The sequence below is a fragment of the Pseudomonas sp. Sample_10 genome, from assembly GCF_004321495.1.
In the GTDB taxonomy this organism is placed as follows: domain Bacteria; phylum Pseudomonadota; class Gammaproteobacteria; order Pseudomonadales; family Pseudomonadaceae; genus Aquipseudomonas.
Map to the genome: position 1 here is coordinate 172,800 of NZ_RCOE01000063.1, position 57,671 is coordinate 230,470.

Genomic DNA, 57,671 nt, shown 5'->3' on the forward strand with positions numbered 1-57,671 from the left:
GTCGGCATGGCCAGGAAGAACGAGAACTCGGTAGCGGTCTTGCGCGACAGGCCGAACAGCAGTCCACCGATGATCGTCGAGCCGGAGCGCGAAGTGCCGGGAATCATCGCCAGGCACTGGGCGAAACCCACCTTGAGCGCATCTTTCCAGGTGATGTCATCGACGGTTTCGGCATGCACTTCATGCTGACGCTTTTCGGCCCACAGCATGATCACGCCACCCACGACCAGGGCTGCGGCCACGGTGATCGGGTTGAACAGGTAATGGTGAATCAGGTCGGCAAAGATTACCCCCAGAACCACGGCCGGCAGGAAGGCAATCAGCAGGTTCGCGGTGAAACGTCGCGCACTCGGCTGGGTTGGCAATCCAATGACCACGTCGAAAATCTTGCGGCGAAACTCCCAGACCACCGCCAGGATCGCCCCGAGCTGGATGATGATGTTGAACGCCATGGCGCGTTCACCACCGAACTCGAGCAAGTCCGCAACAATGATCTGGTGCCCGGTACTGGAAATGGGCAAAAACTCTGTCAGTCCTTCTACAACGCCAAGAATCAAAGCCTGAAAGGCAGTCCAAAGGTCCATCAATCCCCCAAAAGGCTATGCATCTGCGCATGCCCCGTCATTAATACCAAGCGTTCACTGCGATCAGCGTCGTTGAAGTCCGCGTGCGCAAAGTCCCCCCTGGCCCCTGAAAATCGCGTGGAAAATCAATTTGGATTCAGGTTTTTGCGCGCCGGGCCGAAATCCTAACAGACAAGTCTGAAAAGCGCTGCCGCGTTATCGGACCTGGCAGGATGCTGGCGATCACTTTACAAAAACAAGAAACCGGAGCACCGCGTTATGAACAGCTTGCGCAATATGTCGATCAGCCGTCGGTTGTGGCTCATCTTGATCGTGGCCGTCATGATGCTGCTGGCCTTGGGCGTTTTGATGCTCAAGCAGATTCACGATGACCTGTATGACGCCAAGGCTCAAAAAACCCAGCATGTGGTGCAGACGGCCAGCGGTATCTTGAGTTATTACCATGGCCTGGAGACCACCGGCACGCTGAGCCGTGAAGACGCCCAGAAACAGGCGCTGACCGCCGTACGCGGCCTGCGCTATGACCAGAATGACTACTTCTGGATCAACGATCTGACGCCGGTGATGATCATGCACCCGGCCAACCCGAAGCTCGACGGCCAGAACCTTTCGGCGATCCGCGATCCCGACGGTTTTGCCGTGTTCAACGAAATGGTCGCCGTGGCCAAGAGCAAAGGCGCCGGGATCATCAATTACCGCTGGCCGAAACCGGGGGCCAGCGCGCCGGTCGAGAAAACCTCCTACGTCAAACTGTTCGAGCCCTGGGGCTGGGTGCTCGGCTCGGGGGTGTACATTGATGACATGCAGGCCGAGTTTTACGGGCAAGTATGGAAAGCAACGATCATTGGGGTGACCATTGCGCTGATCATGGTTGCGCTGGTGATCCTGATTGCCCGCAGCATCGTGCGTCCGCTCCAGGAAACCGTGAACGCAATGGCCAACATTGCCAGCGGTGAAAGTGATCTGACCCGCAGCCTCGACACCCATGGCCAGGATGAAGTCACGCAACTGGCGCGGCACTTCAATGCGTTCACCGCCAAACTGCGCCTGGTGATCGGCGAGTTGCAGGCATCTGCCAGTGCCTTGGGCCAGTCGTCCAGCGAACTGGGCAACGACGCCACTCAGGCCCAGCAACGCAGCCAGCAACAGTCGCAGCAAATGGAACTGGTGGCCACGGCGATCAACCAAGTCACCTATGGCGTGCAGGATGTGGCCAAGAACGCCGAACATGCCGCCAGTGAAATGCGCGACGCCGAAGCCCAGGCTCAACAAGGCCAGATCAACATCGACGGCAGCCTGCAACAGATCGATACGCTGTCTTCGACCATCGATCAGGCCGTGGAAGTCATTCGTACCCTGGCCGCCGAAAGCACGCAGATCGGCAGCGTGCTGGAGGTGATCCGCTCCATCGCCGAGCAGACCAATCTGCTGGCCTTGAACGCGGCCATCGAGGCTGCCCGTGCCGGCGAGCAAGGTCGCGGATTTGCCGTGGTGGCCGATGAGGTTCGACTGCTGGCCCAGCGTACACAGAAGTCCACGGCGGAGATCCAGTCGATGATCGAACGCCTGCAAAGTCATTCCGAAGCGGCGGTCAAGGTCATCGGCGACAGCAGCCGTGCGTCGCAACTGACGATTGAACAGGCTGGCCTCGCCGGCGCGAGCCTTAATGCCATCGGCCAGGCATTGCGCAATCTGAACGGATTGAATGCTTCGATTGCCAGCGCGACCTTGCAGCAGGCGCATGTGGTCGAGGACATCAATCAGAACGTGACGCAAGCAGCCGGGTTATCCCATTCCACTGCACTGGCGGCGGAGCAATCCAGTGCCGCCAGCGTGCGGCTCAGGGGCTTGAGTGAGCAGTTGAACGGGCTGCTGAAGCAGTTCAGGGTATAAGCCTTAAAAGAACGCAGGCTTGGGCAGCGGCTACAGGCTTGCCGAAGTCTGCGTTCTGTTGATCTGCAAACCAAAATCCGCTGCCTGCGGTTACAATCCGCCCCTCTTCGATTTTCTCCAAGGAACCGACATGTCCGGGCTTGAACTGTTTGCCGCCACCCTCGGTGTGATTGCCGTCTGGTTGACGGTCAAGCAGAACCCCTGGTGCTGGCCGATCGGCCTGGTCATGGTACTTATCTATAGCTGGATCTTCTTCGAGGTGAAGCTGTATTCGGACATGTTGCTGCAAGTGATCTATGCCGCGTTGCAATTGTATGGCTGGTGGCAGTGGACACGTGCGGGCGATGCCAGCCATGGCCGTGAAGTGAGCCGGCTGGACACGCAATCAGTGACCCTCGGATTGATCCTCGGTGCCATCGGCAGCCTGCTGCTGGGCGCCGCGATGGCGCACTGGACGGATGCCGCCCAACCCTGGCTCGATGCGGCCCTCACAGGTTTCAGCCTGGTGGCGCAAGTGTGGATGGCGCAAAAGCGCGTCCAGTGCTGGCCGCTCTGGATCGCAGTGGACGTGATTTTCGTCGGGCTATTCATTTACAAAGGCATGTACTTGACGGCCGCACTGTACGGTCTGTTTTTGCTGCTGGCCGTGCAAGGTTGGCGTGAATGGCGCGCGGCCCCGGCGTTACGCACATGAAAGTACTGGTACTCACAGGTCCCGAGTCGAGCGGCAAGAGCTGGCTGTCGGGCGAGCTGCAAGCGCATTTCGGCGGGGTGCTGGTTGGTGAATACGTGCGCCGATTCATTGAAGAGAACCCGCGAGATACCTGTCTGGCAGACATCCCGACCATCGCCCGCGGCCAGTTGCAATGGGAAGACGAGGCTCGCGCCTTGCTACCGCAACTGCTCATCCTCGACACCCATTTGCTCAGCAATATCCTCTGGAGTCGCACGCTCTTTGGTGACTGTCCAGGCTGGATCGAGCAGGCACTCCTGGCCCGGCGATATGACCTGCACTTGTTGTTGTCACCGGACAACGTTGAGTGGACCGACGATGGTCAGCGCTGCCAGCCTGAGTTGAAAGAACGCCAGGTTTTTTTCAACGACATCCGGGCGTGGCTTGAACAGCATAAGAAACCGGTGAAAGTCCTATGCGGCAACTGGGCTGAGCGACGCGCCCAGGCGTTTGATGCGGTTGCGAAATTGATTGGCCCTAGCCCCTGATTCTGGGGGTATTTACCCATCCTTTGCCCTTTTCTGGGGAAAAAGTGTCCGCTCCTGAAACACCCTTGTACCCGCAGAAGGCCTATCTCAACACTCTTCCCTCGTTGCCAACGCATTTGTTAAAGCGTTGATACACCTTCGCGCAAAGTACTGTTCTAGAGCATCGCAAGCACTTTGGCCCGGCGTAAGCACGACGAGCTGTCTCATGGTTGAAACAGCGTCGTTACCGTGCGCCCGGACAAAATCCACAAACTATTGAATCCAAACACAAATTCAAAACAGGCATAGCTTTCGCTCTCTCCTTCACAACGCTGACCAGGGCCAGCCCACAAAAAGAAGGAATTGCACCGTGGGGACTTACACGAAAGGCTTGACCTGCCTCCTGCTGATCGCAAGCGCCGCCAGCTCGGTGCTCAGTTTCAATGTCCAGGCTGAAGGCGATGGCGTTATCGTTCTTCAACGGACTGTCCAGCCGGTGCACATCGGCCGCAATCAGGGCAAGGATCCGAATCCGGTTACCGTCAATACCAACCCCTCGGCACGCATCACTGGTGAACTGAGCGATGGCGACTTCGCCAACGTCGCCAGCGGCACCTCTTTCCGTGGCGCCAACAACCAGGCCATGGGCGGCATGCAGGGTCTCAACACTGTCACCAACCCCAACGGCATGCCCGGCATGGGTGCCGGCCATCAGGGCGGCAGCGGCAATGCGATTTCGGGAACCATCAACCGCGCCATGAGTTCCGGCCTCGCCCCACTGGGCAGACTGGCTGGAGGTCAATGACATGAATCGCTCCCTGCTTTTCCTCGCTTTGTTCGGCTGCGCCAGCGTCATGGCTGATTCCGGCGTGAAGGCCATCAACAACGCGGACATTCAGGATTCCGGCACGCAATACAGGGGCAACTTCAACGTCAACCAGGCCGCTGGTGACCAACAGCAACAGACCAACGTTCGAGCGATCGCCATTGGCACAGAAGCCGGTGCGACCACCATTGTCAACCAAAGACTCAATACGCCCGCCAATCCGTCAATGAACGCGACGGCCACCATCGGCGGCACTTCTTTCAGCAATGGCAACGGTGTACTGGGCGTCAACCAGAGCGCCGGGGCCAACAACCAGATGGCCAACGTCATGCGCATCAGCATCAGTGCTGCTCCGCAGGCGATTGACGATAGCGCCCTTTCGCAACAGAACGTGGCGTTGCTACCAGGCTCAGGAGCAACTGGCACCCCAACCGGCAGTCGCCAGGTCGTGACAAGCGACCAGGCTTTCACCGGCAGCCGAGGGGTGATTCAGGTGAACCAGAGTGCCGGGGTGGGAAACCGAATGGCTAACACCCTGAGCATCCGGGTCGCTGACTGACCCAAACGCAGTGCGATTAGAAAGTACCAACACTTAACCAACTAATAAGCACGGAGAAACACCATGAAACCTACAATGGCCTTAAAACCACTGGTTTTCGCTCTCGCAGCAGTGATGGCAATCGCAGCACAAGCAGGCGGTCGTGATGATCACGGTCATGGCAATGGTCACGGCAACGGGCACGGCAACAACGGACCTAGAGGCCCGTCTCTGGAACAAATTCTGCAGATCACCGCCGGTGCCGGGGCCACCGTCATGGATCAGCAAAGCAGCAGCGGCAACGAAGTACTGAACCAGGGCACCACCAACCGTGCCACTGTCGAAAACTCGGCCAATGGCTCCAACGGCAACGTGGGCCTCAACAACGCTGGTGGCGACGGCAACCAACAAGACAACGCCGCTGCACTGGCTACTGCTGACGAAAGCTTCATCTTCGGCACCGCAGTCGCCGCTTCCAGCGCTACTCAAGTGAACGGCGGCAACACCGTATCCAACTACTCCAGCACTGCTCGCGCAACCCTCGACAACGTGGGTAATGGCGGTTCCGGCAACATGGGTGTGAACAACGCTGCCGGCAACTTCAACCAACAGAAAAACAACCTGGCAATTGCCGTATCGGGCGGCCGTGTCGCACAAGCTGCTGCAGCGGCCAACCAAAGCTCCACCGGCCTGAGCGTTACCAACAATGCTGATCAGGCCTACTCCACCGACACGCTCACCGGGACCTTCAACGCTGCCGGGAAATTCGTCGCAGTCGGCAAGGCAAAAACCGAAGGCAACGGCGGCGGCCACGGTGGCCCACGTCATGGCGGCGGCCACGGTGGTGGCCACGGCGGCAACGGCGACACCACTTCCGACTTCGTAGCCGTAGGTGTATTCGGTCTGGCTGGCGTAACCACTCAACAAGTGATGACTCCAGACGGCTGGAAAAACCCTGTCACCAACAATGCCAGTGTCAGCAACGTAGGCAACAACTTCTCCGGCAACGCAGGGTTCAACAACGCTGCCGGTGTTGGCAACCAACAAAGCAACTCGCTGTCCATCGCTGCCGGCTGCAGAGCCTGCCTGTAATCGCGATAGCACTGAAAGCCCCGGCAACGGGGCTTTTTTCCTCAGTCCCAAGGCGTATCGACCATGCGTAAGACTGCCCTTATCGCCCTTCTCTGCCTGTCTGGCCTGACCGAGGCCGCACAGATGTCAGTGGCCGCCCTGCCTGGCGGCACACTCATCTACAAACAGGTGCAGAGTTTGCGTGAGCGCAAATTCAGCAACATTGTCGAACAGAAGACCGATTTCAGCTGCGGCGCCGCCGCGCTGGCAACGATCTTGCGCCAGGCCTATTGGCTCGACGTCGATGAAGAGCACGTCATCAAAGGCATGCTGGTCAATGCAGACCAGGACCTGGTTCGTACCCAGGGTTTTTCCATGCTCGACATGAAGCGCTACATAGAAAGCATCGGCATGCGCGCCAGGGGCTACAAGATCCCGCCGGAAAAGCTCGACGCAGTAACAATCCCGGTGGTGGTACTGACGGAAGTTCGCGGTTACAAGCACTTCGTGGTGTTGCAGCGTGCTGACAAAAACTGGGTCTACATCGCCGACCCGGTACTCGGTCAAAAACGCTACTCCCATGATGACTTTGTCAAAGGTTGGAACGGTATTGTCTTCGCTATTGTGGGTGCCGGTTACGAAAAAACAAATGTACTGCGCAGCCCACCGGAACCCCTGACAGCCAAGAACAAGCTGGATAACTTCAACCCGGTCAAAGATGCTGAATTGATGGATTTTGGTTTCATACAGAGCGACTTCTTTTAATCGCCAACAAGAAGATTTGGAGCAGGACGCTCCGGGAGCAGCACATGAAAACCTCTTATTGGGTGGCGGCTGCGTGTCTGGTAGCCAGCACCTCAGGTTTTGCCAATGGATTCAAACCCATCGAGATAAAAGATCAGGAGCTGGCCGAGCTGCGTGGTCGATATGTGATGCCGGGCAGGATCATCAGCTTCGGTGTGGTCATGAGCAGTACCTGGCGCAATGCCAGTGGCGATCTGATCGGGGCAACCACCTCAATGCAGATACAGGCCGCAACGGTAAAACCCGAGTTCTACGTTTCAACCTATAGCCAAAGCGGTAACGGTGGACCTGCCGAACAAGGCACCGGCAGTGTGATTGGAGGTGCAGGACTCAACAGCACTCAGGGTATCAACCAGAGTGTGCGCGCCGCAGGTGACGGCAACAGCGCTTACAACAACATCGCCATTGATGTGAAAGAAGCCAGCCATGCGCCGGCTTTGGTACCGGCCCAAGGGCAGGCACTGATGGCCGGCCATACCATCACCGGCAGCAGCGCCGCTGGCAGCATTGCGGTTTCTGCCAGCAATGGCGGCGTGCAAATGGCTATTCAGGCCAACAACAATCAAGGTTCGGCCATCCAGCAAGTCGCCCAGGGCGGCCTGCTGCAAAACACTCGATTGCTGGGCAACAGCAACATGGTCAGCAACCTCACTCAGCTCAACGTCGTTCTCAATAACAATGGCCCGACTGCAGGTGCTTTGGACTGCAACCTGAACCAACTCACTGCCCTTCGCTCCCTGGGATATTGAACTACGCTGAGTCTCGACCATTAGGCATTAAAGGGACGGCTTGATTCATGTATCGATCAGTATCACTGCGTGCAGTTGTATGTTTGAGCACTCTGTTCCCGGCGGTGATGGTGCAAGCAGCACCGAATGCGGAAGTAGAGCTTCTGAAACAGGAACTTATGGAGCTGAAGCAACGATACGAAGCACAACAAAAAGCCCTGGCGGTACTCGAACAACGGGTCCGCCAGGTTGAGGAACAACCGGCAGCCCCTCCTCCGAAACGCCTGGCCAAATCGCCAGCAGACATGAAAGGCAACTCGCAAGTCGCGGTCGGCACCGGTGCTGCAGCGGCTTCGGGAGGCGCAGCCGGGGGCGGCAGTTCCTACGGGCAGTCGCTGGCAGACGATTCCCAACCGGCACAAAGCGTTTCCAACCTGTATGACGAGGCCAGCGGATTCTTCGGCGGCGGCAGGTTCAGCGTGGAAACCGGGCTGACCTATTCGCGGTACGACACTCGCCAGTTGATCCTTAACGGTTTCCTCGCACTGGATTCTATCTTTCTGGGCAACATCAACCTTGACCGGATCAAGGCCGATACCTGGACACTCGACCTGACCGGTCGCTACAACTTCGACAACCGCTGGCAATTCGACCTGAACGTGCCGGTGATCTATCGCGAATCCACTTACCAGTCGGGCGGTGGCAATGGTGGCTCCGCCGGTGTGACAACCGAAGAAACCGTAACCCGCGATCCGGAAATCGGTGACGTCAACTTCGGTATCGCCTACAAATTCCTCGACGAGTCGGTCAACACGCCCGATGCGGTGGTCACCTTGCGCGTCAAGGCTCCTACCGGCAAGGACCCGTTCGGCATCAAGCTGCGCCAGGTGGACGCCAACTCCAACCTGTTCGTACCTGACACACTGCCGACCGGTAACGGCGTCTGGTCGATCACGCCAGGCATTTCCCTGGTCAAGACCTACGACCCGGCCGTGCTGTTCGGCAGCCTGTCATATACCCATAACTTCCAGGAGTCATTCGACGACATCAGTTCAACGGTCGGACAGGACAACCCGGGCAAAGTGGACATCGGCGACAGCTTCCAGCTCGGTGCCGGTATTGCATTCGCCCTCAACGAGAAGATGAGTATGTCGTTCTCGGTATCCGATGTGGTGCAACGCAAAAGTAAAATCAAACAGGATGGCGGTGATTGGGAGTCGGTGGTATCCAGTGACGCCAACGCGGGCTACTTCAACATCGGCATGACCATTGCCGCCACCAACGCCCTGACCATCGTTCCCAACCTGTCCATCGGCATGACGGACGATGCCCCGGACTTCCAGTTCAGCCTGAAATTCCCGTACTACTTCTGATCCACAACATAAAGCCTGGCTGCGATCTCAATCACAGCCAGGCTTTTTTGTTGGCTGCCTAGCGAATTTGATGCTTGTGCAACAACCGATAGAACGTCGGCCGCGAAACGCCCAGCACCCGTGCAGCCACACTCAGGTTGTCGCTATGGCGATTCAACACATCGCACAGCGCCTGACGCTCGGCCCGAGTCTTGTAGTCCTCGAGCGTGCCCATTGGCGTGGCAATTGCCTGCTGGCTGATCAAGCCCAGATCCCGCGCTTCGATCTGCCGGCCTTCAGCCAGTACCAGCCCACGGCGGACCCGGTTGGCCAGCTCACGGACATTGCCCGGCCAATCATGTTTACCCATGGCAATCAACGCGTCTTCACTGAAGCTGCGAGGACGGCGCCCGGTTTCATGGCTGTAGAAATGGGAAAAGTGGTTGGCCAGCATCGACAGATCGCCATGACGCTCACGCAGTGGAGCTGTCACGACTTGCAGGACATTCAACCGATAGTACAAGTCTTCACGAAAGCGTTTCTTTTCAATCGCTGCTTCAAGATCAACGTGGGTCGCCGCCAAAACCCGCACATCCACGGGAATAGGCTGACTGCCACCGACCCGTTCGATGTGTTTTTCCTGGAGGAACCGCAGCAGGTTGGCCTGCAGTTCCAAAGGCAAATCACCGATTTCATCGAGAAACAACGTGCCGCCATTGGCCGCTTCGATTCGTCCGACCTTGCGTTGATGGGCGCCGGTAAAGGCCCCCTTTTCGTGGCCGAACAGTTCCGACTGGATCAGATGCTCAGGTATTGCCCCGCAATTGATCGCGACAAAAGGCTTGCTGTGACGTTGGGATTGTCGATGCAGCGTGCGCGCGACCAATTCCTTGCCGGTACCGCTCTCGCCCCGGATCAGCACCGGCGACTCGGTGGGTGCCAGTTTGCTCAGCAGTTTGCGCAGCTCCCGTATCGGCTTGCTGTCGCCAAGCAATTCATGTTCAGGCTGATCGATATGAACAGTGCCCTGACCGCGCAGGCGCGCCATGCCGAACGCGCGCCCGAGCGTGACCTGTACCCGGGATACATCGAACGGCAAGGTATGGAAATCGAAAAACCATTCACAGACAAAGTCGCCTACGTTCTGCAATCGCAGGACTTCCTGGTTGAGAACGGCAATCCACTCCGTACCGCTGCGGCTGATGAGTTCTTTGACGGCATCCGGTCGTTCGAGGTGAAAAGGCTGCAAGCGTAGCAGCCCAACGTCACACGTTCGGTCGATGGCGTTTTCCAGCGAACAGCTGTCTACATCCCAACCCACGGAGCGCAATCCCGGTAATAGACGATGACAGTCGTCACACGGGTCAACCACTAATAGACGTCGTAAGGCAGGCGCTTCACTCATGACTGTTCCTTGGCGCCAAATTTAAGAAATTTTATTAAAAACAGTCATTTGGCGGACCTGGCTGTAACATTAGCAAGAATTTGACGTGTGCTTGTACCGATTGACTATAGGGTTATTGCGGAATTAGTTATAAGCAGGTAGTTGGATAGTTACCTAACGAACTTCAATCTTTCATTAAGCTTTCAAATAGCCACTTTTGCGTGGGTCTTTCGAAAGAAAGTTGAAATTTCTTTTGTTTGGGTGTGACCTGAACCTTGGTTGCGGACATCAGTACAAGTAACCAGCCGATTGGTAAGCCCAACCTTCGGCACATCATCTGATTGGGCAATACTGAGAGAACATTCCATGAACGCCCCGATCCGTATCAACGAAGCTCTTTTAATTGCCGACCGCGCTTTCAAGCCTTTTCAGTGCGTGGCCTGGGCGCCACAGGATGGCAACGGTGAACTCAGCCTGACGGTTATTGACCGGACCAATACCAGTATAGGTCGCAAGCTGATCCCCAGCAGTGCCTACACCGATCCGGCACAGCTCGAACGTTTGCTTGAACAGGCCCGTGCCGAGTTGAGCGAAGAAGGTTACACGCTCCAGTCATGGTCGATGCCGCATTGATCCTTGTGCGGATTACTCCGTGAGTAATCCGCGCCCTCTTTGTCTTGATTAGTTGCCTGGTCAACCCCGGCATATCTGTATTTGCGACGTATTGCTATTTGAACTTCGCAACGCCTGGATTCTTTGCAGGCTTGCCTTTGGTTCGAAAAGACACTGTTGTGGCGCACTACGACCCTCCGTCTGTTAGTTCTGTCAGTTGTGCATCCAAGCATTCAAGGATTGAATGATCTCCTTATCAGGTCGCCTCCCCCAATCCGTATAAGGACGACTCGCAAGGAGATGCGTGCATGTCAACCCAGTCCGTTTTAGCCTTCCCTCTACCCGCCCATTCCTCGGGACAGCTCGACACACGTTTTGCCTCCCATGGCCAAGCGCAGGTGTATTTCGCCGACAGTCTTTCAAGCATGACCAACGGGGTCACGATCGATTCCAGCGGCCGGCTGTTGGTGGCGGCAAAAGTCGGCATGGCGGACGGCAGCCGTTTCGGTCTGGCGCGCTTGCTGGAAGATGGCTCGGCAGATTTGGGCTTCGGCAAACAAGGCAGCATCATCGGCCAGTTCGAACCGGGCTTCGATGCGATGGCCGGGAAGGTTCAGGTACTGCCGGATGGTCGCCTGCTGGTCATCGGCCTGCATTACGAGAATGCCCACCGCACGCTGCCGGCCCTGGCGATGTTCGACGCACAAGGCCGTCCCGTCCAGGAATTCGGTGACAACGGCCGTTGCGTCGTTCGATTGCCGGGCAATCTGTCCCATGGTGTGCGCGATGCCTGGCTGCCACCCGGCGTGCCCGGGGCCGAAGCTTGCGATATCAACGTCCAGGAGGATGGCCGGATTTTGCTGGTGGCCAATCACCATTTTGAGCTGGCAGACCACGCTGGCATTCTCATACGCCTCGACACCGATGGATCCCTGGACCCAACCTTCAATGGGCGAGGGTTCGTGATCGTCAGGCATTTGCTGATGAACACCTGGCTCAGTACGCTGAAACTGCAGAGTGATGGCCGCATCCTTGTCGGCGGCTCGATCAACTTCCCCGAGGAAGGTTTGCTGGCCCGTTATCACAGTGACGGCAGTCTTGATGAAAGTTTTGCCGTGGACGGTTTCATGAGCTTCAAGGCGCAGGGTCGCAGTGCCCAGATCAGCCACATCGTCCAGCATCAAAACGGTGACATTCACTGTTTTGGCAGCAGCCGCGATCCGATGCACTGTCTTGCCTTGAAAGTGCACAGTAATGGTCGCCCGGACATTCATTGCAACGGCGGCCTGCCGCAATTGCTGGAAATCGCTCGTGGAGGCAGTCAATGGACCGCCGCTCACCTGCAGCCTGATGGCCATGTGCTGACCGCCGGAGCCACCATCGGTGGTATCGAGGCCGATTTCCTGGTGGGCCGCTATCAACCTGACGGGCAGCTGGATTCGGACTTTGGCGACCGCACCGGATGGGTTCGCACGCGTCTGGGCCGCAGCCTCGACACGGCCACCTCTATCACCGTCCAGGACGATGGCAAGATCGTTGTCGGCGGCTATTCACTTGATGGCAACTATCGGGCAGTTGTCGCTCGCTATCTGGCATAGTCAAAAGGTACTTTTCCTACACTTGATCTTCTTCTCCGCTTACGGCAACTTGCGCGCTTCTTTATACAAGGAGTAGCCGATGTCCGGTTCCATGGCCCAGGCGTTCGCGCATAACTTTCTCGGCAACTCACCCCGCTGGTACAAGGTTTGTATTATCGGTTTCCTGATACTCAACGCGTTGGTCTTTTGGACCGTAGGGCCGGTTGCCGCAGGATGGCTGTTGGTGCTGGAGTTCATCTTCACCCTCGCCATGGCGCTCAAGTGCTATCCATTGATGCCGGGTGGCTTGTTGTTGGTCGAAGCGCTGCTGCTGAAAATGACCACCCCTCAGGCACTTTACGACGAACTTCTGCACAACTTTCCGGTGATCCTGCTACTGATGTTTATGGTGGCGGGTATCTACTTCATGAAAGATCTGCTGCTGTTCCTGTTTTCACGCTTACTGCTCGGGGTTCGCTCCAAGGCAATGCTGGCGTTGATGTTTTGTTTCCTGTCTGCGTTCTTGTCGGCATTTCTCGATGCATTGACGGTGACCGCCGTGATCATCAGCGCCGCCGTGGGGTTCTATTCGGTGTATCACCGCGTGGCATCCGGCTCCGATCCGCGTCAGGACAGCGAGTACGGCGATGACCAGAAACTACCTGCACTTCATCATGGCGACCTGGAACAATTCCGCGCGTTCCTGCGTAGCTTGCTGATGCATGGCGCAGTGGGCACCGCGCTCGGCGGCGTTTGCACACTGGTGGGTGAGCCGCAAAACCTGTTGATCGGCCATGAAATGGGCTGGCACTTTTCCGAGTTCTTTCTGAAGATCGCGCCGGTCTCGTTGCCGGTGTTGGTGGCAGGCCTGGTGACCTGCGTTGTGTTGGAGAAGCTGAGCTGGTTCGGATACGGCACGTTGCTGCCGGACAACGTACGCGCGGTGCTGGCCAATTACGCTGATGAAGACAATGCCGAGCGTACTTCGCGTCAGCGCGCTGCATTGATCGTGCAAGGCGTGGCGGCCTTGATTTTGATCGTCGCGTTGGCATTTCATGTGGCTGAAGTCGGCCTGATCGGGCTGATGGTCATTGTGTTGATTACCGCGTTTACCGGTATTACTGACGAGCATCGGCTTGGCAGTGCGTTCAAGGACGCCATGCCGTTCACTGCACTCTTGGTGGTGTTCTTCGCTGTAGTGGCGGTGATTCACGATCAGCAGTTGTTCACGCCGCTGATCCAATGGGTGCTGGCCCTGCCCGCCGATCAACAACCGGGCATGCTGTTCATCGCCAATGGCTTGTTGTCTGCCATCAGTGACAACGTGTTTGTCGCGACCATTTACATCACCGAAGTGAAGCAGGCGTTCATCTCCGGACACATGAGCCGCGAGCATTTCGAAACGCTGGCCATTGCGATCAACACCGGCACCAACCTGCCAAGCGTGGCAACACCCAATGGCCAGGCAGCGTTCCTGTTTCTCCTGACATCCGCTATTGCACCGCTGATTCGACTGTCCTATGGACGCATGGTCTGGATGGCCTTGCCCTATACCGTGGTAATGGGTGCGTTGGGTTGGTATGCCGTGAGCTACTGGCTGTAATCGTTCTATCCCTGCAGGGGCTGCCGAAGGCGGCGATTTCTTGATCTTGAACTTGAAGAACAAAATCAAAAAATCGCAGCCTCAGGCACCTCCAGAGGGCGGTATCTGAGGCTCGAACCCCACGGGCAGCAGCAACGTGCCGTCCAGGTCATCGGGCAGAACGCGGGTCGCTCAGTCCAAACAATGCCAGACCCGACCATCACGGCTCAGCAGTTCTTCAGCGGACGGCGGACCGTCCTCGCCCGCCGCGTAACCTTGCACCGTTGAATCCTGCTGCCAGGCATCGAGAAAGGGTTGCACTGCGCGCCAGCCATTCTCGATGTTGTCGGCACGCTGGAACAGCGTCTGATCGCCGGTCAGGCAATCGTAGATGAGCGTTTCGTAGCCGGTGGACGGCTGCATCTCGAAGAAATCCTTGTAGGCAAAACCCAGTTCGATGTTGTCCATCTTCAAGGCCTGCCCTGGCCGTTTAGCCAGCAAATCGAACCACATACCTTCATTGGGCTGGATCTGGATCCGCAGATAGGTCGGGGCCAGTTCATCGACTGCGGTATCGCGGAATTGCGCGTACGGCGCCGGTTTGAAGCAGATGACGATCTCGGTGTCACGCACACTCATGCGTTTGCCGGTGCGCAGGTAGAACGGCACGCCAACCCAGCGCCAGTTGTCGATCATGACTTTGAGGGCGACATAGGTTTCGGTATTGCTGTCGGGGGCCACCTTGTCCTCTTCGCGATACCCCGGCATGGGTTTGCCGTCGACCTCGCCAGCGGTGTACTGCCCGCGCACCGAGTTGGCCCGGGCCTCTTCGACCGACCAGGGGCGGATCGCACCAACGACCTTGGCTTTCTCACTGCGCACGGCGTCAGCGGCAAAAGCAGCCGGTGGCTCCATGGCAACCATCGCCAATAATTGGAACAAGTGATTGGGCACCATGTCGCGCAGGGCGCCGGTGTGTTCGTAGAAACTGCCACGGGTTTCCACGCCGACGGTTTCGGCGGCGGTGATTTGCACATGGTCGATGTAATGGTTGCTCCAGAACGCTTCGAACAGGCTGTTGGAAAAGCGGCTGACGAGAATGTTCTGTACGGTCTCTTTGCCCAGGTAGTGATCGATGCGGTAGATCTGCTTTTCCGACATGACCTTGAGCAAGCAAGCGTTCAACGCTTCGGCGGTGTGCAGGTCAGACCCGAAAGGCTTTTCGATCACCACCCTTCTGAACGCCTCGGGCGTTTCTTCCAGCAGACCGGAGGCGCCGAGGCGGCGAACGACCTCACTGAAGAAACGCGGCGCGGTAGCCAGGTAAAACACCGCATTGCCAGTGCCGCTGTCGGCAATTTTCGCCGCCAGCGCTTGATAGGTGCTGTCGTCCAGGAAGTCGCCCTGGACGTAGCTGATGTTTCTTGCGAGTTGAGCCCACAATTGCGGATCAAGAGACTGATCTCCCTTGCCGACCTTGGTGGCCACTTCGTTGCGAATGAAGTCTTCGAGTTTTTTCGCGAAGCCTTCATCGCTGATGGCGTTGTGGTCAACGCCAATGATCCGCAGTCCATCCCCGAGTAACCCGTCGCGCTTGAGGTTATACAGCGCCGGCATCAGCAGACGCTTGACCAGATCACCATGTGCGCCAAACAAAAACAGTGTGGTCGGTGGTGCGGGTTCAGTCTTGGATTTTCTGCGGATCGCATGGGTCATTTTTTCGCAGTCTCCACGTGGCCGCCGAAGCCGAAGCGCTGGGCCGAAAGGACTTTGTCGCCAAATGAGCCCTGCCCGCGTGAACGGTAACGAGAGAACAGCGAGTTCGACAGCACCGGCACCGGCACCGCTTGTTCCATGGCAGCTTCAATGGTCCATTGACCTTCGCCGCTGTCGGCTACGGAGCCGGAGAAACCATCGAGTTTCGGATCGCTGGCCAGCGCGTCGGCAGTCAGATCGAGCAACCATGAGGACACCACGCTGCCGCGACGCCAGACTTCGGCAATGTCGGCGACGTTCAGGTCGAAGCGCTGATCTTCGGGCAGTTTCTCGCTGTTCTTGGTCTTGAGGATGTCGAAGCCCTCGGCAAAGGCCTGCATCATTCCGTACTCGATGCCGTTGTGGATCATCTTGACGAAATGCCCGGCGCCAGCAGGGCCGGCGTGGATGTAACCGCGCTCGGCACGGTCGTCATCGGACTTGCGGTCTTTGGTGCGCGGGATATCGCCCATGCCCGGTGCCAGGCTTTCGAACAACGGGTCGAGGCGCTTAACGGTCTCGGTATCGCCGCCGATCATCATGCAGTAACCGCGCTCCAGGCCCCAGACGCCACCGGAAGTACCGACATCGACGTAGTGCAGACCTTTTTCGGCGAGGGTTTTCGCCCGGCGGATATCGTCCTTATAGAAGGTGTTGCCGCCATCGATAATAGTGTCGCCGGCTTCGAGCAAGGTGCTCAGGGTGTTGATGGTGTCTTCGGTCGGTGCGCCTGCCGGCAACATGACCCACACCGCTCGCGGCTTGCTCAGGCCAGCCACCAGGGCCGGCAGATCGGCTACGCCGGTGGCACCCTCTTCGGCCAGGGTTTCGACAAAAGCGGTATTGCGGTCGTACACAACGGTGGAATGTCCGTTGAGCATCAGGCGCCGCGAAATATTACCGCCCATGCGGCCCAGTCCAATAATCCCGAGTTGCATGTGCTGATGCTCCCTACTACAAATAAAAAGTGTGTCAAAGGTTATAGCCCAACGCGACTCATTCGGTTTAGTCCAGCGAGCAGGCGTGAAGTTTCCGGGCATTGTGCCCGATCCTGATTGATAACGTCGGGAATCGTGCCGAAGACACACCGACCATGAAAAATAAAAAAGTTCCCTTCGGGGGCAAAAGAAATCAAAATTGGCGCCGATAGTAGATCAGCCGCTGATTTCAGGCGGATCTACAGTTGAGACACGCCATTTGCGAGGTGAGCAATGGGCACAGTACACACCGCACTGCCAGCACAAACCCTTTACGTCACAATTCGTCGCGATGAATTGCGTCAGTTGAAAGATGAGCACGAGCAAATGAAGCAGGAGCTGGCGCACTTGCGCTTGCTGATCCAGGGTCAACAGCCGTTAGCGGTGACCCAGCGCGCCCCTCACGCCTGATCTCTCGCTTGAATCGGAAGCAGCACCGCCCTGCTTCCGACACGCCATAGCGCTTTGCCAGTCCTGGCAACTCACAAAGTTTTCACATCCGCTTGTTGATACTCCGGTTCATTGTGGCCGCTCGGTATGCGCGCGCCTCCCGTTCGTCGGCGACTTTGCAGTGGCTCGACGGTGGAAGTGAATAGAGATTGGAGCGGTGAATGTCTTGGTTTAAACGCAGCGAACAGTCTGCGAATGGTTTCGATTGGGCAGGCTTTCTCTGGCTCTTTTTGTTCTTCTGGTATTTTTCCGGCATCACCCAACTGCTGATTCAGTTGACCGGCACTTCCGGTTTTTCCGGCTTTCGCCAAGCCTTCGTGATGAGCGCCATCTGGCTCGCGCCGATGTTGCTGTTCCCGAAACAGACCCGCGTCATGGCCGCCGTGATCGGTGTTGTGCTGTGGGCCTGTTCCATGGCCAGCCTGGGTTACTTCTTTATCTATCAGCAGGAATTTTCACAAAGCGTCATCTTCATCATGTTCGAATCGAACGTGTCTGAAGCCGGCGAATACATGACGCAATACTTTGCCTGGTGGATGGTCCCGGCCTTCCTCGCCCATACCGCCTTCGGCTACTTCCTGTGGACGCGCTTGCGCCCGGTGTACCTGCCGCGCGGCAAGGCTTTGGTCGCAGCCACAGCGATCCTGGTGGCCGTTGTCGGTTATCCATTAGTCAAACAAACCCTGCGCACCGGCAGTTTTGCCGCCGGCTTCGAAAAATTCGAAACCCGTATCGAACCGGCAGTGCCTTGGCAGATGGCTGTGGCCTACCACCGCTATCTGGACACCCTGGCCGGTATGCAGGAGATGCTCAATAGCGCCAGCACGATTCCCCCCCTGCACAACTTCAAGGATTCGATGGCCAACCAGCCCTCCACCCTGGTGCTGGTAATCGGTGAGTCCACCAATCGGCAACGCATGAGCCTGTACGGCTACCCGCGCAAGACCACGCCGGAACTGGACAAGCTGAAGGATCAACTGGCTGTCTTCGATAACGTCATCACGCCACGCCCCTACACCATCGAAGCGTTGCAGCAGGTATTGACCTTCGCCGACGAAGACAACCCTGACCTGTACCTGAGCACGCCTTCGCTGGTCAGCATGATGAAACAGGCCGGTTACAAGACCTTCTGGATCACCAACCAGCAGACCATGACCAAGCGCAACACCATGCTCACGACGTTCTCCCAACAGGCCGACGAGCAGGTGTACCTGAACAACAACCGTAACCAGAACGCCGCCCAGTACGACGGCGACGTCATCGAGCCGTTCAACAAGGCCCTGGCTGACACCGCGCCGCGCAAGCTGATCGTCGTGCATTTGCTCGGCACGCACATGAGTTACCAGTACCGCTACCCTTCGACTTTCGACAAGTTCAAGGATCGCAACGGTGTTCCGGCCGGTGTCCGTGACGATCAGTTGCCGACCTACAACAGCTACGACAACGCGGTGCTGTACAACGACTTCGTGGTGTCGAGCCTGATCAAGGACTACGCCAGGACCGACCCGAACGGCTTTTTGCTGTACCTCTCCGATCACGGTGAAGACGTCTTCGACTCCCCGGGCCACAGCACGCTCGGGCGCAACGAAAGCAAACCGACAGCGCCGATGTACACCATCCCGTTCATGGCCTGGGCCTCGCCAAAATGGCGTGAAACCCATGACTGGAACTTTGCCGCTGATCTGGGGCGGCCGTACAGCAGCTCCCATCTGATCCACACCTGGGCAGACCTGGCGGGCCTGAGTTTCGATGAGCTCGATCACAGCAAGAGCCTGGTCAGCGACAGCTTCAAGCCTCGCCCCTTGATGATCGGCAACCCGTACGAACGGCAACAGCGGGCGTTGATTGATTTCAGCCTGATCAAACCGAAAGCGCCGGTCGCGGCGGAAGTTGTCCTCAAATAGTCAGTTCATTGCAACACAAACCCGGTGGGAGCACGCTTGCTCCCACCGCAGATTCAAAGATGTGCAATAGCGTTCCCATTTAACGGAATCGGCGGATAATGAGCGTTCGACTTTGATTCATTGACTCATGGACGACAGGCATCCGACATCTTTAAGTGGGAGGCACACCATGAAACGCACCACACTCATTCTCGCCGCACTCATGACATTCGGTTCCGCCAGCGCATTTGCCGAAGGAGGCGCCGAGCGCATGAGGTATTACTTCGAAACGCTGCGCTACAACCAGCAACTGGCACTGGGCAATATCACGCAAAGCCAGGCCAACGAGCTGCGGGTCCCGGACGACCAAACCGCACAAATGACTGAAACCTACAAACCGAAATGATTGACCTGGTTACTTGCTTGCAAGCGCGAGCCTGCTCGCGATGATCGCCGACGATGGCGCGTGAACTCTGATTCACCGCGGCGTATTCGCCTTCTTCGCGAGCAGGCCCCCTCCTACAGTGGCTTGATCCAGAACATCATGCGCCCGTGGGCGGGGTCGAACTCGCCTGGCGCAAAGCCGAACTTGCCGTAGGAGGCTTGCGCCACCGCATTGCCCTCCAGCACCTCCAGAGTGATTTTGCAGCAGCCACGCTGACGGGCGATTTCTTCGACCTTTTGCAGCATCCGCTGGCTCAAACCCAACCCGCGAAACTTCGGCACCACCGCCACATCGTGGACATTGACCAATGGCCGGCAGGCAAAAGTCGAAAAGCCTTCAAAGCAATTGATCAGCCCGGCTGGTTCGCCATTGACGAACGCCAATACGCTGAACGCATGCGCGCGCTTGGCCAGCTCGCCCGGTAGATGCTCCAGAACACTGGCGGCCAAGGCATGACCGCCGCCCATCGGGTCCTGGGCGTAGCTGTTCAGCACCAGCCCGATGGCTTCGGCATGCACCGGGTTGGTGTAGCTGGCTTGCAGTACAAGAATTTCTGCGGAATCCATTTCCATCCTCGATCGAAAAAAGGCCCCGGAACGCAGTTCGTCCTGGAAGGCCGGCGTGACGATATCGCGAGCAGCAAAAAATCGAAAGGTCCTAATGCCCCCAGATCAAGGCTTCGGTCCAGCCTAACTCGGCGAAATCCTGTGCTCGCAGGGACGATTCACCCGCGCAGAAAAACTCGTCCAGTTGCGGTGGTTTGACCCGCGTTCCACTGAGCATCGCGTGAACCTGGCCACGATGATGGATCTGATGCTCGAACAGATGTGACAACAGACGCAAACGGCTGTCGTACTGCGGCGTATCGCGGGCAATGGTAACGATTTTGCCCAGATCGGCGTCACGCATCTGTTCGCAATAAGCGATCAGGCGTCGGTCAACATGTGCCTGTTCGCGCTTGAGATCCACAGCGCGGGTGAACGGCTCGTCCTCATTGAAAAACACTTGGCAATCGGGATGAGGCTCATCGCCGCGCAGCTCCCGCTCAAGGGCATCCACGTAAAACCAGTCGCAGGTCAGGATGTGATTCAGGGTCGCGCGGATACTGGGAAAGAAACTGACGCGGTGCGCCTGCAGCTCATCCTCGCTCAATTGGCACCAGGCCTTGGCCAGGCGATGATTGGCCCAGGCATTCTGGTAAGCCATGGTCAGCAAGTGATGCGAAAGAGGTTGATTCATGGTCATTCCTCCTGGGTTTCAAACCTCGGCGAAACGTTCCAGCTGCATTTCCTGCAGACGACTGAGCGTGCGGCGGAACGGGAATTCCAGATAACCCTCGGTGTACAGCGCATCCATCGGCACTTGTGCTTCGAGGTATAACGGCACTTTGCGGTCGTAGCACTCATCCACCAGGGCAATAAAACGTCGCACGCCGTCGTCGTGCACCGACAACTGCGGCAACTCCCGGTCGCCGGCTTCCACGCGCACGGGCGCGTCTTCGGTGCCCCGGGCAATGCGTCCGGCACGTTTTTGCGCGCTGAGGTTGGGCACGTCACTCAGCACAATAGCGCTGAAGGTGTCACACAAAGCCATGAAATCCATGGCGGCGAACGGCTGCTCACAGAGATCGGCGTAACGACACCAGAGCACGGATTGACTGGCTTGCACCACAGCCAGCGGTCGATAACCCACGTTGATCGGCGCGCTGGAAACCGTTTGCCCCACGGTCAGGACCTTGAACACATCCGCCAGCGGACTGGGCTGTCCGGGTTCGGCAACCCAGTAGCGTTGCAACCCCTGCCCCGGATGCAGACGATGATCCTCGCCGCCGTCGACTGCAATCACCTGCATATGCTGTTTGATCGCGGCAATGGCCGGCAAGAACCGGTCGCGGTTGAAGCCATCGGCATACAGTTGATCGGGTGGAAGGTTGGAGGTGCAGACCACCACCACGCCCTGTTCGAACATCACCTGGAACAGGCGCCCGAGAATGATTGCGTCACCAATGTCATTGACGAACAGCTCATCGAAGCACAGCACCCGCACTTCTTCGCTCAATTCACGCGCCAGCGCCTTCAGCGGGTCAGCGGTACCGGTCAATTGAAACGAGCGCTGGTGCACCCAGCCCATGAAATGGTGAAAGTGCTGCCGCCGGGCCGGCACCCGCAAGTGCTGGTAAAACTGATCCATCAACCAGGTCTTGCCGCGCCCGACCGGCCCCCACAGGTAAACGCCCATGACGGGCGAGCGCCCTTCATGCAGCGCTTCATGGCACTTCTGCAAGGCCCAGACGGCATGTTCCTGGGCTTCGTCCTGGACGAAGCCCTTCTGTTCGATGGCGTGTTGCCAGGCTTTGAGTGGGGAGTCGACATTCATGCGCGGCAGTATGCCACCAGATCGCGACAGCTACAGTGAAATGTCCAACCGGGCGATCTTGCCCTGATCATTGAGGCGGAACATGTAGCGCAACGTCAACGGACTGCCGGGAAATGTGCCGGAAATCAGGCCGTTGACCAGCACCTTTCCAGTGCGTTGCTGCACTCCCAGCACTTCGACCCGTGGCTGGTACCGCTCGGCCGTGTCCTGCATCCATTGGGCGATGGCCTGGGTGCCGACCCGATGCTGGCCCTCATCGAACACATTGGCATCTTCAGCGAAAAAACTGCCGACGCGCGAAGTGTCACGGGCATTGGCAGCAGCAATGTAGGCGGCGATGGCCGGCGCCAGCGCAGAAGCTGAATGAGACATGATATGGCTCCTTGTTGGTTGATTCTGGAGCCATGCTAGAACAGGTGAATGTCAATTCTTGTCAGGAGTGAAACGCCCTGCATCGTCCAGTTGCATCTGCTTGCGCCATGTTCGCAGCAGGTCGCTGCGTCGCCCCGGATAGCGCTCGCCCTGCTCCCTGGCTTGCGAAATACGGTCTGTGCGAAAGGTGCGATAGGCACTGCGCAATTCGCACCAGGCGACGATGATTCGCACCTCATTGAGAAAACCCAGGGCCAGTGGCCAGATCAACCGCTGGCTGGGCACTTGCTGCGCGTCTGCATAATCGATGTGCAACTTGGCTTGACTGCGAATGGCCTGGCGAAACACGTTCAACGGCACCGCATTTGGCGCAAAGCCATAACCGGACGGTCCCGGCAGAACGGTCGGATTGTGCAACGCGTCCAGCGCTTCCGGCGCCAGTACTGCGGCAATCTTGGCCAGGGCGTCGGCAGCGGCTTTGCTCAATACCTCGTCCCCTCGCTGGTCGACATAACGCAAGCCAAGCACGATGGCTTCGGTTTCATCGGCATTGAGCATCAACGGAGGCAGGAACAGACCGCTGCGCAACACGTAGCCAATTCCCGCCTCGCCATAGATCGGTGCACCGAGGGCGGTGAGTTCGGCGATGTCGCGATACAGCGTGCGTTCGGAGATGTCCAGTTCCCCGGCCAGCGTCGCCGCCGTCACCGGCCGGCTTCTGCCGCGCAACACTTGCAACAACGTCAGTAAACGAGTGGTTCGCGACACGATCGGCAGGCCCAGTCCGGAAATTCGAGTGAGCTTAGCAGAGGCCACTGACAGAAATTGGCAGTAGCAAACACTCAGATTCGGGCGCCATCATAGCGCCCGCTTGAAATGTGCAAAATCATTTGGCCAGTTCAGCTTGCTCCCACGGGAGATTGCTACTTAACGGTCGACCTTATGTTTTGCCGCATAGAGGCACAACATTTCCATTGCCAACGTCGCCGCCGCGAGCGAGGTGATGTCTGCATTGTCATAGGCTGGCGCCACTTCCACCACATCCATGCCCACCAGATTGATCCCGCGCAAGCCGCCGAGGATTTCCAGCGCCTGCACCGTGCTCAATCCGCCACACACCGGCGTGCCGGTCCCCGGGGCGAAAGCGGGGTCGAGGCAGTCGATGTCAAACGTCAGATACACCGGGTTGTCGCCGACCCGCGCCCGAATCGCTTCGACGATTGCATCCACGCCACATCGATGCACCTGTCGCGCGTCCAGCACCTCAAACCCCTGATGATCATCGTTGGTGGTGCGCAAGCCGATCTGCACTGAGCGTGACGGATCGACCAGCCCTTCCTTGGCCGCGTGCCAGAACATGGTGCCGTGGTCGATGCGCTTGCCCTCTTCGTCCGGCCAGGTGTCGCTGTGGGCGTCGAAGTGGATCAGCGACAGCGGCCCGTGTTTGCGGGCGTGAGCCTTGAGCAGCGGATAGGTAATGAAGTGATCGCCACCAAAGGTCAACATCGCGCTGCCGGCACCGAGGATATGTTCGGCGTGGGCTTCGATGGCTTGCGGAGTCGACTGTGGTGAACCGTAATCGAAGTCGCAATCGCCGTAGTCGATCACCGCCAGATGATCGAACGGGTCGAAGGCCCACGGCCAGTGGCGTTCCCAGGCAATCCCGGTGGACGCTGCACGAATGCCGCGTGGCCCGAAGCGTGCGCCGGGACGGTTGCTGGTGGCGGTGTCGAACGGCACACCGCTGACCGCCACGTCGACACCGCGCAAATCGCGGCTGTAACGACGGCGCATGAAACTGGTGATGCCAGCGTAAGTACTTTCGGCCGCGGTGCCGTAGAGGCTGTCACGGGTGATGGCTTGGTCGTTCTGCGCTGGGACGTCCATTGAAGGCTCCTTGTTATTGACGGCTACGGAAACTGGTCCATACGCGGGTGCGCTGGCGCATGTCCTTGAGGCTCATGCTGCGGTCGGCATACAGCCGCTCACGCACCTCGGCGGGCGGGTAAATGTCCGGGTCGGTGCGCACAACCTCATCCACCAGCGACGTTGCAGCCTGGTTGGCGGTGGCGAAAAACAGGGTATTGGTCAGTGCGGCGACGGATTCAGGGCGCAGCATGAATTCGATGAACTGGCGCGCCGCTTCGGGGTGCGGTGCATCCTTGGGGATTGCCAGGTTGTCCTGCCACACGAGCGTGCCTTCCCTGGGAATCCGGTAGGCAATGTCATAGGGCTTGGCCGCCTTGCGCGCCTGTTCGGCGGCCATGCTCGCGTCACCGTTGTAGGTCAGTGCCAGGCACACACTGCCATTGGCCAGATCATTGATCTGCCGGCCGCTGGCGACGTACAGCACCGATGGCTGCAATTGCTGCAATAACGCCTGGGCCGATTCGAGATCGCGCTTGTCGGTGCTGTAGGGGTTTTTGCCCAAGTAGTGCAGTGCCAGGCCGATCACCTCTTGCGGTGAGTCGATGATCGCAATGCCGCAGTCCATGAGCTGGTGGGCATATTCGGGCTTGAACAGCAGGTCCAGGCTATTGAGCGGCACGTTCGGCAGGCGTTGTTTGACCGCCTGCACATTCATTCCCAAGCCCAGCGTACCCCAGGTGTAGGGCACGCCGTAGCGGTTGCCGGGATCGACCGCCGCCAGTTTTTCCAACAGGTCGGGATCAAGATTGGCGTAACCCTTCAAGCCATCGTGGGGAATGGCTTTGAGTGCACCCGCCGCCAGGCCGCGTGCCAGCACACTGGAGGACGGCACCACCACGTCATAGCCACTGCCACCGGTCAGCAGTTTGGTTTCCAGCACTTCCGGCGCATCGAAGGTGTCGTAGCGCACATGAATGCCGGTCTCCTGCTCGAATCGCTTCAAGGTTTGCGGTGCCACGTAATCGGCCCAACTGTAGAGGTTGAGCACTTTCTCCTCGGCACTGGCCGACGCGGACACGACAAGAAACAACGCGGGTAAACACAGCTTGAACGTGGGAGCCATGACGAACACCTGACCATTGGAAGTGGTTGCAGGATGCCGCGTCGGATACATTGGTGAAATATCACGTTTATTAACCTGACATTACCCGGGAGTAATGTTTGATGCTCGGTCAACTCCACGATGTGGACCTGCAACTGTTGCGTCTGTTTGTCAGTGTGGTGGAGTGCGGCGGCTTCAGCGCGGCGCAGGGCGAGCTGGGCTTGAGCCAGTCGAGCATCAGCCAGCAAATGGCCAAGCTCGAGACTCGCCTCGGCTATCGGCTGTGCAGCCGTGGCAAGGGTGGCTTCAATGTCACGCCCAAGGGCGAGCAACTGCTCAACGCCACGCGCAGCCTGTTCGAGTCCATCGAAGCGTTCCGTCACCAATCCAATGGCGTGGCCGGTCGCCTGATCGGCGAAGTGCGCCTGGGCTTGTCCGAAGCGCTGGATCAATCGGTGCTGCAACGGGTCGCGGAGGCCATCCGACGCTTTCGCCAGCGCGACGAATCGGTGCGTATTGAGTTGATGAGTGCCATGCCCGGCGAAATGGAACGCCTGCTGCTGCAACAGCGACTGGATTTGGCGATCGGGTACTTCTCGCAGATCCAGAACGCTTTTGATTACCGCCAACTTTTCAGTGAAACCCAGCATTTGTATTGCGCAGTCGGCCATCCGCTGTTCGCCGATGCAGCGCCGGATGACCGGGCCCTGCAAGCCTGCGACCGGGTCGATCACCCTTACCGCTTCCTGCGCAGTGACGAGCCCTTCCAGGGCAAACTGTGTTCGGCGCGGGCAGAACAGGTCGAAGGCACCCTCGCCTTTATTCTGTCCGGCAAGCATATCGGTTATCTGCCCAGCCACTTTGCCCGTGCTTGGGAAGACAAAGGCCTCTTACGTGCGGTGCGCCGCGAGGAAATGAGTTTCGACGTGGCGTTTCATCTGGCCAGGCATCGGGCGCTGGTGCCGGGGGATGCGCAGAAAGCGTTTGAAGAGGATTTACTGGCGGCTTTTGCCTGAAGGTTCTTTTGCCGTGATCGGACCGTTCTGGCATCCTGCGCCTCCATTTTCCGACCCGGTCCCGCCTCCCGGCACGCAAACCACCATGACCTCCCCAGAAAAAACCCCGCGCAATAACGACCTGATCTACGGCCTCGACGACCGCCCTCACCTGACGGCTACCGTGTTCGCAGCCCTGCAACATGTGCTGGCCAGTTTCGTCGGCATCATCACGCCGACGCTGATCATGGGCAGCGCCCTCGGCCTGCAAAGCGAAATACCGTACCTGATCAGCATGGCGCTGTTCGTTTCCGGCCTGGGCACATTTGTTCAGGCGCGACGCTTCGGACCGGTCGGTTCAGGCCTGCTGTGCCTGCAAGGCACGAGTTTTTCGTTCATCAGCGTGATCCTCAGCGCCGGGTTCATGGTCAAGGCCCGGGGCGGCGGCACCGATGAGATTCTCTCGACGATCTTCGGCGTGTGCTTCTTCGCCGCGTTCATCGAAGTGGTGCTGAGCCAATTCATCGGCAAGCTGCGTATGCTGATCACCCCGGTGGTGACGGGCACCATCATCACCCTCATGGGCTTGTCGTTGATCAAGGTCGCGATGACCGACATTGCCGGCGGTTTCGGCGCGCCTGACCTCGGTGCAGCGAGCCATCTTGGCCTGGCCGCACTGGTGCTTGGCACTATCGTGGTACTCAACCGCGTGGACGTGCCGTTCCTGCGCCTGGGGGCAATCGTCATCGGCCTGACCCTTGGCTATGTCGTCGCCTGGCTGCTGGGGCACGTTGATTTCGCCAGCCTGCCCGCCGTGCCGCTGATGAGCGTGCCGGTGCCGTTCAAGTACGGCTTCTCTTTCGATTGGGTCGCGTTCGTGCCGGTGGCGGTGATTTTCCTGGTGTCGCCACTGGAAGCCGCCGGTGACCTGACCGCCAACTCAATGATCTCCCGGCAGCCGGTCAAAGGCCCGGTGTACATTCGCCGGATCAAATCCGGATTGCTGGCTGATGGTCTCAACTCGGCGATGGCCGCGGTGTTCAACAGCATGCCGATGGTGACGTTCGCGCAGAACAACGGCGTCATCCAGCTGACCGGCGTGGCCAGCCGTTACGTGGCGTTTTTCATTGCGGGTTTGCTGGTCGTGCTGGGGCTGTTCCCGATGATCGGCGCCGTGCTGCAATTGATGCCAAAACCGGTACTCGGAGGCGCTGAACTGGTGATGTTCGGCACGGTTGCCGTGGCCGGGATCAAGATCCTCGCCGAAGCCGGTCTGCATCGGCGCAACATGCTGATCGTGGCGATTTCCATTGGCATGGGCCTGGGTGTGGCCGCGGTGCCGGAAGTCTTGCGTGAGCTGCCGAAGGCGCTGCACAACATCTTTGAATCGCCGATCACCGTCGGTGCATTGTGCGCCATCGTTCTGAACATTTTCCTGCCGGAAGAATTCATCGAGCTGGAAGAAGACGATTTCGATCCTGAAGCGTCGATTCTGCAGGTCATGGAAAACCCGGATGTCCCGGCCAAGAGTGAACCCGCCAGACCTGCGGTTGTCGCACAGTTGAACAGCTAGGCAAATGCTCAAGGGCCGAGCCATTGCGGCTCAGCCCTTTTTTACTTGTGAGAGCACGTCCATGCGCAGCGTCCACGCCGTTATCCTTTCCCTGTTGTTACTCTCCCTCAGCGCCTGCGCCCTGCTCCCGAATCGCGATCCGCTGAACATCAACGTGGTTGGCATCGAACCTTTGCAAAGCCAGGACATGGAGATCCGTTTTGCGGTGAAGATTCGTGTGCAGAACCCCAATGAGGGCTCGATCAGTTTCAACGGGGTGGCGCTGGATCTGGACATCAACGGCCAACCCTTCGCTTCCGGTGTCAGCGATCAGTCGGGTTCGATTGCGCGCTTCTCCGAAACCGTGCTCACGGTTCCCGTCAGCGTCTCGGCGTTCTCGGTGCTGCGCCAGACCTTCGGCTTGAGCAAGACGCAGACCCTGAACAACATGCCCTACATCCTGCGTGGCAAACTCGCCGGCGGCTTGTTCGGCACCATGCGCTTTGTCGATAGCGGCAAGCTCAGCCTGCCAGGGCCGACGACGGGCAGCCGGTAACGCTGAAGATGCAGAGGCTATGAAGCAAAGCGCACACCCGGTTTCGCTCGCTCATCCACCGTCAACTCGAACACATCCGGGCGCGCATAGTGCCCGACCACGTCGTAGTCGTAACGCGCGCGAATCAAGTCGTCCGTGTCAATTTCGGCGGTCAGCAAACCGCGACCACCACGCAGCGGACCGGCCAAAATGTCGCCCATCGGCCCGACAATCACACTGCCGCCAGCAATCAATGGCCGGTCCGAAGGCCAATTGGCGACTTCCAGGCCCAAGGCCTGTGGCGAGTCCTGAACCTGACAAGCGCTGACCACAAAGCAGCGCCCCTCGTGCGCGATGTGCCGCATGCTGACTTGCCACATTTCCCGCTCATCCACCGTCGGCGCGCACCACACCTCCACACCCTTGGCGTACATCGCTGTGCGCAACAGCGGCATCATGTTTTCCCAGCACACCACCGCCGCGACCCGCCCGACCTGGCTGTCGATCACCGGTAACGTCGAACCATCGCCCTTGCCCCAGATCAGCCGTTCGGTGCCGGTCGGCATCAACTTGCGGTGCTTGCCGACCAGTCCCGCCTGCGGATCGAAATACAGCGCAGTGCAATACAACGTGCTGCCCGAGCGCTCGATGACGCCGATCACCAGGTTGGCGCCGGTACGCGCTGAAAGCCCGGCCAGCGCTTGCGTTTCCAAGCCCGGCACGTCGATGGCGTTGGCAAAATAACGGGCAAAGGCTTCGCGCCCTTCCGGCAGTCGATAGCCCAATTGGGTGCCGAACCCTTCACCTTTCGGATAACCGCCAAGCAGCGCTTCGGGCATCACCACCAGGGCGGCGGCGGATTCGATGATCGCACTTTCATACGACAGAATTTGCTCCAGCGTGTCGGCCTTGCCGCCGGGCAAGGCGCCGATTTGCAGCGCAGCAACGATTGACTTGGGCATCACAGTAACTCCAGCGGGGTCAGATGTTGCTGATTCTGCGGCGACACGGGATCATGAATAAAGCCCAGTCAGCTGCTGAATGATATGAACCAAATGAATATCAGCGACATCGATCTCAATTTGTTGAAAGTCTTTGAAGCCCTGCACGAAGAGTCCAGTGCCAGTCGAGCGGCGCTGCGCCTTGGTGTCACGCAATCGGCGGTCAGTGCCGCATTGCGGCGGTTGCGTGAGGTGTATGGCGACCAATTGTTTGTCCGAACCGGCCGGGGCCTCGCGCCAACGCTCAAGGCCAATCAACTCAAGCCGGTGGTCAGCGATGCACTGAATAAATGCCGGCAGAGCCTAGCGATGGTCGATCCGACCACCCACCATTACGACGGACGCTCGGTGAGTATCGGCTTGTCGGATGATTTCGAGATTGCCTACGGGCGTCGGCTGATAGAGGAAATTGCCCGCTGCGCGCCGAAGTTGCGCCTGATCTTTCGCCAGACCCACAGCCAGATCGTCGCTCAGGCCTTGATGGAACGCAGCATCGATCTGGCGATTACCGCCGGCGGGTTCGCCGAACGCTTGCTGAGCCGTCAGGTGCTGGGGGAAGGAAGTTACTTGTGTCTGGTCGACCCGCTCAGCCTCAGCGAGGGCCAGCAGACCATCAGTCTGGAGGAGTTCGTCACCCGTGAGCACATCCTTGTGTCTTCGGGGGGCTTTATCGGCATTACCGATGAAGGGCTGGCGGCAGTGGGCTTGAGTCGCCGGGTGTGCGCCTCGACCACGCACTTTGCAGCACTGCCGCATCTGCTCAAGGGCAGCCAGGCGGTGGCGACCATTCCGGCTCACGCGGCCAGGAGCATTGCTGCGCTCAGCGGCCTGACATTGCTGCCTTGCCCCTTGGCATTGCCGCGCTATCCGATCGAACTGGGCTGGCGTACCAGCACCCAACCAGACCCGGTGGTGCTGAAAGTGCGCGAGGCGATCGTGGCGAGTTTTATGTAGCGACTTACTTGTTGGCGGCCATCAGGCGATTGACTTCACTGCGCACCATGTTCGAGTACTCCGGTGGCGACATGCCGTCCAGCTCGGCACGAACCCACTCGGCCCACTTGCCTTTGCGTTTAGCACGTTCGCCAAACAAGCGCGCCGCTTCACCCTTGGCTTTGCCCAGGTTGTTTTGCCAGAGTTCGAACAGACGGGATTTTTCATCTTCAAGCGCAGCGCGCTCGGCGAGGGATTTGTCGGCCAGATTGAAGCTCATGGGATTTTTCCTGCTGCATAAAATAGGCGACATCTTACACTGTAGGATGAATCGTCCTGCGCTGGATTTCTTTGGAATCGGGCTGACGCGAGAAATCGCTGCAACTTTTTCCAGTGCCGAGGACTCCATTGTTCACTGTTCACCCACTGCAAGGAGTACTTCAATGGCCCGGAAAACCGCCGCACAGGCTGCCGATGAACAAATCAAGGATCAAGCCTTCAGCGAGCTTCAATCGCTGATCGAAGAGTCGGAAAAGCTGCTCAAAAGCAGTGCCTCACTGGTCGGTGAGGAAGCAGAGACATTGCGTGGGCAAATCGCCCTGAAACTCCAGCAGGCCCGGGATTCGGTGACCAGCGTACGCAACCGGACACTGCCTGCAGTCGAGGCCACTGAAACCTACATCGGCGGCCACCCTTGGCAGACGGTTGCGGTATCGGCGGGTTTCGGCCTTGTGGTGGGGATGCTCCTGGCACGCCGCTGATCATCAACCTGAACACAAAACCTGTGGGAGCGAATTCGCTCCCACAGGTTTTTCAGATCAGAGCCCTGCCAGCTCCCGCAGATCCGCCAGTGTCTGCTCATCGAGTGCGATGCCGTCGGCTTGCGACTTGGCCCGCTGATAGTGACGCCGATCACCCGGCAATCGCTTGAGCCCCACACCGTGCATCTGTCGCACCAACTCCTGACTGCGTTCGGCGAAGTTCTGCCCGGCGGCTTTGCTCGGGTCGATGACGATCAACAATTGACCGGTCCAGGGAGTCTTTGCGCCCGGGTGATTTTTCCAGTCGAACTCGAAAGAAAAATTACCCCCGGTCAACGCCGCCGCCAACAGCTCCACCATCATCGACAGCGCCGAGCCCTTGTGCCCGCCGAACGGCAACAACGCGCCACCTTCAAGAATCGCCTTCGGGTCCTGGGTCGGCTGACCGAGACTGTCCACGCCCATGCCGGGTGCCAGGCGCTCGCCCTTGCGCGCTGCGATCTGAACATCGCCGTGGGCGATGGCGCTGGTGGCCAGATCGAACACGATTGGCTCGCCGTCAGCCCGAGGGGCAGCGAAGGCAATCGGGTTGGTGCCGAACAATGGTCGATCGGCACCGTGGGGCACCACACACGTCATGCTGTTAACCACACTGAGCGCCACCAACCCTTCATAGGCAAAGGGTTCAACGTCCGGCCAGAGTGCCGCGAAGTGGTGGGAATTACGGATCGCCAGGACCGCGATGCCCGCGCTGCGAGCCTTTTCTATCAATAGTGGCCGAGCGGCAGCCAGGGCCGGTTGCGCAAAACCGTTTTTGGCATCGACCCGGACAAACCCCGAAGCCACATCCTCGACCGTCGGAACAGCCTGGCCGTCGACCCAGCCGCTCTTGAGCGTCGAGACATAGCCAGGCATACGGAACACGCCGTGGCTGTGGGCGCCGTCGCGCTCGGCACCGGCGCAGTTTTGCGCCAGCACCCGCGCGACATCGGCCGAAGTGCCGTGACGCAGGAATATCTTCTCAAGCAGTGCCGTCAGCTCATCGAGTGACAGGTTTTGCGAGACAACAGTAGACACATGTTCGTGTGGCGCAGACATCTGAAGCTCCAGACTAATTATTGGAGGGGGCTACAGCGTACGTAGAGCGCCGATTAACAACGCGCGGCGTATGCGCTGTCAACCCTTCGGTGGTGCCTGTTTGCATGAACATGGACCTGTCGTGCGTTAACTATCTACCACCCGTACCGCAGCCGCGGCTTTTAGTCTCGACGCTCCATCCATTGGCGCTCTGCGCAGTGCCTTGTTCGAGATTCGATAATGCCTGTACCTCCAGATCCACTGTTTTTCCCCGAAGCCCTGCAGTCCCCCGGCCGTTGGACTGAACTGGGTAATATCCACGGCCTGGCGCGCAAAGATTTCGAATGGTTCAAGCACATTGAACTCACCAGCCAGACCCTGCGCAGTCGTCAGTCACCACCGATGCTCGTCGAAAGAATACTGATAGGCACCTCCGACCAGGTACCGGTGCCTCTTGCCGGCTGTTTCGTGTTGAGCCCTTCTCCGGATACCAACGGGGCGATCGTTTATACACCCTACGCCGGCATTCAGAAGTTCTACAGCCGAGCAGCCTTGACCGAACACCTGGTACAAAAACTTGGCGACGCTGACGAGGACGATAACCTGCTGGCCTTCATGTCCCTTGCCCAGCGCAAGACGCTGGCGGAGGCTACCAGCGTCCAGGTGACTTATCAGACGATCGATGGCGATGTATTCGAAGACCAGGGTGCTGCCATCCGCCAAAACCTGGCTGTGAATGATCAGGCACTCATCGACGAACTGGTTGCCCTACCGTCCCTCGATTCATTGCTCGACACGATAATTGCCGACTTGCTGGCGAACACGCAGCCCGGGCTCGATCAGCGTCAGACCCGGGCAGATTTTTATCTCGACGCCACTGTCGGCCAGACGCAGAACACCTTTGAACGCTTGAGCAACTCCTTGTCACTGAAGGCTGCGGTGCTGTCCCATTACCGCAATCAACAGTGGCCAGCGGGTCAACATGTCGAGTTTTCTCACCCGCAGAAAAAGGCCAGCAGTTCCGACCAGCAACATTGGCAAGCTGCGGTACTTAGCGCCTCCAGCAAACTGCTGCCCCTGCTTTTCCAGCGCTTGGAAGCCTACTGGGAAGCACCCGCAGCCGGTGACGGTGCAACGCGCCGGTCACTCTTCAGCAGGGCCCTGTGTCAGCAGGCACGAGCAGATATTTTGCTCAAGCGTGAGGCGAAGATCATCAGCCCCGACCAAAGCCGTGCCCTGCACACTTTGTTTCAACCAACCGCCACCACGCACACCGTTACCCTGGAGACGGTGCGCCTGTGGGAGCAGCAAGCCAACTTCGTGGAATTGGCGGGCTCGCTGATGATCAGCCACTCGACTGCCTACCTTTACACCCCGACCCAGGGATTACAGGTACTGAAAGACTATCAAGACTTGAAAGCGACGTTGATGAGCAAGTTCAGCGCCAGTGGTCACGAGGACGAACTCTATGGCCTGCTGAGTCTGGGCGAACGAAACAGCTTCATCGGATTCGATCAGCCGCAAGTCTCCGGAGAGGTCGTTTACGGCCCGATATTCACGGTTCTGTTCGAGGCAATCATCACCAAACAACGGCAAAACATCGAATACGCCTTGCAGGTTTTCCGTCACAGCGACGGCACGGTGAATCTCCATGCCCTGTTCGACAAGGCGCTGGATATACGTTCGATGATCAGCGAACGCTTGCTCGCGCTCGGCACCGATGGTCGCTGGAGTACACAGCCAATGCTGGTGGGCAAGCAAAAACCCTCGGCGGTGCGCGGCGACACCGCGGCGGCCTACGTGAAAACTTTCACGGCTGTCGAAACACCGATCAGCACAGACTTCGCCGCCCAACCGATCACTTCACTCGCGTTGCAACGGCTCTATCTGGAGAAAATCAAACCGAAAATAGCCCATGCCCTGTCCGTCGGAGTTGGCGGGGAAGCCAGGCTGCGGGTGCTTGATAGAACCTTGCGGACGGCAGAACAGTCCATCGTCGACACGGTGTTCAACCCCGATCAACCGGATCGCAAAAGTCGCCGCGCACTCAATGGGTTCCGGCCTGACGCCTACACGCTGATGCTTGAATGCAGCGGACAGAAAGAGCTGCTGCCCTTGGCCAATTGCGTGCTGCTGACCGAGCGTGGCGGACTTGATAACCAACATTCGGGACGCGTCATTTTATGGTCCCCGGCAGCAGGACTCGAGGTCTTTGATTCGCTCAACCGCGCGAAACAGGTACTGAACCGACGCCTGCTCGACCCTCGCATCCGTCTGGAGCTGCTGGAGAACCTGTCCCCCGCCCTGCGTCAATTTCATCAACGCTACTCAATCCACGCGTTGCGGCTGATCGAAGGCAACGTGATGGAGCACCTCACGCAATCATCCATCGAACACTTTCTGGCCACTTGTGAGCAGGTACGCTCGCGCAAGCTTGCGCAGGCCAAAGAGCGCAAGGCACTTGGCGAACTGACGAAAAACATCATCGACACCAACTTGCCCAGGGCCGCCAGTATCGCCAAAGCCATTTCACAACAGCAGTCCTTACCCGCCTGGCTGGGCATGGCGCCCGTCGAAGAGCAACAGTTGCACATCGAACTGCTGGAGCAGTACCGCAACAGCGTTACCGATGACAAAGACTATCTGCATGGAATACAGACGCTATCTGACTACACGCGCGAGCGGTTGAAGTCATTGCTTGCCAGCCGGTTTCCCGGGACGTCGCTCAGCCCTGACGACATCACAATCACCCCCAACCTGGCGTTGGCCGGCCCGCCTCTGGCCCTGACCGATTTCGCCCTCAATCACGTCAAGATTGCTCAAGGCACGGGCTTCAAGATCACATCAACCACGACCACCTCGCTGCCCGAGGGACTGAACCAGAGCGTTGTTCAACAGTTTTTGCAGTCCCTGAATATCGAGAGTGACTTTGCAAAACGGGTGGCGGATACATTGACCGGCGCTGACACTGAAGGGTGTAAACGTCGTTTTGCCCAACAGCTTCCTTGGCAGCTCTTGCAGCATGCTCACGCATTGAAGTTGCAACAGCGTCTTTCCGGCGAGGCATTCGATCTGGTCAGCCAAGTGCTCGATATGCCGGACGCCACCGCTCGAGCCTCGGTGGACGGCGCGCACGCTATCGTCCGACCGCTCGAACTGATCAAAACAGCGGGGGCCGCTGCCATCAAAACTCTGGGACTGTATTTGATCAGCCCTGGTGCCGATCATCACGGGCCGCATGTCCTGTATGCGCCATACTTTGCAGGCTCGGCTTTCAGCGAGTTTGAAAGCGAGGCCAAAGTCGTTGCGGCGATCAATACCCCCGGGGCGTTCCAGGACCTGGTGATTCGACGATTACCTGAAAACCAACAGTCGATCTTCAGCAACCTGCTCAAGTCCACGATGGGCGAGGAAAGCGAAATCACCCTCGCCTCGTCTGCCATTGACGGCAATCTGCTGGATAGCTTGTTCAGCGACAATGCCAGCCTGTTGCAGCGAATGCTTGGCAGCCGATCGCTTGCCAACGGCCAGTCGGATTGGGAGGCCGTCAAACATCTGTTCAGCTCCGGTCTCAAACTGGCGTCCGGTCTGTTGCCGGGCAAACTCGCCTATGTGCAGTTCTTATGGCAAAGCTTCAAGGATTTCAAAGCCTCCGCCGAAGCGTTGCAGGACCACCATTGGACGCGGGCCTTGCAGGCGTTTATTGCCGGTACGGTACAAATGGTCTCCTTGGGGCGTTTGTCGCTGGAGAATGAACAGCTGACATTGCAGGAATCCAGCGAAACAACACCGGTCATCACCGCCGTGACTAAACCGAAATGGTCTGAGATCAAACTGACGTCTGCCTCACGCACTCAATTGCAAACCTTCGAAGCGTCGACCGTGTCCCTGAAAGATCTGAGCAAAAATGCCGTCGATGGCACCTACCTCAATTCAGTCGACAAACACCGTTACGCGCCCATCGCCGGCAAGGTCTATCGCGTCGATAAACCCGCTGCGGTCTGGCAAATCCTCAATGCCAGCCACGACGGGCCCTATCTGGCGAGCACATCGACCCGGCAATTGGTGCTCGACCCCGACGTGCACACCGTGCATTACGGAAAAGCCCTGTCGAAAATGCGTAACGACTATGTGGCCAGCCTCGAAGCCAGGCTGGTACTGAACATCGAAGCGCGGGGCATGGCAGCCATCCGCGCCAATCATCCGGAAAAGGCCCGCATGATTGTTCAGGCCATCGATCTGGCGCGCTATTACGCCTTCAACAGCCTGCACAATCTGGCGCAACAAAGGCAACTCACCAGTGGCACGCGCCTCGACACCTTTCTCAAGCGTTTTTTTGATGTCAGCACCGTCGACACCGCCCTGCTCGATAAAATCAAACAGGCGATACTGCCGGTGTGTACGGCACTGGTGGATCCGGACGAAGACTTGATGAACACCGAGCGCTTTGTCGTCGGTTCGAACAAATACCAGCAAGCCAATCTGATCGCGTTCGTGGTCAATGATGACGCAAGCAACCATGTGCATTTCACTGAAAGGTTCTTCGATCAACAACTGGACTGGTACAAGTCCTGTCTGACTGAACCCTTTGATGTCGATGGTCACAGCCAGGCAGCCACGCTGATTCACGAATTTTCCCATCAGTTTTCAAAAACCCTGGATATCGCGACCCTGGAAGCCCGGCGGCCATTTCTCGATCTTGTCGCACCGATCACCGGTTACGGCCGGGCAATGAAGCAAAGTCAGACGAAGTTTCAGCGGGAGGCGTTGTCCCTGAGCACCCCGAAGGAGGAACTCTTCGCACGCTGGAACAGTCGCTTGCAGTCATGGATAAGCCTGGATTCGATCCCGGGTTCGACTCACATTGGCAAGGAAATCCTCACTATTGCGGGCACCCGTACCATGGCAGCAGCCCGCGATGCGTTCCTGGATCCGAGTAACGCTGAGAAACGGATCGACATCATTTTGCGCAATGCCGATTCGATTGCCTTTCTGATTTGTGAAATGGGGCGGCAGCTCGACCCGCTTCCATCCACTTCCAACACGTCAGCCTGATCTATTAAACATGCGCAGATCCGCCGGGTCTGCCCGTGAATGTTTTTTCACACTGACGACGAATAAAACCTGGCGTCCCCGTGTTTACGGGCATCCCGGTAAAAATAAACACTCTTTGATGGTTAATTGCCATGACCGATGTTTCTCGCCGGCCGCCCTCAAGGTTAGAATGGCGCAAATCAGGATGAGTCAATGACCGACCACTCTCTCTCCCAAGACGAATACGACGCCATCACCGATGCCGCAGCGCATTGGTGCATGCGCTTGCACGCCGAAGACTGCACCGCGCAGGAGCGTCTGGCGTTCGAGCAGTGGCGCAGTGCACACCCGCTTCATGCCTTCGAGTACGAAGCCATGCTGGAAATCTGGGATGTCGCGGGGGATTTGCCTCGTCCAGAGCCTGCTGTCGTCGTGCCGATGGTGCCCGTCAAGTCACAGTCTCCATGGCGCACCTTTGGCATGGCCGCCGCCGTCTGTGCACTGGCACTGCCGCTGGCGGCCTACAGCGGCTGGAATCTGGGCTGGCTGCCCAATTCATACCAGCACTTTGAAGCGACCAACAACATACGCCAGGTCACTTTGAATGACGGCAGCAAAGTCGAACTGAACCTGGGCAGCGAGCTGACCTACAGCAATTACAAGGATCGTCGTCAGGTCACTCTGAAAAAGGGCGAAGCGTTTTTCAGCGTCAGCCATGACACTGGCCACCCTTTCGTGGTCAAGGCGGCTGAAGGCAAGATCCGCGTCACCGGTACCAGGTTCAATGTCTGGATGTATGAAGACCAGGTCAAAGTGAATCTGATCGAAGGATCGGTGCTGGTCAGCAGCAATGATGACCTGCCGGGAGATGGTTTGAGGCTTGGCCCGTCGATGCAGGCCAGTTACCGCCAGGGCGATTACATTCCGCAGATCAGCCAGACCTACGACAACGACAACGCGCTGGCCTGGCTCAACGGCAAATTGGTACTCGATGACCTGGCGCTCAACGATGCGTTGCCATTGATCAACCGCTACCTGGAAAACCCGTTGATGGTTGCCGACCACAATACCGGCGCGATCCGGATTGGGGGCATCTACAACATCAAGGAACTCAATAGCCTGGTGGCAACCCTGCCCAAGGTGCTGCCGGTCTACCTGACCCGCAACAAAGAGGGCAACCCGGTCCTCAACTCCATCCCGCAACAACCGCCGAAAAGCTGAAAGGCCGCATCCTTTGCCGAGTGCGGCCTTTCATTGAACGGCTGCAGCGGTGTTTACTGTGCCGCCACCTTCCCGGTTCTTTCATCCTGCTCGCGCAGGGTCATGGCCTGATAGTGCGGATCGGCCTGGATCTGTTGCTCGGTGAACGGCAGCACACTCAACTGTTTTTTCGAAAATGCCTCAGTCTGATCCCGCGCGTACTTCGAAGACGGGTCACTGGAGAGCGAGAACGCCAACACACCTTTGGCCTGCGGACCGTTCTCATCGAACGTCACCACCTGCAAGTAGCTGGTGCCGCTGACAACTTCGCGTTTGCCGTCGCTGCGGGGCACACTCTGGATGGCGTTGTAGACGCCCAATGTTCCCGGCCCACCGTGAATCGGCGTTTGCTGGACACCGCTGCTGACGACTTGAACATCACCCCAGCGCGTGGCCTGCTTCAGCCCGGAGGCGTTGACCTGCTCCACCGAGGCCAACATCGCCTGGCGCAACGCTTTCACCACGTGCGGACGATCAAGCGCCAAACCCCGTGGCGTGTGTTGCGGGTCTTTGGGATCGAACGCTACACGCCAGACATCCGGCATTTGCTGCAAAGCTTCCATGACATTCTGGAAGTGTACGAAGCCCAGGCCACTGTCCAGATTTGCCTTGCGGTCCCAGGCCTTGAAACTGGCGCACAGCGGGGCCAGCGTTTTCGCATCGGTGCCAAGACCATCGGCGCAGAACTGCAGCAGGTCCGGCATCACTAGTGCGGCCTGATAGACCTGATCATCCATCACCATGTGTTGCAGATCCTGCGCGCTGAGCGTTCCCGCCTGGGTCAGTCTGCCCAACCGTTGCAGGGCGAATCGCGCACGCAAACCCAATGGCTGGTTTTCCTGGCTGATCAGCGGCGAGTAACCGGTCAACGGTTGCGCCGGGTTGGCCATCCAAGCCGAATCATTGGAATGCTGCACAAAGTCCTTGCGCAACAGTTGCGGCAGCTTGTCTGCTGCATAAATGCCTTTCTGCGCGGCCCGCGGGTCAATGTCCCACGCGCACGCACTATTCGAACCGTCGAGAATGATCATTTCCAGACCGATACGCGGATCGCTGCACTGCGCCAGTTTCTCGGCACTGACGTTGGGCACCACCGACAAATTCATGTACAGGGTTTGCCCCTTGTCATCCGCCGCCAGCGTATTGACCCAAGGGATGCCCTGGATCTTGTTGACACTGGCCTGAAACGCTTCAAGGCTATTGGCGCGATTCATCGCGTACCACTGGGCCAACACCCGATCGTTTTCCAGGTTGGCATCACGCAGGCTGTAGGCAAACTGGTTATCCCAATCCAGTTTGCCGGGCCAATTCACGATCGGGCCGAACTGCGAGCTGTACACCACGTGGGAAATGGCTTTGACCGTTCCATCGGCTTGCTTCACATCGACGGTCAGTGCTTGCCTGTGCATCGGCAGTGACTTGCCGTCGAGCAGATAGCGGGTCGGGTCCTTTGGATCGAGTTGCAAGCGGTACAGGGTGAAATGCTTGGACGTGTCCACGGTGTGGGTCCAGGCCAAATGCCGGTTGAAACCGATATTGATCAACGGCAGGCCCGGCAATGCAGCCCCCATCACATCCAGTTTGCCCGCAATAGTCAGGTGCATTTGATAGAAACGCATGCCGCCGACCCACGGAAAATGAGGGTTTGCCAACAACATGCCACGGCCGTTGAAGGAGCGCTCGCTGCCCACCGCCACCGCATTGCTGCCGCGGTCGAGGGCAAAACGCTGCAGGCGCGAAGCAGCCAGCTGAAATGACGCGCGCTCACCGGCATGGGTGGCGACGGCAGTCGGGGGTGTCGCCCCCGCCACCGCCTCGGCAAATTGCCCGATCCCCCCTTCGACCAACAGCCGTCGAGTCAACTTGACCAGGTCCGTGGTGGTGATTTCCCGCACCCAGTCGCCCTGACATTGCGCCGGTAGCCCCTGCCCTCGGCTTTGCGACAGGAATCGGTTGTAGCCGGCCACATAACCTTCCATCAGTTCGCGCACTTCAGGGGTTTGTGCCCGCCAGAACCCGCTGACCGCCTGCTCTGTGTTCAAGCCATTGAAAAACAAGTCGCTGGCCAGGTTTGCTCGCTCTTCCAACGTGAATTGATCAGGGCCGAAATAACGCGAGCGTTGACCGTTCACCGTGACGATCTCATTCGCCAGCAAACACAGGTTATCCTGAGCGTAGGCATAGCCGATGCCATAACCGAGCCCTCGCTCGTTTTCGGCACGAATGTGCGGAACACCGAACGTGGTCCGGCGGATATCGGCACTCGCCTGCTCAGGCTGGCTGCGTGCATTCGCCGCGAGACTGAGCCCCAAGAACAAACCTGCCAGGCTCAACCTGGTTAACTGGCTGGAAATAATCACACTCGCTCCTGATCGAAAAACAATGGTCACAGTTCTGCGTACTGACACGCACTGCGCATCCTTTCAGGGACGAAGCAAACGACAAAAATTTAGGAGAATGAACTGCCATCCAGAGGCGCCCGACAGAGCGGTGACGTAATGACGACGAAATTTCTACATTCAAGTCTTCATTATTTGGGTCGCTCATACGTCTTGTTATGCAAGAGCGCCCCATTTTTCCTGATCAGGCTCTGAAAAGGAGTTTTGCAATGTACAACTCGCATCTGCCAACGGACGGTAGCAACGCGCCAAAGAGCACCTCCATTGGGGTCGGCGTTTTCGACCAGCGTACCGAGCGCAATGGCAACGAGAGGATTCGCTTCCTGCTCAAAAGCTTTGGCTTGCGAACGAGTCTGATTCGCCTGAAAGTCATCGACGCTTTGCTGACAGCCGCCGAAAGCGACCGCAGCCTGGGCGTGCGCGGTGTACACAGTCATTTGCTGGAACTGGATATTCCCCTGTCCTTTCTGAGTGTTCGCGAGGTGTTGAAACGTCTGTGCAGCGAAGGCGTGATCGTCCTCAACCCGGACAAAAGCTACAGCCTCGACCCACGGGCCGCCGCCGTGCTGCACAACGATTGATCAAGTGGCCTTGAGCCTCACGGCTCAGGGCTTCACCTTGCGACGCATCACGCCATTGATCACGACCACGACCACCGCCACGCCGATGGCTATGTACTGGAACAGTTTTTCACTGATGACACCGGTGTTCTGCAAATACGAAAGGCCAAACATGATCCCCAGGACCACCAGGGAGATCAGAATCGAATATTTCAAACGTTGCGACTGGGTCATTGCAGTTCCTGAATCTGAATAAGTGTATGCGCTGTGTACCCGATTGCTGCCAGATCCCTGCCGTTCAGTGGGGATGGGCGTTGCAACCGGGGCCACATGTTACATCAACTGCCTGAGCGTCGCCCCGGCTGACAAATTTGTCATGCCGCCCTCATCTGCCTGACAGCCTTGATCTACGATAATAGGGCTGCACTGCGCCGTAGTACTTTGATACAAACCATGAATGCCTGCCCGGAAAAACCGGTCAGAATGCGTTTTTTTCGCCCGCAATCCGAGACTTGACCCGTCATGCGAAACTCTCTGCGTCTGGCTGCCTTGAGCGCCCTGTTCATTTCTTCCCTGGCCCAGGCCGCTGACCTGATCCCGATCGAAGTCCACCGCGACGCCAATTGCGGCTGCTGCAAAAAATGGATCACTCACCTGGAAGCCAACGGCTTCAAGGTCGAGGACCACGTCGAAGCCAACATGAGTGAGTTCAAGCAACAGCATGGCGTACCGCCGCGTCTGGCGTCTTGCCACACCGGGCTGGTCAACGGCAAATTCGTTGAAGGCCATGTCCCGGCCGATCAGGTGCTGGCCCTGAGCAAACGCAACGACCTGCTGGGCGTGGCCGCGCCCGGCATGCCCATGGGCTCGCCCGGCATGGAGATGGACGGCATGAGCGATGCCTATCAGGTGATCGGCCTGAAAAAGGACGGCACGGATGTGGTCGTGGCCGACTACCCGGCCCATTGATTTTCGGCGCCTATATCGGTTTGTTCCTGGCGGCATTTGGTGCCGCGACCTTGTTGCCGTTGCAGTCCGAAGCCCTGCTGGTGGGCTTGCTGCTCAGCGACAAATACTGGCTATGGGTATTGTTGGCAATGGCGACACTGGGCAATGTCCTCGGCTCGCTGGTGAACTGGTGGTTGGGCCGCACCGTTGAACGCTACCGTGACCGGCGCTGGTTCCCGGTCAGCCCTGCTCATCTGGAAAAAGCCCGTATCCACTATCAGCGCTACGGACATTGGTCACTGCTGCTCAGCTGGCTGCCGATCATCGGCGATCCGCTGACGCTGGTGGCCGGTGTGTTGCGTGAGCCGCTGGGGCGATTCCTGCTGATCGTGACCCTGGCCAAGGGCGCCCGCTATGGCGTACTGGCATTGGCCACTTTGGGCTGGATGGGTTGAACCAACCGTGGTGGCGATTGCCTGTTTAATGTCGCCCTAATCATGCCGATCCAGGATCGGCGGATTTCCAATGGAGTTCACCCATGCCCTTGACCCGCTCACACTGGTTTGCCGGCCTGCTGCTCACCGCCGCACTGCCGGCCCTTGCCGCTGAAGGCCCGGCGTACGGTCCTGAATTACAAGGTTTTGCATACCCTTACACCGTCAAACACTTTGCCTTCCAATCCCAGGGCAAATCCCTGCAAATGGGTTACATGGACGTCGCCGCCCATGGCAAGGCCAACGGGCGCAGCGTGGTGCTGATGCACGGCAAGAATTTCTGCGGGGCCACCTGGGAAACCTCGATCAAGGCACTGAGTGACGCCGGTTACCGGGTCATCGCCCCGGACCAGATCGGTTTCTGCACATCCAGCAAGCCTGACCACTATCAGTACACGTTCCAGCAATTGGCGAGCAACACCCAGCAATTGCTCAAAGCCCTCGGCATCCAGAAAGCCACCCTGCTCGGCCACTCTACCGGTGGCATGCTCGCCACCCGCTATGCGCTGCAGTATCCCGATCAGGTTGAACAACTGGCGATGGTCAATCCCATCGGCCTGGAAGACTGGAAGGCCCTCGGCGTCCCGTACCGCACCGTCGATCAGTGGTACGAACGTGAGCTGAAGGTCAACGCACAGGGCATTCATGATTATCAGCGCAGCACCTATTACGACGGGCGCTGGAAACCGGAGTTTGATCGCTGGGTAGACATGTACGCCGGTCTGGCCAAAGGCCCTGGCAAGGCTCAGGTCGCATGGAACTCGGCACTGATCTACGACATGATCTTCACCCAACCGGTGTATTACGAGTTCAAGGACTTGAAGATGCCGACCCTGTTGTTGATCGGCACGGCCGACAGCACCGCCATCAACAAGGACCTCGCTTCACCGGAGGTCAAGGCGAAGATCGGCCGTTACGACGTACTCGGCAAGCAGGTGGCAAAACTGATTCCCCAATCGACACTGGTCGAATTCCCCGGCATGGGCCACGCCCCGCAAATGGAAGAACCGGCGCAATTCCACAAGGCCCTGCTCGACTGGCTGAACAAAACCAACCCTGTGCGTTAATTGAGGCAAGGCTGAAGGCGGTGCCAATGACGCTGATTGGCGATTCGTGGGGTCAGCCCGTTCGTGTACTCAACGGATACCGCGTTATCGTTCATCGCGAGCAAGCTTTGCTCCTACTGAAGCGACCTGTAGGAGCAAAGCTTGCTCGCGATGAGCCCCGTACTCATGGCGACCACCCAAGAGCCTGCACTGCAATGGTGCATTGCCGCTGTTCACAGACGCACACCGATGTGACAGTACTGCTTCATTTCCTGACAAAACTGCAAAAAAACCTGCCCTTCGTCGGTGCGTAAGCCCTCAAATCCGGCACGCTCGTACCTCGTCAACCGATTGTCGAACAATTTTGCCATCTGCACGTTACCGCTCTAACTTCTGGCCTAGACTCATTTCTCGGGGCAAAACCGGTCGGTCACAAAGTGGGAAAAAAGTCGAAACTTTTGCCACGCATGGTCGGTCGACTAAAAGGAAGCTGCGTTGCGACTGGTGCAATCCTTGCAATGGCTACTCCACCCATCTTGCTACAGCGCATTGGGCAGCGCTTGCTCACTGATGCGCAGCGCTTCAGCGCCCGGCCACAGGATTTGGCCACGAAACACCGTCTGCCAGGCCTAAGAAGATCAACAACGCGGGAGATTCATATGATTAGTGCGGCTTTAGATGTTCAGGGAGAACGTGCTCATCAGCATGTCGGCGAATCAAGCACTGTGAGTGCACCGGCTTCCCAATCGATCAGCGTTCCCGGCACCAAGACACTGGCTCCCGTGGCCAGCCGAAATCCGAACAAGAAAAAAGTCTTGTTCGTGACCTCGGAAATCGCCGATCTGGTGAAAACCGGTGGTTTGGGCGACGTTTCCGCTGCACTGCCCCGCGCCATGGCGCACTTGCACGATGTACGGGTTTTGATTCCGGGTTACCCGCAAGTGCTGCACAGCGAAAATCCGATTCACATCATTGGCGAGCTTGGCGGTCATGCCGCATTGCCGCCGTGCAAGATCGGGCGCATGGACATGCCCGATGGCTTGGTCATTTACGTGTTGATCTGCCCTGAACTCTACGAGCGCGAAGGTTCGCCTTATGGCGCCAACAATGGCCGCGACTGGCCGGACAATCACATTCGTTTCGCCCGCCTCGGTCTGGCCGCTGCCGATATCGCCGCCAACCTCGCCCAAATCCACTGGTGCCCGGACCTGGTGCACGCCCACGATTGGCCGGCCGGCCTGGCGCCTGCCTATATGCACTGGCGCGGGCAGCGTACCCCGACGCTGTTCACCATCCATAACCTCGCCTATCAAGGCGTGACCAGCCTGGGTTCCTGCCCGGAACTGGGTATTCCCCATCACGCGCTGCAACAGGAAGGCATGGAATTCTACGGCAAGATGTCGTTCCTCAAGGCCGGCATGGCCTACTCGAGCCACATCACCACCGTCAGCGCGACCTACGCCCAGGAAATCACCACACCGGATTTCGGCTGCGGTCTCGACGGCTTTCTCGCCGCCAAGACCCAGCAAGGTTTGCTCAGCGGCATTCCCAACGGTATCGATGAAAGCTGGGACGCCGCCACTGACGCGCACTTGCTCTGCCCGTTCAGCATCGGTGACTGGGACGGCAAGGCCGCCAACGCCGCCCATGTACGCGAGTTGTTTGGCCTCGACGACTCCGAAGGTCCGCTGTTTGCCGTGGTTTCACGTCTGGTTTACCAGAAAGGCCTGGACCTTACCGAAGCGGTTTCCGAATACATCGTCAAATCCGGTGGCCAGATCGCGATCATCGGTCGTGGCGAGCCGGAAGAAGAACAAGCGATGCGCGAGCTGGCCTTGCGGTTCCCCGGTCAGATCGGCGTGCGCATCGGCTTTAACGAAACCGATGCCCGGCGCATGTTCGCCGGCAGCGATTTCCTGTTGATGCCTTCACGCTATGAACCTTGCGGCCTGAGCCAGATGTACGCCCAGCGCTTCGGCTCCCTGCCGGTGGCGCGCAATACCGGGGGCCTGGCCGACACCATTGAAAACGGCGTGACCGGTTTCCTGTTCGATGAATCCACGGTCGAGAGTTATCAGGAGGCCCTGAGCCGCGCGTTCAAGGTCTTCGCATTTCCGGACTTGTTGCACGCCATGCGTTGCCGAGCCATGGCAGCACCGTTCAACTGGTGCAAAGCCGTCGAACCCTATGCCGAACTCTATGAACAACTAGTGGCCAAGGCCTTGGGGAAATCGCACAAACAATAAGAGGTTTTGCAAATGCCGTTACGGACCCTTGAGACCTGGCCCCACGGCGCAATCAAGCTGGACGCAGAACAAACGCGATTCGCGTTGTGGGCGCCAGATGCGTTTTACGTCAGTGTCGAATTGGAAAATGGACAATCCTTGCCGTTGATGCCCCAGGCCGACGGCTGGTTCGTGATCAACACCCGTTGCCCGGCGGGAACTCGCTATCGCTACAACATCGATGGCGAGATAGAGGTGCCTGACCCGGCCTCCCGTGCCCAGTCTGGTGATATCGACCAACCCAGCGTGGTGGTCGATCCGCTGGCTTATCAATGGCAGAACAGCGCCTGGCAGGGGCGACCGTGGCACGAAGCGGTGATCTACGAGTTGCACGTAGGTCTGCTCGGCGGCTTTGAGGCGGTCGAGCAGCATCTGTCGCGGCTGGTCGAGCTGGGCGTGACCGCGATCGAATTGATGCCTATCGCGCAATTTCCCGGAGCGCGCAATTGGGGTTACGACGGCGTGTTGCCGTACGCGCCGCAAGCTTCATACGGTACGCCCGAACAACTCAAGCACTTGATCGACACGGCCCACGGCCATGGTCTGGCGGTGATTCTCGACGTGGTCTACAACCACTTCGGGCCGGACGGCAATTACCTGCATCGCTACGCCAAAAGCTTCTTCCGCGAGGACAAGCACACGCCGTGGGGCGCGGCGATCGACTTCCGGCGGCGCGAGGTGCGGGATTTCTTCATCGACAACGCCTTGATGTGGTTGATGGAGTACCGCTTCGACGGTTTGCGCCTGGACGCGGTGCATGCCATAGAGGACCCGGACTTTCTCCAGGAGCTTGCTCAACGGGTGCGCCAGCAGACGGACCCCGCGCGACATATCTGGCTTACCGTGGAAAACGAACACAATCAGTCGAGCCTGTTGGAAAAAGGCTACGACGCGCAGTGGAACGACGATGGCCACAATGCGCTGCACGTGCTGCTGACCGGCGAAACCGACGCTTATTACGTCGATTACGCGAACAATCCTACGCAACAACTGGCCCGCTGCCTCAGCCAGGGTTTCGTGTTCCAGGGCCATATCAACCGCCATGGCGAACCCCGTGGCGAGCCCAGCGGTCATTTGCCGCCCAGCGCTTTCGTACTGTTCCTGCAGAACCATGACCAGATCGGCAACCGGGCATTCGGCGAGCGCCTGCACCAATTGGCCCATCCCGATGCACTGAAAGCTGCAACCGTATTGCTACTGCTTTCGCCGATGATTCCGCTGATGTTCATGGGCGAGGAATTCGCTGCGCAGCAGCCGTTTCTGTTTTTCACCAGTCATCACGGCGAGTTGGCACAGCTGGTACGTGAAGGAAGACGCAACGAGTTTGCTGCCTTCAGCGCCTTCGCCGATCCGCATAGACGCGAGCAGATTCCCGATCCCAACGACCCGCAGACCTTCAAAGCGTCACGGCCGAATCTGGCGCACAACCAGACTTCGCCGATGCACGCCTTGTATCGCCAGCTGTTGCAGATCCGCCACCAACAGATCATCCCGCGCCTGCCCGGCACCCAGGCCCTGGATGCCGACGTCCTGGGCGTCGGTGCAGTCAGCGCGTCCTGGCGGTTGGGCGACGGCAGTTTGTTGCACATTGACCTGAACCTAAGCGACACGCCTGTACTCCACACTGCGTCGGCCAGAACTTCGTTGCTGTTTGAACACCCGCCCCGGTCCGCCAGTTTGCTCGACCGAGGCACTCTGGCTCCGTATTGCGCGCTTGTCAGCCTCACGGCCGCAGCCCCTTTGCTACCCCCGATGGAGAGCGCCAATGAGTGATGCGCAACTGGAAATCCTTGCAAGCCGGGCGGGCCTGGCAGTCGACTGGATCGACGCCAATGGCCGCCCGCAAAAAGTCGCCCCCGCAGTGCTGCGCAATGTCCTCACCGGTCTTGGTCACCCGGCCGGAAGTGCCCAGGAAATCGACGCCAGCCTGCAAGAGCTGCAACAGGTACAAGACACCCTGCACCTGCCACCTTTGATGACCGTGGACGTCGGCAGCGGGCTCGACCTGGCCCGCTACTTCCAGCCGGAAACGCCCTGCGAAGTTCACTTGGAAGACGGCTCCCGCCTGCATCTGAAACTGGATGCCGAGGCGATTCTGCCTGGGTTGATCCCGGTGGGTTATCAGCACGTCACCATCGACGGACAAACCTTTACCCTGGCCGTGGCCCCTGAGCGCTGTTACAGCGTCGGCGATGCGGTCGACAGTCCGATCCCCCGCGCCTGGGGCCTGAGCGTTCAGTTATATGCCTTGCGACGAGCCGGCGATGGCGGATTCGGCGATACCCAGGCGCTGGAAGATCTGGCACGGGTCGCCGGTGAGCGCGGCGCCGAGGCCCTGGCGATCAGTCCGCTGCATGCGATGTTCAGCAACGATACCGAACGCTACAGTCCTTATTCGCCCTCCAGTCGTCTGTTTTTGAACAGTCTGTACTGCGCGCCGGGGAGCATTCTCGGCGAACGGGCCATGCGTGCCGCTATCGATGCCACCGGTCTGGGCGCCGAGCTCAAGGATCTTGAGGCGTTGCCGCTGATCGACTGGCCCGCCGCCGCGGCAGCCAAACACAAACTGTTGCAGGCGCTGTACGAAGGCTTCGTACAAGGCGAGCACCCGTTGCACGCCGACTTCAGCAGTTTCCGCCACGCCGGTGGCGAAGCCCTGGAAAACCATTGCCGCTTCGAGGCCATCCAGGAGACACGGGCCGCCAATGGAGAAAGCCTCGACTGGCGCCAGTGGCCGGAACAATGGCGCAATCCGCGCAGCGCCGCGCTGGCTGAGTTCGCTGAGGAGAATGCCGGACGCATCGGCTTCTTCGCCTTCTGCCAGTGGCTGATCACCCGCTGTCTGGAGCGTGCGCAAGCCGCTGCCCGCAGCAGTGGCATGAGCATCGGCCTGATCGCCGATCTGGCGGTGGGTGCCGATGGCGGTGGCAGCCAGGCCTGGAGCCGTCAGGATGAATTGCTTGCCGCGCTGACGGTCGGCGCTCCGCCGGACATTCTCAATCGCACGGGCCAAGGCTGGGGGATTTCGGCATTTTCGCCCGAAGGTCTGGTACGCAACGGCTTTCGTGCCTTCATCGAAATGTTGCGGGCCAATTTCGCCCACGCCGGCGGACTGCGAATCGACCACGTCATGGGCCTGCAACGTTTATGGGTCATCCCTAACGGCGCACCGCCTGCCGACGGCGCCTACCTTTACTACCCGATTGACGACTTGCTGCGTCTGTTGACGCTCGAATCCCATCGTCACAAGGCCATCGTCCTCGGCGAAGACCTGGGCACAGTGCCCGAGGGCCTGCGGGAAAAACTCAGCGCCCGCTCGATGCTGGGCATGCGTGTGTTGCTGTTTGAACAGGACAACACCCATTTCAAACCGATCCTCGACTGGCCGGACAATGCCCTGGCGACCACCAGCACCCACGACCTGCCGACCCTCAATGGCTGGTGGCATGGCCGCGACATCGACTGGAACGCCCGCCTCGGCCTGGTCGATGCCAGCGGCGAAATCGAATGGCGTCAACACCGCGAACGCGAGCGCGAAGGCTTGCGCCGGACACTGAGCCAGGACCCGCAGAATTTTCGCGAAGAGTCCCACGAGACCGATCAGGTGCTCGATGCCAGCGTGCGCTTCCTCGGCCACACCCGCGCGCCGCTGGTGTTGCTGCCGCTGGAAGATGCGCTGGGTATAGAACAGCAGGCCAACCTGCCCGGCACCATCGATACCCACCCAAACTGGTCGCGACGCCTGCCCGGTTACAGCGAAGCGCTGCTCGATAACGCCGACGCAGCCCGGCGTCTGGAACTGCTCGCTTGTGCGCGACTCCAGGCGGCCGAGCGTGACCAATGAATCAAGTGACGACGCTGCCCTTGCGGGCAACCCTGCGACTGCAATTCCATAAAGGCTTCACCCTGGACGATGCCGTGCCACTGGTGCCGTACTTCGCCCGCCTCGGGATCAGTCATGTGTATGCCTCGCCCTTGTTGAAAGCCCGCGCCGGCTCCATGCACGGCTACGACGTGGTCGACCCGACTTCGGTCAACCCGGAACTCGGCGGTGAGGCCGCATTGCGGCGCCTGGTCGACGCATTGCGCGGGCAAGGCATGGGGCTGATCCTCGACATCGTATCCAACCACATGGCTGTGGGGGGTTGCGACAACCCCTGGTGGCTGGATTTGCTGGAATGGGGACGCTTGAGCCCGTACGGCGAGTTCTTCGATATCCAATGGCACTCGCCCGATCCGTTGATGGAAGGCCAACTGCTGGTGCCATTTCTCGGCAGCGATTATGGCGTGGCCCTGCAGGACGGCACACTGCCCCTGCGCTTCGATGCGCAGAACGGTGCCTTTCATGTCGAGCATTACGACCACCACTTTCCGATTTGCCCGATGCATTACGGCGAACTGCTCAAGTCGGACAACGAGCTGCTCAAACAGCTGGCGGACCACTTCAGCACCTTGAGCTATCAGACTGACGCCCACAGTCTGGCGGGTCCATTGAAGGATCAATTGCGCGAACTGGCCAGCGACCCCGCGATTCTGCAAGCCATCGAGCACAACCTCAAAGCCTACGATTCGCTGGCCCCTGAAGGCTTCCAACGCTTGCACGATCTGCTGGAACGGCAGAGTTATCGCCTCGCCAGTTGGCGTACCGCCGCAGACGACATCAACTGGCGGCGTTTTTTCGATGTCAATGAGTTGGGTGGTTTGCGGGTGGAGCGTCCAGCGGTGTTCGAGGCGACCCACGCGAAGATTTTCCAATTGGTGGCTGAAGGGCTGATCGACGGTTTGCGCATCGATCACATTGACGGTCTGGCCGACCCGCGCGGCTACTGCCGCAAACTGCGGCGGCGGGTCGACAGCCTGTCAGCGAGCCGCCACTTGCCGATCTACGTCGAGAAGATCCTTGGCAACGGTGAAACCTTGCGCCGTGATTGGTGGGTGGATGGCACCACCGGCTATGAATTCATGAATCAGTTGTCACTGCTGCAACACGATCCCGACGGGCAAACCACCTTGGGTGAAGTCTGGCACCGCTACAGCGAACGCCCGGCCGACTTCCGCCAGGAAGCACAACTGGCCCGTCAGCAGATTCTCAACGGTTCACTGGCCGGCGATTTCGAAAGCGTGGCCCAGGCCTTGCTGCAGGTGGCCCGCGATGACCTCATGACCCGCGATTTGACGCTGGGCGCGATCCGTCGCGCCTTGCAGGAACTGATCGTGCATTTTTCGGTGTACCGCACTTATATCAGCGCCCTCGGTAGATCAGCCCAGGACGAGGTGTTTTTCCAGCAGGCCATGGACGGTGCCCGCCAAACCCTGGGCGAAGCCGACTGGCCGGTGCTCGATTGCCTGGCTAAATGGTTGGGCGGTGAAACCTGGCGCGAACGCCCCGCCGGCCGCCTGCGCAAGCGCCTCAAGCATGCTTGCGTACGTTTCCAGCAGCTGACTTCACCCGCCGCCGCGAAGGCCGTGGAAGACACGGCGTTCTATCGCTCCGCGGTGTTGCTGTCACGCAATGACGTCGGTTTCAACACCGAGCAATTCAGTGCGCCGGTGGCTGATTTCCATGAGGCCTGCCTCAAGCGCTTAGAACTGTTTCCCGACAACCTGCTCGCCACCGCGACCCACGATCACAAGCGCGGTGAAGATACGCGCGCGCGCCTGGCGATCTTGAGTGAGCGCAGTAAATGGTACGTCGAACAGATCGGCCTTTGGCGCGCCCTCGCCCGGCCATTGCGCGACGATGACCAGATGCCGTCTGCCGGTGACGAGTTGATTCTTTATCAGGCACTGCTTGGCAGTTGGCCGCTCGATTTGCAGGCCGATGACCCATCGGCGCTTGAAGCCTACGCCGCGCGTGTCAGCCAATGGCAACGCAAAGCCCTGCGCGAAGCCAAGTTGCAAAGTAGCTGGAGTGCACCCAACGATGCTTACGAACAAGCCAGCGAAAACTTCACCCGGCGCCTGCTGCTGAGCCCGGAGGGTGACCTGCTGCGCAGCGCCCTTGGCAAGGTGGCCCGGGCCATCGCCGTGCCCGGCGCCCTCAATGGATTGGCGCAAACCTTGCTGCGCATGACCGTGCCTGGGGTGCCGGATCTCTATCAGGGCGACGAGTTCTGGGACTTCAGCCTGGTTGATCCGGACAACCGTCGCCCGGTGGATTACGCCAGCCGCCAACAGGCCTTGTCGCAACCATTGGATCTGCCTGATCTGTTGCAACACTGGCATGACGGGCGCATCAAGCAAGCCTTGATCGCACAGACCCTGAACCTGCGTGCCGAGCATGCCGAACTGTTTCGCCACGGCACCTACCAGGCACTCGATGTCGTCGGCAACCAGGCACATAGAGTGCTTGGGTTTGTTCGCCAATGGGAGGGAAAACGCGCCATCGTCATCGTGCCAATCCGCTGTGCGCCGCTGCTGGAAAACAGTGCCGTACCGCACGTGGATGCGCCGCAGTGGGGCGATACCCGCATCAGTCTGCCGTTCACTACCGCTGAGGAAAATCTGAAGGGACTTTTTTCTGGCGTCGCAGTCACAAAAAACAGGGAGCTGATGATCAGCGCCGCGCTGGGGGATTTCCCGGTCAATCTCTTTATCCAAACTACCGACACTTGAGTTCAGTGCAGGAGCATAGCGATGAGTACCGACGATAAACGCATCCGCGAGTTTGCCTATCAGATCTGGGAGTCAGAAGGAAAACCTGAAGGTCAGGAAGCCCGGCACTGGGAAATGGCTCGCAAGTTGGCCGAGGCCGAAGCCCTTGCGCCGAAAAAGCCGGCAAAGGCGCCGGCGAGCAAATCCACCGTCAGCAAGACGGCCAATGGCAAGGCTGGCGAGGTCAAGGTGACGGCGCCCAAGGCCAAAACCAAACCGGCTGCGGCGTCCTCCGTCATTCCTCCCGGGGAAAAAGCCGCCGAGAAAAAGCCTCGCGCAGCACGAAAACCGCCTGCGGTCTGACGTTTCCGCTGTTGCCCTGAATGAACATGTGGCGAGCCTGCTCGTCACAACGGGCTCACTCGCCCGCAAAAAACACGCCGATTTCCCTCCATTGCAGGAGCATTTATGACCCGACCAAAAAAAGACACGCCAGCACCCCGTGCCGAGCCCTCGCGTATCCGTGAGGGTCTGCCCTTTCCGCTGGGTGCGACCTGGGATGGTCTGGGGGTCAACTTTGCCTTGTTTTCCGCCAACGCCACCAAGGTCGAACTGTGCATTTTCGATGATGCCGGGGAAGTGGAACTGGAACGCATCGAACTGCCGGAATACACCGATGAGATCTACCACGGTTACTTGCCTGACGCCCATCCGGGGTTGATCTATGGCTACCGTGTCTACGGTCCTTACGACCCCGCAAACGGGCATCGCTTCAATCACAACAAGTTGCTGATCGACCCCTACGCCAAACAACTGGTGGGCAAACTCAAGTGGTCCGAAGCACTGTTCGGCTACACCATTGGCCACCCCGACGCCGACCTCAGTTTCGATGAGCGCGACAGCGCGCCCTTCGTACCCAAATGCAAAGTCATCGACCCGGCGCACACCTGGGGTCACGACCACCGCGTCAGCGTGCCTTGGGACAAGACGATCATTTACGAGACACATGTGCGCGGCATCAGCATGCGCCACCCTGGCGTTGCGGAAAACCTGCGCGGCACCTTCGCCGGCTTGATGGTCGACGACGTGCTGGAACACATTCGCAAACTCGGCGTATCGACCGTGGAGCTGTTGCCGATCCATGCCTTCGTCAACGACCAGCACCTGCTGCACAAGGGCATGACCAATTACTGGGGCTACAACAGCATCGCCTTCTTCGCCCCCGACCCGCGCTACCTGGCCAGCGGCAAGATCGCCGAGTTCAAGGAAATGGTCGCGCACCTGCACGAAGCCAACCTGGAAGTGATCCTCGACGTGGTCTACAACCACACCGCCGAGGGCAACGAACAAGGCCCGACCCTGTCCATGCGTGGTATCGACAACGCCTCTTATTACCGCTTGATGCCCGACGACAAACGCTTCTACATCAACGACTCCGGTACCGGCAACACCCTCGACCTGAGCCACCCATGCGTGCTGCAAATGGTCACCGACTCGTTGCGGTATTGGGCCACGGAAATGCACGTCGACGGCTTCCGTTTTGACCTGGCGACCATTCTCGGGCGTTACCACGACGGTTTCGACGAACGTCACAGTTTCCTCGTGGCCTGCCGCCAGGACCCGGTGTTGCGCCAGGTGAAAATGATTGCCGAGCCTTGGGACTGCGGCCCCGGTGGTTATCAGGTCGGCAATTTCCCGCCCGGTTGGGTTGAGTGGAATGACAAGTTTCGCGACACCGTGCGAGCGTTCTGGAAAGGCGACGATGGCCAATTGGCTGACTTCGCCAGTCGCATGACCGCTTCCGGCGAGATGTTCAATCAGCGCGGTCGACGGCCGTATTCATCGGTGAACTTCATCACCGCCCACGACGGCTTCACCCTCAATGACCTGGTGTCCTACAACGACAAGCACAACGAAGCCAACGACGAAAACAATCAGGACGGCAGCAATAACAACCTGTCCTGGAACCACGGCGTCGAAGGCCCGACCGACGATCCGCAAATCAACGAACTGCGCCTTCGGCAGATGCGTAACTTTTTCGCCACGCTCCTGCTCGCCCAAGGCACGCCGATGCTGGTGGCCGGCGACGAGTTCGCTCGCACCCAGGACGGCAACAACAACGCCTACTGCCAGGACAGCGAAATCGGCTGGGTCAATTGGGACCTCAGCGAAGACGGCAAGGCGCTGCTCAAGTTCGTCAAACGCCTGATCAAATTGCGCCTGGCTTACCCGATCCTGCGTCGCGGGCGTTTTCTGGTGGGCAATTACAACGAGGACATCGGTGTCAAGGACGTGACCTGGCTGGCGGCGGACGGCAGCGAAATGACCACCGAACATTGGCACGATGCGCACAATCGCTGCCTGGGCATGCTGCTCGATGGTCGTGCACAGGAAACCGGCATTCGCCGTAAAGGGGCCGACGCGACACTGCTGCTGGTGGTCAATGCCCATCACGACATCGTCAACTTCCTGTTGCCGGAAGTGCCTGACGGCGGCTTCTGGACCTGCATGATCGACACCAATCAGCCATCGATACGCGGCCAGGAGCGATTCGAGTTCGGCCACGAGTATTCGGTCACTGGCCGCTCGCTGCTGCTGTTCGAGTTACAACATGAACAAGAGGACTAAACAATTTGCAACGTACCGGTCAGCTAAAAAAATGCCGCTGGAGGGCCTCGGACGCGACGAATAACGTTACATGAGCAATACTCGGTGCGCGGCATTTCAGGGTTCGTAATGCCGCGATCGTTATCAATCCGCCCTCACGGGTCTGCCGTGCTTGCCTGTCGCAGCATCGCGCACGACTGAAGGCGACATGAAACAAGGACGTAATCCCATGAAACCTGTTTCCATCAACGAAAGCAGCCTGCCAGCACAGATCTGGAACAGCGCCCTGCAACTGGACAACGTTCCGGTCATCAGCACCCAATCCCTGGTCCCGCCCGGCGCCCGCGTGGTGGTAATTGCCCCACATCCCGGCGACGAAGTGGTGACCTGCGGCGGTCTGTTGCAACTGCTCAGCAATATGGGTCATCCCTTGCAATTGATCTCGGTTACCGACGGCAGTGCCAGTCACCCGGGGTCGCAGCAGTGGTCGGAAAAACGCCTGAGTGTGTTCCGCGCCCAGGAAAGTGTCGAAGCCCTGCGCCGGCTCGGCTTGCCGATGCACAGCCTGAAATGGATTCGCGGCGGCTTCACCGACAACGCCCTGGCCGAGCACGAACTGGAGTTGACCCGTTTCATCGCCCGTTACCTGCGCCCCGGCGACGTGGTGTTCAGCACCTGGGCCGCAGACGGCAACAGCGACCATGACGCCGTGGGCCGAGCCAGCGCCCAGGCGTCGGCGATCGCCGGCGCGACGTTCAACGAAGTACCCGTCTGGGCGTGGCACTGGCCAGCGCGGGATCGCGAACTGATCCCGTGGCATCGCGCTCGCAAACTGCGTCTGGACACCTGGACGGTTGCGCGTAAAAGCCACGCCACCCACGCTTACGCCAGCCAACTGGACGGCGAGCCCGCCATCGGCATCGCTCCGCCCTTGCCCCGCGTGCTGCTGGAGCGAATGCGCTTGCCCTATGAAATCGTCTTTGTCTGAACGGATCATCCCGTGCCAAGACTTCACGGGTATCGATCCTGCAATCGCTCAAACTGAACTGCCCGGCGGCGCATCAGTCGCATACATATGCCACACGGATTCAGAGGAGTGATCGTGACCACCCATTCCAAGTCGCAGACGGCCGAATCGGTGCCGTTGACCAGTCCCCCGGCCATTCATCGCTTGCGTGTATTGACGGTCAACACGCACAAAGGCTTCACCGCCCTCAACCGCCGCTTCATCCTGCCGGAACTGCGAGAGGCGGTACGCAGTACTTCGGCGGACCTGGTGTTTCTCCAGGAAGTCGTCGGCGAGCATGACGGCCATTCCACCCGTTACCACAATTGGCCACAGACCTCGCAATACGAGTTTCTCGCGGACAGCATGTGGAGCGATTTTGCCTACGGCCGCAACGCGGTCTACCCCGATGGCCACCACGGTAACGCCCTGTTGTCGAAATACCCGATTCGCGAATACCGCAACCTCGACGTTTCCATCACCGGTCCGGAACGTCGCGGCTTGCTGCACTGCGTGCTCGATGTGCCCGGCCACGCTGAAGTCCACGCGATCTGCGTGCATCTGAGTCTTCTGGAAAGCCATCGTCAGTTGCAGTTGCAGTTGCTTTGCCAATTGCTTGAATCGTTGCCAGACAAGGCACCGGTGATCATCGCTGGCGATTTCAACGACTGGCAATTGCAAGGCAACGCCGCCCTCGCCCGCCGCGACTATCTGCACGAAGCCTTCGAGCGGCACCACGGCCGCCCGGCCAAGACCTACCCGGCACGTTTCCCTCTGCTGCGGCTGGACCGTATCTATCTGCGCAATGCCAGCAGCCACGACCCGAAAATTCTTGGCAGCAAGCCCTGGACGCATCTGTCAGACCATTTGCCGCTGGCGGTGGAAGTCCACTTGTGACCCGCTGATGTGTTCCTCGAGGGTTGAATCATTCGTCCGACCTGTCATTTGTGACAGTAGCCGTGCGCTCAGGCGGCTGTTACGGTCGTGTCGTCCGGATTCATTCGATGCGAGGGATTTGCATGACATTGGCTGCCGATCTGCCCAAATACCGTTACAGCGCCTGTGCCTTTTCCATCTGGCTGCTCCTCGGATGGCCCCATCCCGCCCAGGCAGCTTGTGTCCTTACTCCTACCGCCGGTGACGATACTCATTTGTGCGACAGTGGCATTGGCGGCCCACTGAGCGATCTGGCCGGCAATAACAC

51 protein-coding genes (2 of these 51 cut by a window edge) are annotated in these 57,671 nt (G+C 58.8%); 35 read left to right on the plus strand and 16 right to left on the minus strand.

What is annotated here, in order from left to right; all coding sequences use genetic code 11:
• A protein-coding gene (locus D8U18_RS05965) for an undecaprenyl-diphosphate phosphatase (protein ID WP_056855442.1) crosses the window boundary here: on the minus strand, positions 1 to 584 show its 5' portion. 247 nt of this gene lie to the left of the window's left edge; only the first 584 of its 831 coding nucleotides appear in the window; it begins with the start codon at positions 582 to 584; the stop codon falls past the left edge of the window.
• 258 nt (positions 585 to 842) lie between these two features.
• Between D8U18_RS05965 and D8U18_RS05970 the strand changes: the two genes are divergently transcribed.
• The 9 genes from D8U18_RS05970 (at position 843) to D8U18_RS06010 (ending at position 9,017) form a co-directional block, all read left to right on the plus strand.
• Positions 843 to 2,477 carry a methyl-accepting chemotaxis protein gene (locus tag D8U18_RS05970; RefSeq protein WP_056855443.1) on the plus strand — a complete coding sequence of 545 codons (1,635 nt, stop codon included), beginning with the start codon at positions 843 to 845 and terminating at the stop codon, positions 2,475 to 2,477.
• A gap of 130 nt (positions 2,478 to 2,607) precedes the next feature.
• Complete coding sequence (gene pnuC / locus D8U18_RS05975) at positions 2,608 to 3,171, plus strand: nicotinamide riboside transporter PnuC (RefSeq protein WP_056855595.1); 564 nt, start codon at positions 2,608 to 2,610, stop codon at positions 3,169 to 3,171.
• Positions 3,168 to 3,698, plus strand: a complete 531-nt coding sequence (locus tag D8U18_RS05980) for an AAA family ATPase (protein ID WP_131107268.1) — start codon at positions 3,168 to 3,170, stop codon at positions 3,696 to 3,698. Before pnuC ends, D8U18_RS05980 begins: the two co-directional genes overlap by 4 nt.
• 349 nt (positions 3,699 to 4,047) lie before the next feature.
• On the plus strand, positions 4,048 to 4,482 hold the full coding sequence (locus D8U18_RS05985) for a hypothetical protein (protein WP_130905609.1): 435 nt from the start codon (positions 4,048 to 4,050) through the stop codon (positions 4,480 to 4,482).
• Between the two features lies 1 nt (position 4,483).
• Positions 4,484 to 5,062, plus strand: a complete 579-nt coding sequence (locus D8U18_RS05990; RefSeq protein ID WP_056855446.1) for a hypothetical protein — start codon at positions 4,484 to 4,486, stop codon at positions 5,060 to 5,062.
• 63 nt (positions 5,063 to 5,125) lie between these two features.
• Positions 5,126 to 6,133 (plus strand): hypothetical protein, encoded by a 1,008-nt coding sequence (locus tag D8U18_RS05995; RefSeq protein ID WP_056855447.1) that lies wholly within the window; start codon positions 5,126 to 5,128, stop codon positions 6,131 to 6,133.
• 63 nt (positions 6,134 to 6,196) lie between these two features.
• The gene (locus D8U18_RS06000; protein WP_056855448.1) at positions 6,197 to 6,877 is read left to right on the plus strand and encodes a C39 family peptidase; all 681 of its coding nucleotides are present in this window, start codon (positions 6,197 to 6,199) and stop codon (positions 6,875 to 6,877) included.
• 44 nt (positions 6,878 to 6,921) lie between these two features.
• Positions 6,922 to 7,665: a hypothetical protein gene (locus D8U18_RS06005; RefSeq protein ID WP_056855449.1), complete on the plus strand. Its 744-nt coding sequence runs from the start codon at positions 6,922 to 6,924 to the stop codon at positions 7,663 to 7,665.
• 47 nt (positions 7,666 to 7,712) lie between these two features.
• Positions 7,713 to 9,017 carry a hypothetical protein gene (locus tag D8U18_RS06010; RefSeq protein WP_056855450.1) on the plus strand — a complete coding sequence of 435 codons (1,305 nt, stop codon included), beginning with the start codon at positions 7,713 to 7,715 and terminating at the stop codon, positions 9,015 to 9,017.
• A gap of 58 nt (positions 9,018 to 9,075) precedes the next feature.
• On the opposite strand, the gene D8U18_RS06015 is transcribed toward D8U18_RS06010, so the two are convergent.
• The gene (locus D8U18_RS06015; RefSeq protein ID WP_056855451.1) at positions 9,076 to 10,401 is read right to left on the minus strand and encodes a sigma-54 dependent transcriptional regulator; all 1,326 of its coding nucleotides are present in this window, start codon (positions 10,399 to 10,401) and stop codon (positions 9,076 to 9,078) included.
• Positions 10,402 to 10,746: 345 nt separating this feature from the next.
• On the opposite strand from D8U18_RS06015, the gene D8U18_RS06020 reads away from it, so the two are divergent.
• The 3 genes from D8U18_RS06020 to nhaB all read left to right on the plus strand — a co-directional run bounded on the left by D8U18_RS06020 (position 10,747) and on the right by nhaB (position 14,172).
• Positions 10,747 to 11,013: a hypothetical protein gene (locus D8U18_RS06020; protein ID WP_056855452.1), complete on the plus strand. Its 267-nt coding sequence runs from the start codon at positions 10,747 to 10,749 to the stop codon at positions 11,011 to 11,013.
• Between the two features lie 287 nt (positions 11,014 to 11,300).
• Entirely contained in the window at positions 11,301 to 12,590 is a 1,290-nt protein-coding gene (locus D8U18_RS06025; protein ID WP_130907268.1) for a hypothetical protein, read from the plus strand.
• A gap of 79 nt (positions 12,591 to 12,669) precedes the next feature.
• On the plus strand, positions 12,670 to 14,172 hold the full coding sequence (gene nhaB, locus D8U18_RS06030; protein WP_130930940.1) for a sodium/proton antiporter NhaB: 1,503 nt from the start codon (positions 12,670 to 12,672) through the stop codon (positions 14,170 to 14,172).
• Between the two features lie 171 nt (positions 14,173 to 14,343).
• Here nhaB and zwf read toward each other — a convergent pair whose 3' ends face one another.
• Together zwf and gnd are read right to left on the minus strand one after the other, a co-directional pair.
• Positions 14,344 to 15,867 (minus strand): glucose-6-phosphate dehydrogenase, encoded by a 1,524-nt coding sequence (gene zwf, locus D8U18_RS06035; RefSeq protein ID WP_056855455.1) that lies wholly within the window; start codon positions 15,865 to 15,867, stop codon positions 14,344 to 14,346.
• Positions 15,864 to 16,844, minus strand: a complete 981-nt coding sequence (gene gnd, locus D8U18_RS06040) for a phosphogluconate dehydrogenase (NAD(+)-dependent, decarboxylating) (RefSeq protein WP_131107269.1) — start codon at positions 16,842 to 16,844, stop codon at positions 15,864 to 15,866. Before gnd ends, zwf begins: the two co-directional genes overlap by 4 nt.
• Positions 16,845 to 17,117: 273 nt before the next feature.
• Here gnd and D8U18_RS28705 point away from each other — a divergent pair, with 273 nt between their 5' ends.
• The 3 genes from D8U18_RS28705 to D8U18_RS06050 all read left to right on the plus strand — a co-directional run bounded on the left by D8U18_RS28705 (position 17,118) and on the right by D8U18_RS06050 (position 19,622).
• Positions 17,118 to 17,294 (plus strand): DUF6026 family protein, encoded by a 177-nt coding sequence (locus D8U18_RS28705; RefSeq protein ID WP_177336590.1) that lies wholly within the window; start codon positions 17,118 to 17,120, stop codon positions 17,292 to 17,294.
• A 200-nt stretch (positions 17,295 to 17,494) separates the two neighbouring features.
• Entirely contained in the window at positions 17,495 to 19,237 is a 1,743-nt protein-coding gene (locus tag D8U18_RS06045; protein ID WP_130905614.1) for a phosphoethanolamine transferase CptA, read from the plus strand.
• Positions 19,238 to 19,406: 169 nt separating this feature from the next.
• Positions 19,407 to 19,622 carry a hypothetical protein gene (locus D8U18_RS06050; RefSeq protein WP_056855458.1) on the plus strand — a complete coding sequence of 72 codons (216 nt, stop codon included), beginning with the start codon at positions 19,407 to 19,409 and terminating at the stop codon, positions 19,620 to 19,622.
• A gap of 113 nt (positions 19,623 to 19,735) precedes the next feature.
• Here the strand turns inward: D8U18_RS06050 and D8U18_RS06055 are convergent, their stop codons facing one another.
• The 7 genes from D8U18_RS06055 to D8U18_RS06085 form a co-directional block, all read right to left on the minus strand.
• Positions 19,736 to 20,227, minus strand: a complete 492-nt coding sequence (locus D8U18_RS06055; protein ID WP_056855459.1) for a GNAT family N-acetyltransferase — start codon at positions 20,225 to 20,227, stop codon at positions 19,736 to 19,738.
• A 91-nt stretch (positions 20,228 to 20,318) separates the two neighbouring features.
• Complete coding sequence (locus D8U18_RS06060; protein ID WP_131107270.1) at positions 20,319 to 20,900, minus strand: DinB family protein; 582 nt, start codon at positions 20,898 to 20,900, stop codon at positions 20,319 to 20,321.
• Between the two features lie 18 nt (positions 20,901 to 20,918).
• The gene (zapE, locus tag D8U18_RS06065) at positions 20,919 to 22,037 is read right to left on the minus strand and encodes a cell division protein ZapE (RefSeq protein WP_130905616.1); all 1,119 of its coding nucleotides are present in this window, start codon (positions 22,035 to 22,037) and stop codon (positions 20,919 to 20,921) included.
• 30 nt (positions 22,038 to 22,067) lie between these two features.
• Complete coding sequence (locus tag D8U18_RS06070; protein ID WP_056855462.1) at positions 22,068 to 22,409, minus strand: nuclear transport factor 2 family protein; 342 nt, start codon at positions 22,407 to 22,409, stop codon at positions 22,068 to 22,070.
• Positions 22,410 to 22,460: 51 nt separating this feature from the next.
• Positions 22,461 to 23,177, minus strand: a complete 717-nt coding sequence (locus tag D8U18_RS06075; protein WP_056855463.1) for a YafY family protein — start codon at positions 23,175 to 23,177, stop codon at positions 22,461 to 22,463.
• Positions 23,178 to 23,336: 159 nt separating this feature from the next.
• On the minus strand, positions 23,337 to 24,296 hold the full coding sequence (gene speB, locus D8U18_RS06080; protein WP_130930937.1) for an agmatinase: 960 nt from the start codon (positions 24,294 to 24,296) through the stop codon (positions 23,337 to 23,339).
• 13 nt (positions 24,297 to 24,309) lie between these two features.
• Positions 24,310 to 25,401 (minus strand): polyamine ABC transporter substrate-binding protein, encoded by a 1,092-nt coding sequence (locus D8U18_RS06085; RefSeq protein WP_131107271.1) that lies wholly within the window; start codon positions 25,399 to 25,401, stop codon positions 24,310 to 24,312.
• Positions 25,402 to 25,502: 101 nt separating this feature from the next.
• Between D8U18_RS06085 and D8U18_RS06090 the strand changes: the two genes are divergently transcribed.
• From D8U18_RS06090 to D8U18_RS06100, 3 genes are all read left to right on the plus strand, one after another.
• Positions 25,503 to 26,396, plus strand: a complete 894-nt coding sequence (locus D8U18_RS06090; RefSeq protein WP_056855465.1) for a LysR family transcriptional regulator — start codon at positions 25,503 to 25,505, stop codon at positions 26,394 to 26,396.
• An 85-nt stretch (positions 26,397 to 26,481) separates the two neighbouring features.
• Complete coding sequence (locus D8U18_RS06095; RefSeq protein ID WP_130905619.1) at positions 26,482 to 27,948, plus strand: nucleobase:cation symporter-2 family protein; 1,467 nt, start codon at positions 26,482 to 26,484, stop codon at positions 27,946 to 27,948.
• 61 nt (positions 27,949 to 28,009) lie between these two features.
• A complete protein-coding gene (locus tag D8U18_RS06100; protein WP_130907260.1) occupies positions 28,010 to 28,483 on the plus strand; it encodes an LEA type 2 family protein in 474 nt (157 codons plus the stop codon).
• 17 nt (positions 28,484 to 28,500) lie between these two features.
• Here D8U18_RS06100 and D8U18_RS06105 read toward each other — a convergent pair whose 3' ends face one another.
• Positions 28,501 to 29,424 (minus strand): carbon-nitrogen hydrolase family protein, encoded by a 924-nt coding sequence (locus D8U18_RS06105; protein WP_056855467.1) that lies wholly within the window; start codon positions 29,422 to 29,424, stop codon positions 28,501 to 28,503.
• 84 nt (positions 29,425 to 29,508) lie between these two features.
• Here D8U18_RS06105 and D8U18_RS06110 point away from each other — a divergent pair, with 84 nt between their 5' ends.
• Entirely contained in the window at positions 29,509 to 30,417 is a 909-nt protein-coding gene (locus D8U18_RS06110; RefSeq protein ID WP_130907258.1) for a LysR family transcriptional regulator, read from the plus strand.
• A 4-nt stretch (positions 30,418 to 30,421) separates the two neighbouring features.
• Here the strand turns inward: D8U18_RS06110 and D8U18_RS06115 are convergent, their stop codons facing one another.
• Positions 30,422 to 30,676, minus strand: coding sequence for a hypothetical protein (locus tag D8U18_RS06115; protein ID WP_056855469.1), 255 nt, complete (start codon positions 30,674 to 30,676; stop codon positions 30,422 to 30,424).
• Between the two features lie 163 nt (positions 30,677 to 30,839).
• On the opposite strand from D8U18_RS06115, the gene D8U18_RS06120 reads away from it, so the two are divergent.
• Entirely contained in the window at positions 30,840 to 31,157 is a 318-nt protein-coding gene (locus D8U18_RS06120) for a DUF883 family protein (protein ID WP_056855470.1), read from the plus strand.
• 57 nt (positions 31,158 to 31,214) lie between these two features.
• Here D8U18_RS06120 and D8U18_RS06125 read toward each other — a convergent pair whose 3' ends face one another.
• Positions 31,215 to 32,255: an Ldh family oxidoreductase gene (locus D8U18_RS06125; protein ID WP_056855471.1), complete on the minus strand. Its 1,041-nt coding sequence runs from the start codon at positions 32,253 to 32,255 to the stop codon at positions 31,215 to 31,217.
• 219 nt (positions 32,256 to 32,474) lie between these two features.
• Here D8U18_RS06125 and D8U18_RS06130 point away from each other — a divergent pair, with 219 nt between their 5' ends.
• On the plus strand, positions 32,475 to 37,289 hold the full coding sequence (locus tag D8U18_RS06130) for a DUF6543 domain-containing protein (RefSeq protein WP_131107272.1): 4,815 nt from the start codon (positions 32,475 to 32,477) through the stop codon (positions 37,287 to 37,289).
• A 192-nt stretch (positions 37,290 to 37,481) separates the two neighbouring features.
• Entirely contained in the window at positions 37,482 to 38,489 is a 1,008-nt protein-coding gene (locus D8U18_RS06135; protein ID WP_131107273.1) for a FecR family protein, read from the plus strand.
• Between the two features lie 53 nt (positions 38,490 to 38,542).
• Here D8U18_RS06135 and D8U18_RS06140 read toward each other — a convergent pair whose 3' ends face one another.
• Positions 38,543 to 40,888, minus strand: coding sequence for an acylase (locus D8U18_RS06140; protein WP_131107274.1), 2,346 nt, complete (start codon positions 40,886 to 40,888; stop codon positions 38,543 to 38,545).
• A 248-nt stretch (positions 40,889 to 41,136) separates the two neighbouring features.
• On the opposite strand from D8U18_RS06140, the gene D8U18_RS06145 reads away from it, so the two are divergent.
• Positions 41,137 to 41,508: a hypothetical protein gene (locus tag D8U18_RS06145; protein ID WP_056855475.1), complete on the plus strand. Its 372-nt coding sequence runs from the start codon at positions 41,137 to 41,139 to the stop codon at positions 41,506 to 41,508.
• Between the two features lie 24 nt (positions 41,509 to 41,532).
• Here D8U18_RS06145 and D8U18_RS06150 read toward each other — a convergent pair whose 3' ends face one another.
• Positions 41,533 to 41,721, minus strand: coding sequence for a hypothetical protein (locus D8U18_RS06150; RefSeq protein WP_130907255.1), 189 nt, complete (start codon positions 41,719 to 41,721; stop codon positions 41,533 to 41,535).
• A 288-nt stretch (positions 41,722 to 42,009) separates the two neighbouring features.
• Here D8U18_RS06150 and D8U18_RS06155 point away from each other — a divergent pair, with 288 nt between their 5' ends.
• From D8U18_RS06155 to D8U18_RS06210, 12 genes are all read left to right on the plus strand, one after another.
• On the plus strand, positions 42,010 to 42,456 hold the full coding sequence (locus D8U18_RS06155) for a DUF411 domain-containing protein (RefSeq protein WP_130905627.1): 447 nt from the start codon (positions 42,010 to 42,012) through the stop codon (positions 42,454 to 42,456).
• A complete protein-coding gene (locus D8U18_RS06160; protein ID WP_131107292.1) occupies positions 42,456 to 42,890 on the plus strand; it encodes a YqaA family protein in 435 nt (144 codons plus the stop codon). Before D8U18_RS06155 ends, D8U18_RS06160 begins: the two co-directional genes overlap by 1 nt.
• A gap of 83 nt (positions 42,891 to 42,973) precedes the next feature.
• Positions 42,974 to 43,996 carry an alpha/beta hydrolase gene (locus tag D8U18_RS06165; RefSeq protein WP_056855477.1) on the plus strand — a complete coding sequence of 341 codons (1,023 nt, stop codon included), beginning with the start codon at positions 42,974 to 42,976 and terminating at the stop codon, positions 43,994 to 43,996.
• 638 nt (positions 43,997 to 44,634) lie between these two features.
• On the plus strand, positions 44,635 to 46,221 hold the full coding sequence (gene glgA / locus D8U18_RS06170; protein ID WP_056855478.1) for a glycogen synthase GlgA: 1,587 nt from the start codon (positions 44,635 to 44,637) through the stop codon (positions 46,219 to 46,221).
• A 12-nt stretch (positions 46,222 to 46,233) separates the two neighbouring features.
• A complete protein-coding gene (gene treZ, locus D8U18_RS06175; RefSeq protein WP_131107275.1) occupies positions 46,234 to 48,033 on the plus strand; it encodes a malto-oligosyltrehalose trehalohydrolase in 1,800 nt (599 codons plus the stop codon).
• Positions 48,026 to 50,104, plus strand: a complete 2,079-nt coding sequence (malQ, locus tag D8U18_RS06180) for a 4-alpha-glucanotransferase (protein WP_056855480.1) — start codon at positions 48,026 to 48,028, stop codon at positions 50,102 to 50,104. Before treZ ends, malQ begins: the two co-directional genes overlap by 8 nt.
• Positions 50,101 to 52,875 (plus strand): malto-oligosyltrehalose synthase, encoded by a 2,775-nt coding sequence (locus tag D8U18_RS06185; protein ID WP_131107276.1) that lies wholly within the window; start codon positions 50,101 to 50,103, stop codon positions 52,873 to 52,875. The genes malQ and D8U18_RS06185 overlap by 4 nt, the downstream gene beginning before the upstream one ends.
• Positions 52,876 to 52,896: 21 nt before the next feature.
• On the plus strand, positions 52,897 to 53,217 hold the full coding sequence (locus D8U18_RS06190) for a DUF2934 domain-containing protein (protein ID WP_056855482.1): 321 nt from the start codon (positions 52,897 to 52,899) through the stop codon (positions 53,215 to 53,217).
• Positions 53,218 to 53,322: 105 nt separating this feature from the next.
• Positions 53,323 to 55,482 (plus strand): glycogen debranching protein GlgX, encoded by a 2,160-nt coding sequence (glgX, locus tag D8U18_RS06195; RefSeq protein ID WP_131107277.1) that lies wholly within the window; start codon positions 53,323 to 53,325, stop codon positions 55,480 to 55,482.
• 208 nt (positions 55,483 to 55,690) lie between these two features.
• Complete coding sequence (locus D8U18_RS06200; protein WP_056855484.1) at positions 55,691 to 56,449, plus strand: PIG-L family deacetylase; 759 nt, start codon at positions 55,691 to 55,693, stop codon at positions 56,447 to 56,449.
• Between the two features lie 114 nt (positions 56,450 to 56,563).
• The gene (locus tag D8U18_RS06205; protein WP_056855599.1) at positions 56,564 to 57,364 is read left to right on the plus strand and encodes an endonuclease/exonuclease/phosphatase family protein; all 801 of its coding nucleotides are present in this window, start codon (positions 56,564 to 56,566) and stop codon (positions 57,362 to 57,364) included.
• Between the two features lie 122 nt (positions 57,365 to 57,486).
• Positions 57,487 to 57,671: the 5' end (the start) of an autotransporter outer membrane beta-barrel domain-containing protein gene (locus tag D8U18_RS06210; RefSeq protein WP_131107278.1), read on the plus strand. The gene runs 2,365 nt beyond the window's last position; only the first 185 of its 2,550 coding nucleotides appear in the window; its start codon is at positions 57,487 to 57,489; its stop codon lies beyond the right edge, outside the window.

Bases quoted from the DNA above. Each gene is read 5' to 3' on its own strand.
- treZ (WP_131107275.1), top strand. From the start codon at position 46,234: ATGCCGTTACGGACCCTTGAGACCTGGCCCCACGGCGCAATCAAGCTG.
- D8U18_RS06105 (WP_056855467.1), bottom strand. From the start codon at position 29,424: ATGCCCAAGTCAATCGTTGCTGCGCTGCAAATCGGCGCCTTGCCCGGC.
- D8U18_RS05980 (WP_131107268.1), top strand. From the start codon at position 3,168: ATGAAAGTACTGGTACTCACAGGTCCCGAGTCGAGCGGCAAGAGCTGG.
- pnuC (WP_056855595.1), top strand. From the start codon at position 2,608: ATGTCCGGGCTTGAACTGTTTGCCGCCACCCTCGGTGTGATTGCCGTC.
- D8U18_RS06100 (WP_130907260.1), top strand. From the start codon at position 28,010: ATGCGCAGCGTCCACGCCGTTATCCTTTCCCTGTTGTTACTCTCCCTC.
- D8U18_RS06125 (WP_056855471.1), bottom strand. From the start codon at position 32,255: ATGTCTGCGCCACACGAACATGTGTCTACTGTTGTCTCGCAAAACCTG.
- D8U18_RS06060 (WP_131107270.1), bottom strand. From the start codon at position 20,900: ATGAATCAACCTCTTTCGCATCACTTGCTGACCATGGCTTACCAGAAT.
- glgA (WP_056855478.1), top strand. From the start codon at position 44,635: ATGATTAGTGCGGCTTTAGATGTTCAGGGAGAACGTGCTCATCAGCAT.
- zapE (WP_130905616.1), bottom strand. From the start codon at position 22,037: ATGAATGTCGACTCCCCACTCAAAGCCTGGCAACACGCCATCGAACAG.
- malQ (WP_056855480.1), top strand. From the start codon at position 48,026: ATGAGTGATGCGCAACTGGAAATCCTTGCAAGCCGGGCGGGCCTGGCA.
- D8U18_RS06015 (WP_056855451.1), bottom strand. From the start codon at position 10,401: ATGAGTGAAGCGCCTGCCTTACGACGTCTATTAGTGGTTGACCCGTGT.
- D8U18_RS06190 (WP_056855482.1), top strand. From the start codon at position 52,897: ATGAGTACCGACGATAAACGCATCCGCGAGTTTGCCTATCAGATCTGG.
- gnd (WP_131107269.1), bottom strand. From the start codon at position 16,844: ATGCAACTCGGGATTATTGGACTGGGCCGCATGGGCGGTAATATTTCG.
- D8U18_RS06090 (WP_056855465.1), top strand. From the start codon at position 25,503: ATGCTCGGTCAACTCCACGATGTGGACCTGCAACTGTTGCGTCTGTTT.
- D8U18_RS06130 (WP_131107272.1), top strand. From the start codon at position 32,475: ATGCCTGTACCTCCAGATCCACTGTTTTTCCCCGAAGCCCTGCAGTCC.
- D8U18_RS06055 (WP_056855459.1), bottom strand. From the start codon at position 20,227: ATGGATTCCGCAGAAATTCTTGTACTGCAAGCCAGCTACACCAACCCG.
- D8U18_RS06155 (WP_130905627.1), top strand. From the start codon at position 42,010: ATGCGAAACTCTCTGCGTCTGGCTGCCTTGAGCGCCCTGTTCATTTCT.
- D8U18_RS06005 (WP_056855449.1), top strand. From the start codon at position 6,922: ATGAAAACCTCTTATTGGGTGGCGGCTGCGTGTCTGGTAGCCAGCACC.
- D8U18_RS06115 (WP_056855469.1), bottom strand. From the start codon at position 30,676: ATGAGCTTCAATCTGGCCGACAAATCCCTCGCCGAGCGCGCTGCGCTT.
- D8U18_RS06135 (WP_131107273.1), top strand. From the start codon at position 37,482: ATGACCGACCACTCTCTCTCCCAAGACGAATACGACGCCATCACCGAT.
- D8U18_RS06050 (WP_056855458.1), top strand. From the start codon at position 19,407: ATGAAACGCACCACACTCATTCTCGCCGCACTCATGACATTCGGTTCC.
- D8U18_RS06085 (WP_131107271.1), bottom strand. From the start codon at position 25,401: ATGGCTCCCACGTTCAAGCTGTGTTTACCCGCGTTGTTTCTTGTCGTG.
- D8U18_RS05990 (WP_056855446.1), top strand. From the start codon at position 4,484: ATGAATCGCTCCCTGCTTTTCCTCGCTTTGTTCGGCTGCGCCAGCGTC.
- D8U18_RS06020 (WP_056855452.1), top strand. From the start codon at position 10,747: ATGAACGCCCCGATCCGTATCAACGAAGCTCTTTTAATTGCCGACCGC.
- speB (WP_130930937.1), bottom strand. From the start codon at position 24,296: ATGGACGTCCCAGCGCAGAACGACCAAGCCATCACCCGTGACAGCCTC.
- D8U18_RS06010 (WP_056855450.1), top strand. From the start codon at position 7,713: ATGTATCGATCAGTATCACTGCGTGCAGTTGTATGTTTGAGCACTCTG.
- D8U18_RS06000 (WP_056855448.1), top strand. From the start codon at position 6,197: ATGCGTAAGACTGCCCTTATCGCCCTTCTCTGCCTGTCTGGCCTGACC.
- D8U18_RS06165 (WP_056855477.1), top strand. From the start codon at position 42,974: ATGCCCTTGACCCGCTCACACTGGTTTGCCGGCCTGCTGCTCACCGCC.
- D8U18_RS06110 (WP_130907258.1), top strand. From the start codon at position 29,509: ATGAACCAAATGAATATCAGCGACATCGATCTCAATTTGTTGAAAGTC.
- D8U18_RS06185 (WP_131107276.1), top strand. From the start codon at position 50,101: ATGAATCAAGTGACGACGCTGCCCTTGCGGGCAACCCTGCGACTGCAA.
- glgX (WP_131107277.1), top strand. From the start codon at position 53,323: ATGACCCGACCAAAAAAAGACACGCCAGCACCCCGTGCCGAGCCCTCG.
- D8U18_RS05970 (WP_056855443.1), top strand. From the start codon at position 843: ATGAACAGCTTGCGCAATATGTCGATCAGCCGTCGGTTGTGGCTCATC.
- D8U18_RS06070 (WP_056855462.1), bottom strand. From the start codon at position 22,409: ATGTCTCATTCAGCTTCTGCGCTGGCGCCGGCCATCGCCGCCTACATT.
- D8U18_RS06200 (WP_056855484.1), top strand. From the start codon at position 55,691: ATGAAACCTGTTTCCATCAACGAAAGCAGCCTGCCAGCACAGATCTGG.
- D8U18_RS28705 (WP_177336590.1), top strand. From the start codon at position 17,118: ATGGGCACAGTACACACCGCACTGCCAGCACAAACCCTTTACGTCACA.
- D8U18_RS06145 (WP_056855475.1), top strand. From the start codon at position 41,137: ATGTACAACTCGCATCTGCCAACGGACGGTAGCAACGCGCCAAAGAGC.
- D8U18_RS06025 (WP_130907268.1), top strand. From the start codon at position 11,301: ATGTCAACCCAGTCCGTTTTAGCCTTCCCTCTACCCGCCCATTCCTCG.
- D8U18_RS06045 (WP_130905614.1), top strand. From the start codon at position 17,495: ATGTCTTGGTTTAAACGCAGCGAACAGTCTGCGAATGGTTTCGATTGG.
- D8U18_RS05995 (WP_056855447.1), top strand. From the start codon at position 5,126: ATGAAACCTACAATGGCCTTAAAACCACTGGTTTTCGCTCTCGCAGCA.
- D8U18_RS06120 (WP_056855470.1), top strand. From the start codon at position 30,840: ATGGCCCGGAAAACCGCCGCACAGGCTGCCGATGAACAAATCAAGGAT.
- zwf (WP_056855455.1), bottom strand. From the start codon at position 15,867: ATGACCCATGCGATCCGCAGAAAATCCAAGACTGAACCCGCACCACCG.
- D8U18_RS06095 (WP_130905619.1), top strand. From the start codon at position 26,482: ATGACCTCCCCAGAAAAAACCCCGCGCAATAACGACCTGATCTACGGC.
- D8U18_RS06150 (WP_130907255.1), bottom strand. From the start codon at position 41,721: ATGACCCAGTCGCAACGTTTGAAATATTCGATTCTGATCTCCCTGGTG.
- nhaB (WP_130930940.1), top strand. From the start codon at position 12,670: ATGTCCGGTTCCATGGCCCAGGCGTTCGCGCATAACTTTCTCGGCAAC.